General features: G+C 71.2%; 60 protein-coding genes (1 of these 60 running past the window's edge). 21 read left to right on the forward strand and 39 right to left on the reverse strand.

Going from position 1 to position 55,712, the window contains the following annotated elements; translation table 11 throughout:
• Positions 1–91: 91 nt before the first annotated feature.
• The 10 genes from dusB to era form a co-directional block, all read right to left on the reverse strand.
• Positions 92–1,255, reverse strand: coding sequence for a tRNA dihydrouridine synthase DusB (dusB, locus tag ACFFCN_RS05105; RefSeq protein ID WP_375490055.1), 1,164 nt, complete (start codon positions 1,253–1,255; stop codon positions 92–94).
• Entirely contained in the window at positions 1,252–1,644 is a 393-nt protein-coding gene (locus tag ACFFCN_RS05110) for a PIN domain nuclease (RefSeq protein ID WP_375490056.1), read from the reverse strand. The genes dusB and ACFFCN_RS05110 overlap by 4 nt, the downstream gene beginning before the upstream one ends.
• Complete coding sequence (locus ACFFCN_RS05115) at positions 1,644–1,856, reverse strand: type II toxin-antitoxin system VapB family antitoxin (protein ID WP_375490057.1); 213 nt, start codon at positions 1,854–1,856, stop codon at positions 1,644–1,646. The genes ACFFCN_RS05110 and ACFFCN_RS05115 overlap by 1 nt, the downstream gene beginning before the upstream one ends.
• Positions 1,857–1,882: 26 nt before the next feature.
• The gene (locus ACFFCN_RS05120) at positions 1,883–3,301 is read right to left on the reverse strand and encodes a glycine--tRNA ligase (protein ID WP_375490058.1); all 1,419 of its coding nucleotides are present in this window, start codon (positions 3,299–3,301) and stop codon (positions 1,883–1,885) included.
• Positions 3,229–4,392, reverse strand: coding sequence for a phosphatase PAP2 family protein (locus ACFFCN_RS05125; RefSeq protein ID WP_375490059.1), 1,164 nt, complete (start codon positions 4,390–4,392; stop codon positions 3,229–3,231). The genes ACFFCN_RS05120 and ACFFCN_RS05125 overlap by 73 nt, the downstream gene beginning before the upstream one ends.
• Positions 4,389–4,715, reverse strand: coding sequence for an antibiotic biosynthesis monooxygenase family protein (locus ACFFCN_RS05130; RefSeq protein WP_375490060.1), 327 nt, complete (start codon positions 4,713–4,715; stop codon positions 4,389–4,391). Before ACFFCN_RS05130 ends, ACFFCN_RS05125 begins: the two co-directional genes overlap by 4 nt.
• The gene (locus ACFFCN_RS05135) at positions 4,712–5,560 is read right to left on the reverse strand and encodes an isoprenyl transferase (protein WP_375490061.1); all 849 of its coding nucleotides are present in this window, start codon (positions 5,558–5,560) and stop codon (positions 4,712–4,714) included. Before ACFFCN_RS05135 ends, ACFFCN_RS05130 begins: the two co-directional genes overlap by 4 nt.
• Before the next feature lie 52 nt (positions 5,561–5,612).
• Positions 5,613–6,374 (reverse strand): DNA repair protein RecO, encoded by a 762-nt coding sequence (gene recO, locus ACFFCN_RS05140; RefSeq protein ID WP_375490062.1) that lies wholly within the window; start codon positions 6,372–6,374, stop codon positions 5,613–5,615.
• Positions 6,375–7,616, reverse strand: a complete 1,242-nt coding sequence (locus ACFFCN_RS05145) for an MFS transporter (protein ID WP_375490063.1) — start codon at positions 7,614–7,616, stop codon at positions 6,375–6,377. It lies immediately after the preceding gene.
• A gap of 68 nt (positions 7,617–7,684) precedes the next feature.
• Positions 7,685–8,620, reverse strand: coding sequence for a GTPase Era (gene era, locus ACFFCN_RS05150; protein ID WP_375490064.1), 936 nt, complete (start codon positions 8,618–8,620; stop codon positions 7,685–7,687).
• A 6-nt stretch (positions 8,621–8,626) separates the two neighbouring features.
• On the opposite strand from era, the gene ACFFCN_RS05155 reads away from it, so the two are divergent.
• A complete protein-coding gene (locus ACFFCN_RS05155; RefSeq protein WP_375490065.1) occupies positions 8,627–9,496 on the forward strand; it encodes an alpha/beta hydrolase family protein in 870 nt (289 codons plus the stop codon).
• A gap of 77 nt (positions 9,497–9,573) precedes the next feature.
• On the opposite strand, the gene ACFFCN_RS05160 is transcribed toward ACFFCN_RS05155, so the two are convergent.
• The 5 genes from ACFFCN_RS05160 to ACFFCN_RS05180 form a co-directional block, all read right to left on the reverse strand.
• Complete coding sequence (locus ACFFCN_RS05160) at positions 9,574–9,921, reverse strand: cytidine deaminase (protein WP_375490066.1); 348 nt, start codon at positions 9,919–9,921, stop codon at positions 9,574–9,576.
• The gene (locus ACFFCN_RS05165; protein WP_375490067.1) at positions 9,918–11,231 is read right to left on the reverse strand and encodes a hemolysin family protein; all 1,314 of its coding nucleotides are present in this window, start codon (positions 11,229–11,231) and stop codon (positions 9,918–9,920) included. The genes ACFFCN_RS05160 and ACFFCN_RS05165 overlap by 4 nt, the downstream gene beginning before the upstream one ends.
• A gap of 15 nt (positions 11,232–11,246) precedes the next feature.
• Positions 11,247–11,819 (reverse strand): rRNA maturation RNase YbeY, encoded by a 573-nt coding sequence (ybeY, locus tag ACFFCN_RS05170; RefSeq protein WP_375490068.1) that lies wholly within the window; start codon positions 11,817–11,819, stop codon positions 11,247–11,249.
• Positions 11,816–12,841, reverse strand: coding sequence for a PhoH family protein (locus ACFFCN_RS05175; protein WP_375490069.1), 1,026 nt, complete (start codon positions 12,839–12,841; stop codon positions 11,816–11,818). The genes ybeY and ACFFCN_RS05175 overlap by 4 nt, the downstream gene beginning before the upstream one ends.
• 82 nt (positions 12,842–12,923) lie before the next feature.
• Positions 12,924–13,271 carry a histidine triad nucleotide-binding protein gene (locus ACFFCN_RS05180; RefSeq protein WP_375490070.1) on the reverse strand — a complete coding sequence of 116 codons (348 nt, stop codon included), beginning with the start codon at positions 13,269–13,271 and terminating at the stop codon, positions 12,924–12,926.
• Between the two features lie 146 nt (positions 13,272–13,417).
• Here ACFFCN_RS05180 and ACFFCN_RS05185 point away from each other — a divergent pair, with 146 nt between their 5' ends.
• Together ACFFCN_RS05185 and ACFFCN_RS05190 are read left to right on the forward strand one after the other, a co-directional pair.
• Complete coding sequence (locus ACFFCN_RS05185; RefSeq protein WP_375490071.1) at positions 13,418–14,140, forward strand: hypothetical protein; 723 nt, start codon at positions 13,418–13,420, stop codon at positions 14,138–14,140.
• Position 14,141: 1 nt separating this feature from the next.
• Complete coding sequence (locus tag ACFFCN_RS05190) at positions 14,142–14,606, forward strand: hypothetical protein (RefSeq protein WP_375490072.1); 465 nt, start codon at positions 14,142–14,144, stop codon at positions 14,604–14,606.
• 29 nt (positions 14,607–14,635) lie between these two features.
• On the opposite strand, the gene ACFFCN_RS05195 is transcribed toward ACFFCN_RS05190, so the two are convergent.
• The 4 genes from ACFFCN_RS05195 to hrcA all read right to left on the reverse strand — a co-directional run bounded on the left by ACFFCN_RS05195 (position 14,636) and on the right by hrcA (position 18,727).
• On the reverse strand, positions 14,636–15,670 hold the full coding sequence (locus tag ACFFCN_RS05195) for an LLM class flavin-dependent oxidoreductase (protein WP_375490073.1): 1,035 nt from the start codon (positions 15,668–15,670) through the stop codon (positions 14,636–14,638).
• Between the two features lie 60 nt (positions 15,671–15,730).
• A complete protein-coding gene (locus ACFFCN_RS05200; protein ID WP_375490074.1) occupies positions 15,731–16,462 on the reverse strand; it encodes a 16S rRNA (uracil(1498)-N(3))-methyltransferase in 732 nt (243 codons plus the stop codon).
• Between the two features lie 9 nt (positions 16,463–16,471).
• Complete coding sequence (gene dnaJ / locus ACFFCN_RS05205) at positions 16,472–17,623, reverse strand: molecular chaperone DnaJ (RefSeq protein ID WP_375490075.1); 1,152 nt, start codon at positions 17,621–17,623, stop codon at positions 16,472–16,474.
• An 84-nt stretch (positions 17,624–17,707) separates the two neighbouring features.
• Complete coding sequence (hrcA, locus tag ACFFCN_RS05210; RefSeq protein WP_375490076.1) at positions 17,708–18,727, reverse strand: heat-inducible transcriptional repressor HrcA; 1,020 nt, start codon at positions 18,725–18,727, stop codon at positions 17,708–17,710.
• A gap of 115 nt (positions 18,728–18,842) precedes the next feature.
• Between hrcA and ACFFCN_RS05215 the strand changes: the two genes are divergently transcribed.
• Entirely contained in the window at positions 18,843–19,154 is a 312-nt protein-coding gene (locus ACFFCN_RS05215) for a type II toxin-antitoxin system VapB family antitoxin (RefSeq protein ID WP_375490077.1), read from the forward strand.
• A 40-nt stretch (positions 19,155–19,194) separates the two neighbouring features.
• On the forward strand, positions 19,195–19,746 hold the full coding sequence (locus tag ACFFCN_RS05220; protein ID WP_375490078.1) for a cysteine hydrolase family protein: 552 nt from the start codon (positions 19,195–19,197) through the stop codon (positions 19,744–19,746).
• Positions 19,747–19,756: 10 nt separating this feature from the next.
• Here ACFFCN_RS05220 and hemW read toward each other — a convergent pair whose 3' ends face one another.
• From hemW to ACFFCN_RS05235, 3 genes are read right to left on the reverse strand one after another with little or no spacing between them, the layout of a single operon-like run.
• The gene (hemW, locus tag ACFFCN_RS05225) at positions 19,757–20,998 is read right to left on the reverse strand and encodes a radical SAM family heme chaperone HemW (protein ID WP_375490079.1); all 1,242 of its coding nucleotides are present in this window, start codon (positions 20,996–20,998) and stop codon (positions 19,757–19,759) included.
• On the reverse strand, positions 20,999–21,259 hold the full coding sequence (locus tag ACFFCN_RS05230) for a barstar family protein (protein WP_375490080.1): 261 nt from the start codon (positions 21,257–21,259) through the stop codon (positions 20,999–21,001).
• A complete protein-coding gene (locus ACFFCN_RS05235) occupies positions 21,256–21,675 on the reverse strand; it encodes a ribonuclease domain-containing protein (protein WP_375490081.1) in 420 nt (139 codons plus the stop codon). Before ACFFCN_RS05235 ends, ACFFCN_RS05230 begins: the two co-directional genes overlap by 4 nt.
• Before the next feature lie 71 nt (positions 21,676–21,746).
• On the opposite strand from ACFFCN_RS05235, the gene ACFFCN_RS05240 reads away from it, so the two are divergent.
• The 4 genes from ACFFCN_RS05240 to ACFFCN_RS05255 all read left to right on the forward strand — a co-directional run bounded on the left by ACFFCN_RS05240 (position 21,747) and on the right by ACFFCN_RS05255 (position 24,338).
• Positions 21,747–22,490 (forward strand): dienelactone hydrolase family protein, encoded by a 744-nt coding sequence (locus ACFFCN_RS05240; protein ID WP_375490082.1) that lies wholly within the window; start codon positions 21,747–21,749, stop codon positions 22,488–22,490.
• A 1-nt stretch (position 22,491) separates the two neighbouring features.
• The gene (locus ACFFCN_RS05245) at positions 22,492–22,758 is read left to right on the forward strand and encodes a DUF6295 family protein (RefSeq protein WP_375490083.1); all 267 of its coding nucleotides are present in this window, start codon (positions 22,492–22,494) and stop codon (positions 22,756–22,758) included.
• 22 nt (positions 22,759–22,780) lie between these two features.
• Positions 22,781–23,749 carry a zinc-binding dehydrogenase gene (locus ACFFCN_RS05250; RefSeq protein ID WP_375490084.1) on the forward strand — a complete coding sequence of 323 codons (969 nt, stop codon included), beginning with the start codon at positions 22,781–22,783 and terminating at the stop codon, positions 23,747–23,749.
• Between the two features lie 67 nt (positions 23,750–23,816).
• A complete protein-coding gene (locus ACFFCN_RS05255; RefSeq protein WP_375490085.1) occupies positions 23,817–24,338 on the forward strand; it encodes a hypothetical protein in 522 nt (173 codons plus the stop codon).
• A gap of 7 nt (positions 24,339–24,345) precedes the next feature.
• Here ACFFCN_RS05255 and lepA read toward each other — a convergent pair whose 3' ends face one another.
• The gene (gene lepA / locus ACFFCN_RS05260) at positions 24,346–26,193 is read right to left on the reverse strand and encodes a translation elongation factor 4 (protein ID WP_375490086.1); all 1,848 of its coding nucleotides are present in this window, start codon (positions 26,191–26,193) and stop codon (positions 24,346–24,348) included.
• A gap of 50 nt (positions 26,194–26,243) precedes the next feature.
• On the opposite strand from lepA, the gene ACFFCN_RS05265 reads away from it, so the two are divergent.
• The 4 genes from ACFFCN_RS05265 (at position 26,244) to rpsT (ending at position 28,857) form a co-directional block, all read left to right on the forward strand.
• Positions 26,244–26,912 (forward strand): NAD(P)-dependent oxidoreductase, encoded by a 669-nt coding sequence (locus ACFFCN_RS05265; protein ID WP_375490087.1) that lies wholly within the window; start codon positions 26,244–26,246, stop codon positions 26,910–26,912.
• A gap of 41 nt (positions 26,913–26,953) precedes the next feature.
• Positions 26,954–27,946 (forward strand): ribose-phosphate diphosphokinase, encoded by a 993-nt coding sequence (locus ACFFCN_RS05270; RefSeq protein WP_375490088.1) that lies wholly within the window; start codon positions 26,954–26,956, stop codon positions 27,944–27,946.
• 87 nt (positions 27,947–28,033) lie between these two features.
• Positions 28,034–28,435, forward strand: a complete 402-nt coding sequence (locus ACFFCN_RS05275; protein WP_375490089.1) for a hypothetical protein — start codon at positions 28,034–28,036, stop codon at positions 28,433–28,435.
• Positions 28,436–28,596: 161 nt separating this feature from the next.
• The gene (gene rpsT / locus ACFFCN_RS05280; RefSeq protein ID WP_375490090.1) at positions 28,597–28,857 is read left to right on the forward strand and encodes a 30S ribosomal protein S20; all 261 of its coding nucleotides are present in this window, start codon (positions 28,597–28,599) and stop codon (positions 28,855–28,857) included.
• An 85-nt stretch (positions 28,858–28,942) separates the two neighbouring features.
• Here rpsT and holA read toward each other — a convergent pair whose 3' ends face one another.
• The 3 genes from holA to ACFFCN_RS05295 are packed head-to-tail and all read right to left on the reverse strand — an operon-like array spanning position 28,943 to position 33,266.
• Complete coding sequence (holA, locus tag ACFFCN_RS05285) at positions 28,943–29,857, reverse strand: DNA polymerase III subunit delta (RefSeq protein ID WP_375490122.1); 915 nt, start codon at positions 29,855–29,857, stop codon at positions 28,943–28,945.
• On the reverse strand, positions 29,779–32,397 hold the full coding sequence (locus tag ACFFCN_RS05290) for a ComEC/Rec2 family competence protein (RefSeq protein ID WP_375490091.1): 2,619 nt from the start codon (positions 32,395–32,397) through the stop codon (positions 29,779–29,781). The genes holA and ACFFCN_RS05290 overlap by 79 nt, the downstream gene beginning before the upstream one ends.
• On the reverse strand, positions 32,394–33,266 hold the full coding sequence (locus tag ACFFCN_RS05295; protein WP_375490092.1) for a helix-hairpin-helix domain-containing protein: 873 nt from the start codon (positions 33,264–33,266) through the stop codon (positions 32,394–32,396). The genes ACFFCN_RS05290 and ACFFCN_RS05295 overlap by 4 nt, the downstream gene beginning before the upstream one ends.
• Before the next feature lie 173 nt (positions 33,267–33,439).
• Here ACFFCN_RS05295 and ACFFCN_RS05300 point away from each other — a divergent pair, with 173 nt between their 5' ends.
• On the forward strand, positions 33,440–33,802 hold the full coding sequence (locus ACFFCN_RS05300; protein ID WP_375490093.1) for a hypothetical protein: 363 nt from the start codon (positions 33,440–33,442) through the stop codon (positions 33,800–33,802).
• Positions 33,803–33,850: 48 nt separating this feature from the next.
• On the opposite strand, the gene ACFFCN_RS05305 is transcribed toward ACFFCN_RS05300, so the two are convergent.
• Both ACFFCN_RS05305 and ACFFCN_RS05310 read right to left on the reverse strand, forming a co-directional pair.
• On the reverse strand, positions 33,851–34,699 hold the full coding sequence (locus ACFFCN_RS05305; protein WP_375490094.1) for a DegV family protein: 849 nt from the start codon (positions 34,697–34,699) through the stop codon (positions 33,851–33,853).
• A gap of 52 nt (positions 34,700–34,751) precedes the next feature.
• Positions 34,752–35,327 (reverse strand): helix-turn-helix domain-containing protein, encoded by a 576-nt coding sequence (locus tag ACFFCN_RS05310; RefSeq protein ID WP_375490095.1) that lies wholly within the window; start codon positions 35,325–35,327, stop codon positions 34,752–34,754.
• Between the two features lie 66 nt (positions 35,328–35,393).
• Between ACFFCN_RS05310 and ACFFCN_RS05315 the strand changes: the two genes are divergently transcribed.
• On the forward strand, positions 35,394–36,341 hold the full coding sequence (locus ACFFCN_RS05315; protein ID WP_375490096.1) for an NAD(P)/FAD-dependent oxidoreductase: 948 nt from the start codon (positions 35,394–35,396) through the stop codon (positions 36,339–36,341).
• Positions 36,338–36,958, forward strand: coding sequence for a class I SAM-dependent methyltransferase (locus tag ACFFCN_RS05320; protein ID WP_375490097.1), 621 nt, complete (start codon positions 36,338–36,340; stop codon positions 36,956–36,958). The genes ACFFCN_RS05315 and ACFFCN_RS05320 overlap by 4 nt, the downstream gene beginning before the upstream one ends.
• Positions 36,959–36,965: 7 nt before the next feature.
• Here ACFFCN_RS05320 and ACFFCN_RS05325 read toward each other — a convergent pair whose 3' ends face one another.
• The 3 genes from ACFFCN_RS05325 to ACFFCN_RS05335 form a co-directional block, all read right to left on the reverse strand.
• Entirely contained in the window at positions 36,966–37,382 is a 417-nt protein-coding gene (locus ACFFCN_RS05325) for a DUF779 domain-containing protein (RefSeq protein ID WP_375490123.1), read from the reverse strand.
• Between the two features lie 86 nt (positions 37,383–37,468).
• A complete protein-coding gene (gene adh, locus ACFFCN_RS05330) occupies positions 37,469–38,992 on the reverse strand; it encodes an aldehyde dehydrogenase (protein WP_375490098.1) in 1,524 nt (507 codons plus the stop codon).
• Between the two features lie 94 nt (positions 38,993–39,086).
• Positions 39,087–40,388: a transcriptional regulator gene (locus tag ACFFCN_RS05335; protein ID WP_375490099.1), complete on the reverse strand. Its 1,302-nt coding sequence runs from the start codon at positions 40,386–40,388 to the stop codon at positions 39,087–39,089.
• Between the two features lie 79 nt (positions 40,389–40,467).
• Here ACFFCN_RS05335 and ACFFCN_RS05340 point away from each other — a divergent pair, with 79 nt between their 5' ends.
• On the forward strand, positions 40,468–41,307 hold the full coding sequence (locus ACFFCN_RS05340) for a siderophore-interacting protein (RefSeq protein WP_375490100.1): 840 nt from the start codon (positions 40,468–40,470) through the stop codon (positions 41,305–41,307).
• A 7-nt stretch (positions 41,308–41,314) separates the two neighbouring features.
• On the opposite strand, the gene pepN is transcribed toward ACFFCN_RS05340, so the two are convergent.
• Positions 41,315–43,798 (reverse strand): aminopeptidase N, encoded by a 2,484-nt coding sequence (pepN, locus tag ACFFCN_RS05345; protein WP_375490101.1) that lies wholly within the window; start codon positions 43,796–43,798, stop codon positions 41,315–41,317.
• Between the two features lie 36 nt (positions 43,799–43,834).
• On the opposite strand from pepN, the gene ACFFCN_RS05350 reads away from it, so the two are divergent.
• Positions 43,835–44,173: a GlsB/YeaQ/YmgE family stress response membrane protein gene (locus ACFFCN_RS05350; protein WP_375490102.1), complete on the forward strand. Its 339-nt coding sequence runs from the start codon at positions 43,835–43,837 to the stop codon at positions 44,171–44,173.
• Positions 44,174–44,215: 42 nt separating this feature from the next.
• On the opposite strand, the gene ACFFCN_RS05355 is transcribed toward ACFFCN_RS05350, so the two are convergent.
• Positions 44,216–45,232, reverse strand: a complete 1,017-nt coding sequence (locus ACFFCN_RS05355) for an SMP-30/gluconolactonase/LRE family protein (protein ID WP_375490103.1) — start codon at positions 45,230–45,232, stop codon at positions 44,216–44,218.
• Between the two features lie 102 nt (positions 45,233–45,334).
• Between ACFFCN_RS05355 and ACFFCN_RS05360 the strand changes: the two genes are divergently transcribed.
• The gene (locus tag ACFFCN_RS05360; RefSeq protein WP_375490104.1) at positions 45,335–46,192 is read left to right on the forward strand and encodes a hypothetical protein; all 858 of its coding nucleotides are present in this window, start codon (positions 45,335–45,337) and stop codon (positions 46,190–46,192) included.
• Here the strand turns inward: ACFFCN_RS05360 and ACFFCN_RS05365 are convergent.
• The 5 genes from ACFFCN_RS05365 to nadD form a co-directional block, all read right to left on the reverse strand.
• Entirely contained in the window at positions 46,140–48,371 is a 2,232-nt protein-coding gene (locus ACFFCN_RS05365) for a putative bifunctional diguanylate cyclase/phosphodiesterase (RefSeq protein WP_375490105.1), read from the reverse strand. The genes ACFFCN_RS05360 and ACFFCN_RS05365 overlap by 53 nt on opposite strands.
• An 84-nt stretch (positions 48,372–48,455) precedes the next feature.
• Complete coding sequence (gene leuS / locus ACFFCN_RS05370; RefSeq protein WP_375490106.1) at positions 48,456–51,326, reverse strand: leucine--tRNA ligase; 2,871 nt, start codon at positions 51,324–51,326, stop codon at positions 48,456–48,458.
• A 332-nt stretch (positions 51,327–51,658) separates the two neighbouring features.
• Entirely contained in the window at positions 51,659–52,315 is a 657-nt protein-coding gene (locus tag ACFFCN_RS05375) for a histidine phosphatase family protein (RefSeq protein ID WP_375490107.1), read from the reverse strand.
• Positions 52,312–52,710 (reverse strand): ribosome silencing factor, encoded by a 399-nt coding sequence (rsfS, locus tag ACFFCN_RS05380; protein WP_375490108.1) that lies wholly within the window; start codon positions 52,708–52,710, stop codon positions 52,312–52,314. Before rsfS ends, ACFFCN_RS05375 begins: the two co-directional genes overlap by 4 nt.
• Positions 52,707–53,306: a nicotinate-nucleotide adenylyltransferase gene (nadD, locus tag ACFFCN_RS05385; RefSeq protein ID WP_375490109.1), complete on the reverse strand. Its 600-nt coding sequence runs from the start codon at positions 53,304–53,306 to the stop codon at positions 52,707–52,709. Before nadD ends, rsfS begins: the two co-directional genes overlap by 4 nt.
• Positions 53,307–53,347: 41 nt before the next feature.
• Between nadD and ACFFCN_RS05390 the strand changes: the two genes are divergently transcribed.
• Together ACFFCN_RS05390 and ACFFCN_RS05395 are read left to right on the forward strand one after the other, a co-directional pair.
• A complete protein-coding gene (locus ACFFCN_RS05390; RefSeq protein WP_375490110.1) occupies positions 53,348–53,542 on the forward strand; it encodes a hypothetical protein in 195 nt (64 codons plus the stop codon).
• Positions 53,543–53,646: 104 nt separating this feature from the next.
• Positions 53,647–54,687: a DUF222 domain-containing protein gene (locus tag ACFFCN_RS05395; protein WP_375490111.1), complete on the forward strand. Its 1,041-nt coding sequence runs from the start codon at positions 53,647–53,649 to the stop codon at positions 54,685–54,687.
• Between the two features lie 14 nt (positions 54,688–54,701).
• On the opposite strand, the gene sppA is transcribed toward ACFFCN_RS05395, so the two are convergent.
• Positions 54,702–55,712: the 3' portion of a signal peptide peptidase SppA gene (gene sppA, locus ACFFCN_RS05400; protein WP_375490112.1), read on the reverse strand. 642 nt of this gene lie beyond the right edge of the window; 1,011 of the gene's 1,653 nt are visible here — the last part of the coding sequence; its start codon lies off the right edge, out of view; the stop codon is at positions 54,702–54,704.

A 55,712-nucleotide genomic window follows, 5' to 3' on the forward strand; every position in this document is an offset into this window, starting at 1 on the left:
CAGATCGACGAGCAGGGCGGCGTCGTGACGCTGCCGCGCGGCTCGCGATCGGTGACGGTGACGCTGAAACACGCCGCACGCTGATCGGCAGCTATCCCCCGCTGTGCTCGGTCTCCGCGCCGGCGGGCACCGCGCGCGACGCGCGGTCGTCGAGCCAGCCATAGGGCAGCGTCACGGCGCGGCCGCCGGTGGTGCGCCCGCGCGGCTGGCCGAGTACCGCCTGCGGGAACGGCTGGTCGAGGTCGAGCTGCGCCATGTGGTCATCGAGTTCGGCGAGCGACGACGACATCGCCATGCCCCGGCGCAGCTCGCCGCCGACGGCGAAGCCCTTGAGGTACCAGGCGACATGCTTGCGGAAGTCGGTGACGCCGTGCTGTTCGCCGAGCCAGTCGGCGAGCAGCTGCGCGTGCCGGCGCATGGTGGTGGCCACCGCACGCAGACTCGGCCGGGTGCGCTCGGGCCGTCCGCCGAACGCGGCGGCGAGGTCGGCGAACAACCAGGGCCGACCCAGGCAGCCCCGGCCCACCACCACGCCGGCGCACCCGGTCTCGCGCACCATCCGCAACGCGTCGTCGGCCTCCCAGATGTCGCCGTTGCCGAGCACCGGCACGTCGAGGGCGTCGACGAGGTCGGCGATGCGCGACCAGTCCGCCTGGCCGCCGTAGAACTGCTGCGCGGTGCGGCCGTGCAGCGCCACGTGCGCAACCCCGGCGTCCTGCGCCCGCAGGCCGGCCTCGCGATAGGTGATGTGGTCGTCGTCGATGCCGACGCGCATCTTGACCGTCACCGGTACCGCCCCACGCGCCGCGCGCACCGCAGCGTCGACGATGTCGGTGAACAACTCGATGCGCCACGGCAGCGCTGAGCCGCCGCCCTTGCGGGTGACCTTCGGCACCGGGCAGCCGAAGTTCAGGTCGACGTGGTCGGCGAGGTCGTCGTCGACGATCATCCGCACCGCGTCGCCGACCACGCGCGGGTCGACGCCGTAGAGCTGGATCGAGCGTGGAGTCTCGTCCGCCTCGAACCGGATCAGCCGCATCGTCTTGGCGTTGCGCTCGACCAGTGCGCGGCTGGTGATCATCTCGGAGACGAACAGCCCACCGGCCGCACCCGGCGGCAGTTGCGGCGACATGATCTCGCGGCACAGCCGGCGGAACGCGGTGTTGGTGATGCCGGCCATCGGCGCCAGCACCACCGGTGGATCGGCGACGACGCGCTCCGCGAGACGCAGCGGCGCGATGCCGAGAGCAGTCATGCGGAGATCACCTCCAGGGGCGTGCACTGGGCGAGCACGTCGAAATCGCGATCACAGTGCAGTACGGGAAGACCTGCGCGGATTGCGATTGCGGCGATCAAACAGTCGGTCGTGGATCGCGGGGTGAAACCGCGGTTCCGACAGGCGTGGTAGGCATCGACTGCAGCTCGGACGTCGAGTAAGGACTGCTGGGCCACGAAGGTCTGGTTGCCGAGCAGCCTGGTGACTGCGTCCAGCAGCCTGGGATGGGTTCCGGAGAGCACCTCGAGCATGACGGGATCCGTACTGGCAGCAGTGCCGTCCTGGACCGCAGCCTCGACGGCGTGGTGCGCCGCACTGCCGGTGTTACGCAGGTATTCGACCCAGGCCGACGAATCGACGAGCACCATCAGATGACGGCGGGCGTCTCGGCTGCACGCATCGCATCGAGATCCCCTTCCCACCCGACACCCTGCATCGCGAGCATCTCGGCACGCGACATGGGCTCGATCCGCAGCCGCTTCAATGCATAACCGACTGCTTCGCGCTTGGTGTGGAATCGATACGTGTGCATGACCCAGGCAATGTCGTCATCGTCGATGTCGATATTCGTCCGGCTCACTACACCACGATACACCAGAAGGTGTATCAGCACCCGACCAAGCGCGCTGCCAGGTAGGGCACGACGCCGTCGAGCGAGATGCGCTCCTGGGTCATCGCATCGCGCTCGCGCACGGTCACCGCGTTGTCCTCGAGGGTGTCGAAGTCGACGGTCACGCAGAACGGCGTACCGATCTCGTCCTGGCGGCGGTAGCGGCGGCCGATGGCCTGGGTGTCGTCGAAGTCGACGTTCCAGTGCTTGCGCAGCTCGTCGGCCAACCCGCGCGCCTTCGGCGACAGGTCGGCGTTGCGCGACAGCGGCAGCACCGCGGCCTTCACCGGCGCGAGCCGCTGGTCGAGCCTGAGCACGGTGCGCTTCTCCAGCACGCCCTTGGCGTTCGGCGCCTCGTCCTCGGTGTAGGCGTCGAGCAGGAACGCGAGCACCGCGCGGGTGAGGCCGGCCGCTGGCTCGATCACGTACGGCGTGTACCGCTCGTTCGTCGCCGGGTCGAGGTAGGTCAGGTTCGCGCCGCTGTGCTGCGAGTGCGTCGTCAGGTCGAAGTCGGTGCGGTTGGCGATGCCCTCGAGCTCGGCGAAGTCGGTGCCGCCGAAGCCGAAGCGGTACTCGATGTCGACGGTGCGCTTCGAGTAGTGCGACAGCTTCTCCTTCGGGTGCTCGAAGAAGCGCATGTTGTCCGGGTTCAGCCCGAGGTTCACGTACCAGTTCCACCGCTGGTCCAGCCAGTACTGGTGCCACTGCTCGTCGGTGCCCGGCTCGACGAAGAACTCCATCTCCATCTGCTCGAACTCGCGGGTGCGGAAGATGAAGTTGCCCGGCGTGATCTCGTTGCGGAAGCTCTTGCCCGTCTGCGCGATGCCGAACGGCGGCTTGCGGCGCGAGGTGTTCAGCACATTGAGGAAGTTGATGAAGATGCCCTGCGCGGTCTCCGGCCGCAGGTAGTGCAGCGCGGACTCGTCCTCGACGGGGCCGAGGTACGTGCGCAGCATGCCGCTGAACTGCTTGGGATCCGTCCACTGGCCGCGGGTTCCGCAGTTCGGGCAGGTGACCTCAGCGAGGCCGTCCTTCGGCGGGCGTCCCTTGCGCGCCTCGAACTGCTCTTCCAGCTCGTCGGCGCGGAACCGACGGTGGCAGTGCTGGCACTCGGTGAGCGGGTCGGAGAACGTCGCGACGTGCCCGGAGGCCTCCCACACCTGCGAGGCGAGGATGACGGCGGAGTCGAGCCCGACGATGTCGTCGCGGCCCTGGACCATCGCCTTCCACCACTGGCGGCGGACGTTCTCCTTGAGCTCGACACCGAGCGGGCCGTAGTCCCAGGCCGAGCGGGTGCCGCCGTAGATCTCGCTGGACGCGAAGACGAAGCCGCGTCGCTTGCTCAGGTTGACGACGGCGTCATTGCGTGCGGCGGCGCGCTGGGCGGTGTCGCGTTCTGCCTGGTCGGCGGGCACTGCTGCTCCTGCTGGTCGGCGGGCCGGTGTTGCTGCGTTCCCAGGGTATCGGCGTCCACGCGAGGCGTTCGCCGCGCGGCCAGCCGCCGCTCGATGCGCAGGCCGGCGACGTGCACCAGCACCGCGAGCAGCGCTCCGGCGAGGCAGTCCGAGACGTAGTGCTCGCCGGAATAGACGAGGCTGAACGCCATCACCAGCACGTACGCGACGAGCAGCGGACGCCACCGGGCGCGCACCCGCGACCACAGGAACAGCGCGAGCAGCGTCGTCCCGCCGATGTGCAGCGACGGCACCGCGGCGATCAGGTCCACGCCGCCCTGCCCCGCCCGGATGACCGACCCGGCGAACCGCAGGTGCAGATCGTCGAAACCTCGGGTCGAGATCCGGTCGATCCACGGATGCGTGCCGGGCCGGTTGTGCTGCATGCGGCCGAGCAGGCCGCCGGAGGCCGGGTCACCGTAGGTCAGGCAGGGCGGGCTGTTCGGGTGTTGGGCGACGTCGGCCGACGAGCACAGTGCGGCGGCCCACGGGGGTGCGGACGGGATGAGCGCGAAGAACCCGAACCCGAGGAAGGACAGTGCGACGAACCGCAACGACCAGCGGTAGAACTCCGCGCGGCGGCGCAGCCACAGCGCGGCGGCAGTGACGTACGGGGCGAGGAAGAACGAGAAGTAGCACAGCGAGACGAGCACGTCGTACCACCGCACGTCCACGTGCCGCAGGTGCGCCTGCAGCCACACGGACGGGACGTTGCCGAAGAACAGGAACCGGTCGACGTCGAGCTGCGGGTGCCACCACGTCGGCATGCCCATCGTATCGGCCAGGTTGCGCAGGTAGTCGTAGCCGACCAGCACCGTGGCGAGCGGCACGAAGTCGACGAGGACGTAGAACATCGCGCGCCGGCCGAAGGTGCACGCGAGCAGGAGCGTTGCGAGCCACACCAGCAGATCGCTGCGGAAGTACGGGATGCCGTGCAGCACGCACTGCGCGGCGAACACGCCGATCCAGGTCAGCACCAGCCCCCAGCGCATGCCGCGCAGGACCTCGTCGGTGAGCCAGCCCGGACGCTGCAGTCGCGTTTGCGATGTCACGTGCCGGGCTCGCGGTCACTGGCCCGCGTGTCGTATGCACCGCCCGGCGCGACGTCGAGCAGCGTCTCGAAGCCGGCCGGCAGGTCCAGCGCGGATGCGAACAGCGGGGTGGCGGTGAGTTTGACGTCGTACGCGCCGAGCGCGCGGCGGTAGGAGCCGACGTCGCGCCACTCGGTCAGCAGCACCCACGCGGTGGGGTCGTCGGTCGAGCGCGCCAGGCTGCCGCGCAGATAGCCGGGACGGGCGGCCAGCGCGGCCAGCGCCGCGTGCGCGCGGTCGGTGAAGTCCGCCGAGTCGTCGGTGAGATGCGTGACCGCGATCATTCGCCGAGCGGTTCCGAGACACCGGCCGGCAGGCCGGATGCGGCCGTCGAGCCTGCCGGCAGGTCCGGCGCGGCGACCGGGCCGGCGGCGCCGAAGCGGCGGTCGCGCTGCGCGTACTCCAGGCACGCCTGCCACAGGTGCCGGCGGTCGAAGTCCGGCCACGGGGTGTCGACGAACGCCAGCTCGGCGTACGCGGCCTGCCACAACAGGAAGTTCGACGTGCGTTGCTCACCGGACGAGCGGATGAACAGGTCGACGTCCGGCAGCCCCGGCTCGTCGAGGTACCGGTCGACGGTCCGCTCGTCGATCTTCGCCGGATTGAGCCGGCCCGCGGCGATGTCCTTGCCCATCGCCCGCATGGCGTCGATCAGCTCCGCGCGGCCGCCGTAGTTGCAGCAGAACTGCAGCGTCAACCGGTCGTTGCCGGCGGTGTAGGCCTCGGCGTCCTCGAGCTGGCTGATGACGCTGCGCCACAGTCGCGGCCGGCGCCCGGCCCACCGGATGCGCACGCCGAGGGCGGCGAGTTCGTCGCGGCGGCGGCGGATGACGTCCTTGTTGAACGCCATCAGGAAGCGCACCTCCTCGGGCGAGCGTCGCCAGTTCTCGGTCGAGAACGCGTACGCCGACACCGTCGAGATGCCCAGCTCCATCGCGCCGTGCAGCACATCCATCAGGCTGGCCTCACCCGCGCGGTGGCCCTCGGTGCGCGGCAGGCCGCGCTGGTGCGCCCATCGGCCGTTGCCGTCCATGATGATCGCGACGTGCTTCGGGACGAGGGCGGCGGGCATCGCCGGAGGTCGCGCGCCGCTCGGGTGCGCCGGGGGTTCCGGCCAGCGAGCAGTCACCCGGCCACGGTAGTCGGTGGGCTCGTTCCCGGTCGCGGCGTCAGTCGCCGCCTCAGGCGCGGTCGACGAGCGGCAGCGAGCGCAGCCCGCGCTCGAGATGCCACTGCAGGTGCGCGGCGACGAGCCCACTGCTCTCGCGCCGCGCCGAGGCGTCGGCGGCGTCGGCCACCGACCAGTCGCCGCCCAGCAGCGCGATCATCAACTGCACGGTGGCCGGCTGCGGTCGGCTCGAGCCGGGCGGTCGACAGACCTCGCACACCGCTCCCCCGGCCGCGACGTTGAACGCCGCGTGCGGCCCCGGCCGGGAACACTTCGCGCACTCGGTCAGGGCCGGTTCCCAGCCGGAGTTGGCCATCGCCCGGATGAGGAACGCGTCGAGGACCAGGCCGGCGTCGTGCTCACGGGCGGCGAGCGCACGCAGCGCCCCGACCACCAGCAGGTAGAGCCGCAGCGTGGGCTCGCCCTCCTCGGTCAGCCGCTCGGCCGTCTCGCAGATCGCCGACGCCGACGTCCACCGGCCGTAGTCGTCGGCCAGCCGCGCGCCGAACGCGTCGATGGACTCGGTCTGCTGCACGACGTCGAGCGCGCGCTGGCCACCCGGGGACGCCTGCCCCTCCGGCAGCCGGGAGTACAGCTGTACGTCGATGTGACTGCCCGGCTCGAGCCGCGCGCCGAACCGGGAACTGGTGCGCCGCACCCCCTTGCCGACCGCGCGCACCCGGCCGTGCCGGCGGGTGAGCAGGGTGACGATGCGGTCGGCCTCGCCGAGCTTGTGCACCCGCAGGACGACCGCTTCGTCACGATAGAGCGGCACTCAGTGATTGTCCCGCACGCCACCGACGGGGCGCGCCGGTTCGCGGTCCGGCGCGTCGCCCGGGCGGCGACGCACCGACGCGTGCAGGGCCAGCACCAGCAGCCCGGCCGCCACGGATGCAGCCAGCACGACGAGGAACGCGGTGCGCGCACCGTGCCGGTCGGCGATGCCGCCGACCAGTGCCGCACCCGCGCCGTAACCCACGCTGAGCCCGGTGTTGATCCAGGACAGGCCCTCGGTCAGCGCGCTGGGCGTCACCAGCTGGGCAGCGAGGCCGAACGCGTTGATCAGGGTCGGCGCGATGCCCAGGCCCAGGACGAAGTCCGCGACCACCAGCACCGGCACGTTCGTCACCGCCAGCAACACGACGGGCAGGACGGCGAACACGAGGGCCTGCCGGCGCAACCGGTCCAGCGTGTCGCCGCGATGCTCGCGGGCACCGTAGACGAGGCCGGCGATGGCGCTGCCGGCGGCGATCGCGGCCAACGCGACACCACTGACCCCGCGCTCGCCGTGCTGGCCGCAGAACGCGACCGCGGACACCTCCGCGCTGGCGAACACCGCGCCCATCGCCACTGTTGCCAGCGCGAGCATCGGCATGCCCCTGGCGCGCATCGCGAACTGGTGGGTCTCCGGGTGGCGTGGCACCACGGGTGGCTCGGTGTCCGGCTGAGCGCGCAGCCACAGCGAGCCGATCACGACGAGCCCGACCGCGACGTAGAGCACGGACACCGGCGCCGCTTGCGTCGCCAGCAGCGTGGCGATCAGCGGACCGAACACGAAGATCAGCTCGTCCAGCACGGACTCGAGCGACATCGCGGTGCCGAGCTCGGGCCGGCCGGCGAGCACGTACGTCCACCGCGCGCGCACCAAAGAACCCACCGACAGGTAGGTGAAGCCGAAGGCGATGGTCGGCAGCACCAGCAGCCAGTCGGGCGCGTCGGTGCGCACGAGCACCGCGAGCGCCACGACGGCTGCGGCGTGCAGCACGGCGGCGGGCAGCAGCACCCGGCGCTGGCCGAGCCGGTCCACGACGACCGACGACGCGATCATCCCGACGGCCCCGCCGAAGACGTAGCACGCGCTGAGCACGCCGGCGAAACCGTACCGGCCGTCGCGCGCGGAGATGATCAGCACGATGCCGATCGGGTAGATGGCGATCGGCATCCGCATGACGAACGACGCGGCGCAGAACGCGGCCGAGCCCGGTGCGCGGAAGACCGCGCGGTACGCCGTGAACATCGCGTCTGGCCTTTCGGGGCGCCGGCGAGAACGTGGAGCGTTCCTCGCGGAGCGTTGTCGTGGGGTGTCTAGAACCCGAGCCGGTCGAGCTTCTTCGGGTCGCGCTGCCAATCGCGCTCGACCGCGACGTGCAGCGCAAGGTGCACGCGCTCGCCGAGCAGCGCCTCGATGCCGGTGCGCGCGCTGCTGCCGATCTGCTTGAGCCGGCTGCCCTGCGGGCCGATGACGATGCCCTTTTGGCTGTCGCGCTCGAGGTGGATCGTGGCGAACACCTCGAGCAGCCCGGACTCGCGGCGCTGCGTCTCGTCGATGGTCACCGCGATCGAGTGCGGCAGCTCGTCGCGCACGCCGTCCAGCGCCGCCTCGCGCACGAGTTCGGCGATACGCGTCTCGTCGTCGTTGTCGGTCAGCATGTCGTCGGGGTAGAGCTGCGGCCCCTCGGGCAGCCGCTGGATCAGCAGGTCCGCGAGCAGGTCGACCTGCGCGCCGGACACTGCGGACACCGGCACCACCTCGGCGAAATCCCCGAGGTCGGACGCCGCGATCAGCTGCTCGGCCACGCGCTGCCGCGACACGACGTCGGTCTTCGTCACGACCGCGATCACCGGCGCCCGCAGCGCCGCGAGCTCGGCCGCGATGAACCGATCGCCCGGGCCGATGCGTTGATCGGCGGGGAGGCAGAACCCGACGACGTCGACGTCGGCGAGCGTCGCGCGGACGACGTCGTTGAGCCGCTCACCGAGCAGCGTGCGGGGCCGGTGCAGGCCCGGAGTGTCGACGAGGATCAGCTGTGCGTCCTCGCGGGTGACGATGCCGCGCACGGCGTGCCGCGTCGTCTGCGGCTTGTCGCTCGTGATCACGATCTTGCTGCCGGTCAGCGCGTTCGTCAGCGTCGACTTCCCGGCGTTCGGCCGCCCGACGAAGCAGCAGAAGCCGGAGCGGAACGTCACCCCGCCATCCTCGCACCCCGGCGGGATCGGATAACCGGGCGCGGATGACACCATCCGGGGGTGCTGACCCGGCGGGTGTTCGTCGCAGCCCTCGCGACGGGCGTCGTGGGCGGGTGCACCAGCAGCACCACGAAGCGGCGGACGGCGAAGGACGCGATGACCACCGAACGGATCACCTACGGCCCGGCGGCGCAGCAGTTCGGCGAGCTGTACCGCCCTGAGCACGCCTCGCAGCCGGGGACCGTCGTCATCGTCCACGGCGGCTTCTGGCAGTCGCAGTACGACCTGTCGCTAGGCCGTCCGCTGGCCCGCGACCTCGCCGCGCACGGCTACACCTGCTGGAATCTCGAGTACCGCCGGGTCGGCGACGGCGGTGGCTGGCCGAGCACGTTCGACGACGTCGCGGCGGGCATCGACAAGCTCGCGGACATCGACGGAGTGGACGAGTCGCGCGTCGTGGCGGTCGGACACTCGGCGGGCGGCCAGCTGGCGGTGTGGGCGCTGGGGCGCCCGAAGCTGCCCACCGACGCACCCGGCGCGGCGCCGCGCGTTGCGCTGAGTGGCGCCGTCGCGCAGGCGGGTGTGCTCGACCTCGCCGTCGCCGCGACCACCGGTGTCGGCGGCCCGGCCGAGGACCAGCTGATGGGCGGCTCACCCCGGCAGGTGCCCGAGCGCTACCGGCTCGGCGACCCGATCGCGCAGGTGCCGCTGCCCCGGCCGGTGTTGTGCGTGCATTCGCGCGCGGACCAGAACGTGCCGTTCGCCCAGAGCACCGCCTACGTCGCGGCGGCGCGCAAGGCCGGTGCGCAGGCCGAACTGCACGAGGTCACCGGCGACCACTTCACGCTGATCGACCCCACCTCGGCGGCCTGGCGCGACGTGCGCGACGCCCTGCCGCACCTACTCGCCGGTCGCCTCCCGCCGCCCTGACCCGACCGTCTTCCCACCCAAGATGGTCGCGGTTGAGGCGGAAAACGCGGCCATCTCGGGTGGGAAGGCGTGGGGGGTCAGCGCAGGGTGCCGTCGGCGTTGGCGTGATGCACGGGCGCGGCAGGCGCGACATCGCGCACCGCCTGCTCGCCCGGCGCGTCGTCCGGCTCGTCGCCCAGCACCACCGCGGCCTCCAGGCCGGGCGCGCCGGACGCCACCGCCATGGCCACGGCGACCTGCAACGCGGACAGCGTCAGCGACGGCAGTGACACGGTCGCGGCGACGTAGGTGCGGCCGTCGCCGTCACGCACCGCGGCACCCTGTGCCGCGCCGGTACGCGCCCGCGCCGAACGCGCAAGGGTCACCAGCTTGGCGTCCTCGGCGTCCAGTTCGGCGTGTCCCGGGGTTCCGTGGGGTGTACTCATGCGTCTGCCACCTCGTTGTCCCGGTCGGCCGGCGCGTCGTCGAGCGGTGCGACGCGGTGCACGAGGACGGTGTCGATGCGGTTGCGCCGCCCGCCGACGTCCTCCGCGGTGAGTTCGAGACCGTGCACGACGGCGGACGCGCCGGGGATCGGCACCCGGCCGAGGGCTTCGGCGAGCAGGCCACCGACGGTCTCGACGTCGTCGCGGTCGGGCAGCTCCACGGCGAACAGCTCGCCGAGATCCTCGACCGACAGTCGCGCTGTGACGCGGGCGGTGTCGTCGTCGATGCGATCGATGGGCGCGCGTTCGACGTCGTACTCGTCGGTGATCTCGCCGACGATCTCCTCGAGGATGTCCTCGATGGTGATCAGGCCGGCGGTGCCGCCGTATTCGTCGATGACGACCGCGATGTGCGAGCGCGCCGCCTGCATCTCGCGCAGCAACTCGTCGACCGGCTTGGATTCCGGCACGAACGCCACGCCCCGCATGACGTCCTCGACGGGCGTGTCCCGCGCGCGCTCGACGTCCTGCGCGCGCCGGGCGAGGTCCTTCAGATACGCGATGCCCAGCACGTCGTCGGCGCTCTCGCCGACGACCGGAATGCGCGAGAAACCGCTGCGCAGAGCGAGCGCAAGCGCCTGCCGGACGGTCTTGCCGCGCTCGATCCACACGACCTCGGTGCGCGGCACCATGACCTCGCGCGCGATCGTGTCGCCGAGGTCGAACACCGACTGGATCATCTGCCGCTCGCCGTGCTCGACCACGCCGCGCTGCTCGGCCATGTCGACGAGCTCCCGCAACTCGACCTCGGACGCGAACGGCCCGTCGCGCAGCCCGCGGCCGGGCGTGATCGCGTTGCCGAACAGCGTCAGCAGCGACGCGAGCGGATTGAACACCCGGCCCAACGTGCGCACCGCACCGGCGCCCGCGAGCGCCACCGAGTTGGGGTGCTGGCGGCCGAGCGTGCGCGGGCCGACGCCGATCACCGCATAGCTGATGACGATCATCAGCAGCACGGTCAGCAACGGCACCGGCCAGCGGACCCCGAACTCCGAGCGGGCGACGATGGTGAGGAGCACGGTGGCGCCGAGCTCGCAGGCCAGCCGCAGCAACAGGAGCAGGTTCGTGTAGCGCGCGCGATCGGCCATGATCGTCATGAGCGGCTTGGCGCCCTTGCGGCCCTCGCGGGCGAACTCCTCGGCGCGGGCCCGCGACACCCGCGCGAGCGCGGCGTCGACGCAGGCGATCAAGCCGCCGATCGGCACGAGCAGGATCGCGATGACGAGGATCGTGACGTCGGCGGCCGTCATCGGCGACCGGTCGAATCAGCCACGGCGACCTCGCCGGGCGGCCCGGGCGGCGCGGGTGTCGCGCACCTCGGCACGGGTTCCGGCGACCGGCGTGCGGATGTCCGAGCGCCCGGTCCGGCGCGTCCACTCGCCGAGCAACGCCGCCTGCAGCTCGAACATCTCGCGCTCGTCCTCCGGCTCGCCGTGGTCGTAGCCGAGCAGGTGCAGGATGCCGTGCGTGCACAGCAACGCCAGCTCCGATTCGGTCGAGTGACCTGCGGCCTTCGCCTGTTCCGCGGCGACCTCGGGGCACAGCACGACGTCACCGAGCATGGCCGCGCCGACCCCTTCGTCGGTGCGCGGCGGGGCGGACGGGTCGAAGCGCGACTCCGGCCCGTCGGCCAGATCCATCGGGAAGGCCATGACGTCGGTCGGCCCCGGCAGGTCCATCCACTGCTGGTGCATCACCGCCATGGCCTCGGCGTCGACGACCAGCACCGACATCTCGGCCAGCGGGTCGATCCCCTGCGCGTCGAGCACGAACCGGCCGAGATCGGCCAGCGCCTTCTCGTCGACGTCAGCGCCGCTCTCGTTGTTGATCTCAATCATCTGCGGGGTTTGCCGGCACGCGCGGGGGCGTTGCCGGCGCGCTGGTCGTACCGCTCGTACGCGTCGACGATGTCGCTGACCAGCCGGTGTCGCACAACGTCAGTCGACGTCAGGGTGCCGAAGTACACGTCGTCGATGTCGCCGAGGATGTCGCGCACGACGCGCAGTCCACTGCGTTGCTCGCCGGGCAGATCGACCTGGGTGACGTCGCCGGTGACGACCACCTTCGAATCGAAACCGAGGCGCGTCAGGAACATCTTCATCTGCTCGGGCGTCGTGTTCTGCGCCTCGTCGAGAATGATGAACGCATTCGACAGCGTGCGGCCGCGCATGTACGCCAGCGGCGCGATCTCGATGGTGCCGGTCTGCATCAGCCGCGGCAGCGAGTCCGGGTCGAGCATGTCGTGCAGCGCGTCGAACAGCGGCCGCAGGTACGGGTCGATCTTGTCGAACAACGTCCCGGGCAGGAAGCCGAGCCGCTCCCCCGCCTCGACGGCCGGCCGGGTCAGGATGATCCGGCTGACCTCCTTGGCCAGCAGTGCCTGCACGGCCTTGGCCACGGCGAGGTAGGTCTTGCCGGTGCCGGCCGGGCCGATGCCGAAGGTGATCGTGTGCGTGTCGATGGCCTCGACGTAGCGCTTCTGATTGATCGTCTTGGGCCGGATGTTCTTGCCGCGCCGCGACAAGATGTTCATGCTCAGCACCTCGGCCGGGCGTTCGCCGGTGTCCGCGGTCAGGATGCTGTAGGCACGCGACACCGAGTCGGGGGTCAGGTTCTGCCCCGACTTGATCAGCTCGAGCAACTCCTCGAAGAGCCGGACCGCGGTGGCGTTGTCCGCCGGCGACCCGGTGATCGTGATTTCGTTGCCGCGCACGTGGACGTCGGAGTCGAGGCGGTTCTCGATGACCCGCAACAGTTGGTCGCTGGAGCCGAGCAGCGCGACCATCGCTTGCTCACCCGGCACCACGAGGGTGGTCGAGACTCGATCCGCGTTCTGCGAAGGATCGGTAGGCGCGCTCAAGATCTGCTTTCTGCTCGTCCGTCAGGTACTTCCACTGTACCGGCGGGCGGCCGTTTGTCGCCCGTTTTGCCGGGCGCACGGATCAGCCGGGCGGCCAGGTGAACGGGCGACCGGCCAGCACGTGGGCATGCGTGTGGAACACCGTCTGCCCCACCTCGCGGCCGGTGTTGAAAACGGTCCGGAAGTCGGTGAGGCCCTCCTGCGCCGCGAACGCGCGGACGCCGGCCAGCAGGGCCGCAGACGCCTTGGCGTCGCGTGCGAGGTCGGCGACGTCGGTGAAATGCGCTCGCGGCACCACGAGCACATGCGTCGGCGCCTGCGGGTTCGTGTCGGCGAAGGCGTAGCAGTCGTCGTCCGCGTACACCTGCGTCGACGGGATCTCGCCTGCGACGATCTTGCAGAACAGGCAGTCCGGGTCCGGGGCGCTCATGCCGCGCACGTTACTGCGCGGGGGCGCACGGACGCACCGAGCGCGGCTCGCCGACGACCCGACGTCGGCTCGGGGTACCGTCGTCGATCTTCGGTCGGCCAGCCGGGCCGACGGTCCTCGTACCGACCGGCGGAAGAGGGTGGGCATTGCCGAGGTCCGAGAAGTCGTTGCGGCAGATCTACCGCGAGACGAGATTGCGGCAGCGGCCCGCGGACGCCTACGTGACCGCGATGCGCGAGCCGGTGCCGATGGGCAGCTATACGCCGCAGCAGCTGCGCAGATGGGGAGTCGGCGTTCCGCTGCTGTGGCTGCCCGCGGCGGTCCGGTTCGGGCCGCAGACGCCGCAGGGCCTGCGGACCTTCGTGGCAGCCAGCGATCCGCCCGGGTCCATCCTGTGGGCGGCAGCGGCCACGCCGACGCAGATAGTCACGTCGCTGCACATCGATTTCGTCGGCGAGATCGCCCGGGTCTGCGAGGCCGTCGACATCCAGCCCGACGGACGGGGACTCAGGTACGGGCTGACCCTCGAGCCGATCGACCACGCGATCGGACGCGCCCTCGACGTGTGCGGTTTCGGTGCGGACGGGGTCGCCGTCGAGGTGAACCGGACCGACCTGCGCGCCGTAATCCCGTGGCGCTGGACGCCGGACGAGCACGGTCAGCTCAGGGCGCACACGGTGCCGGACGACGAACGGCACGATCTCGTCCTGCACATGGACTGTGCTGCCGACTCGGCGCCCCGGGTGGCCGAGCACCGCCGCGACGGAGCCGACACCGTGCCCGTCCTCTCGGGAGTGCCGACGCGTGCCGACGTCCAGGCGGCGCTGCACGCGTTCTTCGCCGCATCGCCGACAACGGACGGGTCTTGACGTGACCCTTCGGCTGGGCAGCCCCTTCGAGGTGCGCCTCGGCCCGCACCCGGACGGATTGACCGACGTCCGGCCCGGCGCCGGTTACACGCTGCACTCAGGACAGCTGCAACTGCGCCGACACGGCGACCGGGTGCGCGCCTGGCTCAATCCGCAGGGGCGCAACGACACGCCGCCGGTGCTGCACGCCCGGCTGGAGAGCGACGATGCCGGGCCGGTACTGCGCGGCGTCATCCGTGAGGCGCCGACCCGCGCGCTCGCGCTGCCGGTCACCCTGATCCTCGCGGTTGCGTTCGCCGTGCAGGCCGCCGTCGTTTACTGGCCGGCGGCGTTCGGAGCCGCGTTCTTCTTCGCGGGGTTCCTGCGCTTCCTGCTGACCCGACGCAGCATCTTCGCCGCGCACGTCAACACGCTCACGGTGTTCCTCACCGGGTACGTGCGAGCAACGACCGGAGGCGGTAACTAGGTCCGACCGGCGGGTAAGGCGAGGCGTGGTCAGCCGGCGAGCAGTTTGCGCACCCGCGGGACCACCTCGGTGCCGCAGAGCTCGATCGTGTGCAGCAACTGCTCGTGCGGCATCGCCCCGACGGCGTACTTCAGGTCGAAGCGCGTCAGCCCGAGCGTGCGCACCGTGTCGGCTATCTTCGCCGCCACCGTGTCCGGGCTGCCGACGTGCAGCGCGCCGTGCTCGATGTCGTGGTCGAACGCCTCACGGGTGAGCGGCGGCCAGCCGCGCTCGCGGCCTATCCGGTCGCGGCTGACCTTCATGTGCTCGAACAGCTGGTCGCGGGCCTGCGCGTCGGTCTCGCCGACGAAACCCGGCGCATGGACGCCGACCGCCAGCGGCGCATGGCCGTACTGGGCTGTCGCCTGGTGGAACAGGTCGACGTGCGGGCGGAAGCGCTGCGGCGCACCGCCGATGATCGCGAGCATCATCGGCAAGCCGTAGCGGGCGGTGCGCACCACCGACTCGGGGCTGCCGCCGACACCCACCCACACCGGCAGCGCACCGGCCTGCGTGGTGGGGAACACCCGGGCGCCGTCCAGCGGCGGCCGCACCGACCCGGACCAGGTCACCGGACCCTCGCTGCGCAGCGCGGCGAGCAGGTCGAGCTTGTCCTCGAACAGCGCCTCGTAGTCGGCGAGATCGAAGCCGAACAGCGGGAACGACTCGGTGAACGACCCCCGCCCCACGGTGATCTCCGCGCGGCCGTCCGCGACCGCGTCGAGCGTCGCGAACCGCTCGTACACCCGGACCGGGTCGTCGGAGCTGAGCACGGTGACCGACGTACCGAGCTTGATCCGCTGCGTCTGCGCGGCGATGGCCGCCAGCGCGACGTCCGGGGCGGACAGCGCGAAGTCGTCGCGGTGGTGTTCACCGAGCCCGAAGTAGTCGACGCCGACCCGATCGGCCAGCACACCCTGTTCGACGACGTCGCGGATCACCTGCGCATAGGGCTGCGGCGTCCCGTCCGCGTCGACGGTGCGGTCGCCGAAGGTGTCCAGACCGAGTTCGAGTTCAGCCGTCATGATCGTCTCCTTGCCTCGCTCTGTAGTTGACGTATCAACAAGCGTGATCCGCGAGTATTCCTACCCCCAGCGACCCAGCCGGACCGACAGCGCGGCGATCGCAGCCGGACCGGCAGTGGATGTGCGCAGCACCTGCGCGCCGAGCCGTACCGCGGTCGCGCCGGCGCCCTCGAACGCGGCCAGCTCGTCCGGGGCGACGCCGCCCTCCGGCCCGACGACGACGACGACCTCGCCGGTATCGGCAACGGGCGCCTGTGCGAGCGGCACTGTCGCGCCCTCGTGCAGAACGAACGCGCATGCTGCAGCCCGCAACCGGGCGGCGACGTCGGGCGTCGCCGCGACCGCGCCCACCTCGGGCAGCCACGCCCGGCGCGACTGCTTGGTCGCCTCGCGCGCGGTGCGCCGCCAGCGCTCGAGCGACCGCTCGCCACGCGTGCCGTCCCACCGCACGATCGAGCGCGCCGACTGCCACGGCACGATCTCGTCGACGCCCAGCTCGGTGAGCATCTCCACGGCGAGCTCGGCGCGCTCCCCCTTGGGCAGCGCCTGCACGACCACGACGCGGGGATCGGCCCGCGGCGTCTGCGAGCGCGCGGCGACACGCAGCTGCAGACCGTCGCCGTCCACGGCCGTCACTGCACACTGCGCAATGCAGCCGCGGCCGTCGCCGATCAGGACGGTCTCGCCGACCGCGATCCGCTTCACCCGCGCCGCGTGCCGTCCCTCGTCGCCGCCGAGACGCAGCGTCGACGCGTCAGGGACGTCGTCGAGCAGGAACAGCGGCGGCGTCACGGTGCAGGATCACTGCCGGAAGGCGTCGCGCACCTTGCCGAACAGACTGCCCGACCGGGTGGACACCGCGACGTCCTCCGAACGCATCTCGGCGAGCTGACGCAGCAGCGCCTCCTGCTCCTCGTCGAGGCGGATCGGCGTGCGCACCTCGACGTGCACGAAGAGGTCACCGCGGGCGGACGAGCGCAGCTTCGGCACGCCCTTGCCGCGCAGGTGCAGGATCGCGCCGCTCTGCGTGCCGGCGCGGATCTCGAGCTTCTCCTCGTCGTCGAGCGTCGTCAGCACGAGATCGCTGCCCAGCGCCGCGGAGGTCATCGGCACGCCGATCGTGCAGTGCAGGTCGGCGCCGTCGCGGGTGAACGTGTCGTGCGGTTGCTCGCTGATCTCGATGTACAGGTCGCCGGGCGGCCCGCCACCGGGGCCGACCTCGCCCTGCCCGGCCAACCGGATGCGCATGCCGTCCTCGATGCCGGCGGGCACGTCGATGGTCTTCGTCCGGCGGGCGCGCACCCGGCCCTCGGTGTGGCAGGTGGGGCACGGCGACGGGATCTGCTCGCCGGTGCCGCCGCAGGCCGAGCACGCCCGGGTGGTCATCACCTGGCCGAGGAACGAGCGCTGGACGGTCTGGATCTCGCCGGCGCCGCCGCAGGTGGCGCAGGTGCGCGGCGACGTACCGGGGGCGCAGCCGTTGCCGTGACACGTCTCGCAGACGACCGCGGTGTCGACGGTGATCTCGCGGCGGGTGCCGAACGCGGCGTCCTCGAGCGTCAACGACACCTGCAGCAGCGCGTCCGCGCCGGGACGTACCCGACTGCGCCGGCCGCGGCCGCCGCCCATCGGGCCGCCGCCGCCGAAGAACGCCTCGAAGACGTCGCCGAACCCCCCGAAGCCGCCGGCAGCACCGCCGAAGCCCGCACCGCCGCCGCCGCCACCCTGCGCGAGCGGGTCGCCGCCGAGGTCGACGATCCGCCGCTTCTCCGGGTCAGAAAGCACCTCGTACGCCGTCGTCACGGCCTTGAACCGGTCCTGCGCGGCGGCATCGGGGTTGACGTCGGGGTGCAGCTCACGGGCGAGCTTGCGGTAGGCGCGCTTGAGCTCCTCCGGCGTCGCGTCCTTGCGCACGCCGAGCAGCTGGTAGTAGTCGCGCGGAGCGTCAGCCACGAATGATCCGTCCTTGAACATCGACGCGATTCGGTGATCGCTGCATCTGGCACTCTGCGTCGGCGAGTGCCAATCCAGTGTAGGTCAGCGGCCTTCGAGCAACGTGCCGACGTAGCGGGCGACGGCCGCGACGCGCGCCATGGTGTGCGCGTAGTCCATCCGCCGCGGCCCGAGCACGCCCACCGCGCCGATCGCGGCACCGCGCACGCCGTACCCGCTCGTCACGACAGCGGTGGTGGCCAGGCCCTCGTGCAGCGTCTCGTTGCCGATACGGACGAGCACCTCGCTGGTGGCGACGGACTGGTCGAGCAGCCGCAGCAGGACGACCTGCTCCTCGAGCGCCTCGAGCACCGGGCGGATGGCCGGGAAGTCCAGCGCCCGCTCGGTGAGGTTGGCCGTGCCGCCCATCAGCAGCCGGTCGCTGGCCGGTTCGACGAGCACCTCGAGCAGCACCGAGGTCAGCGTGGCGAGCAGGCCGCGCAGCTCGGGCACCACCTGGACGGGCAGCTCGCCGACGGACTCGGCGGCGTCGGCCAGCAATCGGTCGCGCAGCCGCACGTTCAGCGTGCTGCGCAGCTCGAACACGGTGTCGTCGCTCACCTCCGCCGGCAGCTCGACGATGCGTTGCTCGACACGCCCGGTGTCGGTGATCAGCACGAGCATCAGCCGCGACGCCGTCAACGTCACGATCTCCAGGTGCCGGATGCGGCTGCGCGAGAGCGACGGGTACTGGACGACGGCGACGTTGCGGGTCAGCTGAGCGAGCGTGCGCACGGCACGGTGCAGGACGTCGTCCAGATCGACCGCGCCGTCGAGGAACGTACCGATCGCGCGCTTCTCGGCGCCGGACAGCGGCTTGATGTCGGTGAGGCGGTCGACGAACATGCGATAGCCGGCGTCGGTGGGCACCCGGCCCGCGCTGGTGTGCGGCTGCGCGATCAGGCCGTCCTCCTCGAGCGCCGCCATGTCGTTGCGGATGGTGGCCGACGAGACGCCCAGGTTGTGCCGATCGACGAGGGCCTTGCTGCCGACGGGCTCGTTGGTGGCGATGAAGTCCTCGACGATCGCGCGCAGCACCTGCAGCTTGCGGTCCTCGACGCCCATGAGCCCTCCTCCTCCGTCTCCTCGAGTTTATCGGTGCGCGGCGCCCCCCTGATTGCCGATAGGCTGCGGCCCGCGGACAAAACGGACCCGCGGACCGACGGATCGGGAGCTGGCGGTGATCTTCAAGGCGGTTCGGGACGGGCGTCCGTATCCGGATCACAAGCTGTCCGCACGCGACTGGGCCTCGGTGGCACCGCGCACGCTGCGCCTCGACGAGCTGACGACCACCAAGCGGCGGCTCGAGCTCGACACGCTGCTCGCCGACGACTCGACGTTCTACGGCGACCTCTTCCCGCACGCCGTCCAGTGGCGTGGCGAGGTCTATCTCGAGGACGGCCTGCACCGCGCGCTGCGCGCCGCCCTGCAGGGCCGCACCACCCTGCACGTGCGGATCCTCGACCTCGACGCCATCCGGCCGAACGGCTGAGCCCTGGGCGTTGTCGGCGACCGGTGCCAGGATCGAAGGCATGAGCACGCTGACCGACCGCCCGAACACGGCTCTGCTCGTCATCGACGTCCAGAACGGCGTCGTCGCCGACGCGCACGATCGCGATCATGTCGTCGCGAACATCCGCGCCGCCGTCGACCGCGCCCGTACCGCGCACGTGCCGGTGGTGTGGGTGCAGCACTCGTCCGACGAATTCGTGCCGGGCACCGACTCCTGGCGCATCGTCGGCGAGCTCGACCCGCACGACGACGAGCCGCTGGTGGCCAAGCGCTACGGCGACTCGTTCGAGGACACCGAGCTCGAGGACGTGCTGGCCGAGCGCGGCGTCGGCCGGCTGGTGGTCACCGGCGCGCAGACCGACGCGTGCATCCGCAGCACGCTGCACGGCGCGTTGACCCGCGGATACGACGCGCTGCTCGTCGCAGACGCACACACCACCGAGGACCTCAGCGCCTACGGCGCGCCGGGGCCGGACAAGGTGATCGCACACACCAACCTGTACTGGCAGTACCAGACGGCACCCGGGCGCACCGCCGGCACGACCACCACCGCGGAACTCGACTTCGGCTGACCGCGCCGGGTCAGCCGGCGGTGATCAACTCGCGCACCACGGCGTCGGCCATCAGCCGGCCCCGTTGGGTGAGCACGACGCGACCGGCGCCGACCTGCTCGGCGTCCAGCAACCCCCAGGTGGCGAGCTGCGGCACCACGAGCTGCGCCGGCTCCGGCAGCGCGGGCAGCGCCAGGCCGTCGCGCATCCGCACGCCCAGCATGAGCCGTTCGGTGGTGCGCGCGGTGTCGTCGAGCGTCTCGCGCCCGGCGGCGGGGCTGTTCGCCGCGTCGAGCAGCGCGGCGTAGCGCGCCGGGTGCTTGACGTTCCACCACCGCACGCCGCCGACGTGGCTGTGCGCTCCCGGCCCGAACCCCCACCAGTTGGCGTCGCTCCAGTAGAGCTCGTTGTGCCGGCAGCGGGCCTGCGGTGTCCGCGCCCAGTTCGAGATCTCGTACCAGTCGTAGCCCGCGGCACGCAGCGTCTCGTCGGCCATCACGTAGCGGTCGGCCTGCACGTCGTCGTCGGTCGGCGGCACCACCCCGGACGCCACCTGCCGGGCCAACGCCGTCCCCTGTTCGACGACCAGCGCGTAGGCGCTGATGTGGTCGGGCCCGGCGCCGACCGCCGCGTCCAGCGAGCGCTGCCAGTCGTCGTCGCTCTCGTACGGCGCGCCGTAGATCAGGTCGAGGTTGACGTGCTCGAAGCCGGCCGCGCGCGCCTCGGCGACGACCTCCTCCGGTCGGCCCGGCCGGTGCTGCCGGTCGAGCACCGCCAGCACCTGCGGCACCGCCGACTGCATGCCGACCGAGATGCGGGTGAAGCCGAGCTCGCGCAGCCTGGTCAGGTAGCCGGGCGTCACGGTCTCCGGGTTGGCCTCGGTGGTGATCTCCACGTCGTCCGCGACGCCGAAGCGCTCGACGATCTCGTCGACGACCACGCCGAGGTGCTCGGCCGGCAGCATCGTCGGCGTGCCGCCGCCGAAGAAGATCGTCGACACCGGCGGGATGCGGTTGCCGAGCGCGTCGCCGTCGCCGAGCACGTCCGACGCGAGCCGCACCTCGCGCAGCAGCGTGTCGACGTAGCCACCGGTGCTCACGCCGCCGAGCTCGGTAGCCGTGTAGGTGTTGAAGTCGCAGTAACCGCAGCGGGTGCGGCAGAACGGGATGTGCACGTAGACGCCGAACGGCGCGCCGTAGGCACGGTGCAGCACGTCGCGGGGCAGCCGGCCGTCCGGCGGAGGCGGGTCACCGGTCGGCAGGGCGGAGGGCACCTAACCAGTGTGCGGCGCGGCGTCCATACGCACGTGCACGGCACGCGGGCCGTCGGCGGTCTCGCGCACCGCCCGGCTGAGCACGGCCAGCACCCGGGCGTCCGCGCCGGCGGGGACGCGCAGCTCCACCGGGCCCTCGGGCAGCCAGGACAGGTCCCGCAGGACGTCGGCGAGCGCGTCGAGATTGCGCGCCGCCCAGGTGGGCACGTCGAGCTGCGCGTAGAGCGCGGCGATCGCCTCGTCACGTGCGTGTGCGCTCATCGACGGACGTCGACCTCCTGAAAACTCGCGTAGTGGTCGCCGGTGTACCAGAACCGCCCGTCCTGACCGCGCACCAGCCGACGCGCACCGCGGTCCGGTGAGCCGGGCGTCGGCACCGTGTATTCGCGGTAGTAGCCGTCCGGTTCGCGCGGCAGGTGGTGTTCGTCGTTGTGGAAGACGACGCCGTCGTTGCGGGGGTAGGGGAACGGGCCGCCGCGGTCGATCAGCGCCACGGTCTGCGCGGCCTGCGGCGGCAGCGACGACAGCGCGACCGGCGCGGAGGCGCTCGCACCGGGAGTTGCGTGCTGCCCGCTCGACCCGGAGCCGGCCGCGCGGATCCCGTAGCCGATCGCCAGTGCCGCGAGCAACGCCACCAGCGCGACCAGCGGTCGACGGGTCCGGCGGAGGCGGCGCACGGTGCCTGACTCTAGGAGCCGGTGTTCGACCCGCGTCGTCGCCGACGTCGCGCTAGTGCTTCCATCGAGGTATGGGAGATGCACTGAGTGCCGGCACGATCTCGCTCGACGCGCACGGCGGTGACGCCATCGAGGCGTACCTCGCCCGGCCGGACGGTGACGAGCGGCGCGGCGGCGTCGTCTTCATCCACCACATGCCCGGCTACGACCGCGCGTCGAAGGAGATCGTGCGCCGCTTCGCCGAGCTCGGCTACGACGCGATCGGGCCGAACCTGCACTACCGCGAGGCGCCGGGTGCCGCGCCGGACGACGCCGCGGCGGCCAGCCGTGCGGCCGGCGGGGTGCCCGACGACCGGCTGATCGGCGACGTCGGCGCGGCCGCGGCGTACCTGCGTGCACTGCCGACGTCCAACGGCAAGGTCGGGGTGATCGGCCACTGCTCCGGCGGCCGGCAGACCGTGCTCGCGGCGTGCAACCTCGACGTCGATGCCGCCGTCGACTGCTACGGCGCGTTCGTCACCGAGGACGTGCCTGCGGATTTCCCGGTCAAGATGGTCCCGCTCAAGGACCAGCTGCCGAGTCTGCGGTGTCCGCTGCTCGGCCTGTTCGGCAACGACGACCAGCACCCGTCGCCGGACGCGGTCGACGAGCTCGAGCGGCTGCTGCAGGAGTCGGGCAAGACCTATGACTTCCACCGCTACGACGACGCAGGCCATGCGTTCTTCTCCGTCGACCGCCCGTCGTACCGCGTGGCTGCGGCCAACGACGGCTGGGAGCGCATCACCGACTTCTTCGCCGCGAATCTCGGGAGCTGACATGTGCACCTACGCCACGTTGCAGACCGCCGTCGACGGCAGCGCCAAGGGGCCGAACGGGCGGTGGTTCCACGTCACCGACGCGACCGTCTACTTCGACCACCCGGTGCACGCGATGGCCGAGCACACGCTCAACATCGACCTCGCAGCGCCGTCGGCGGGACCGTCGGCGCGCGTCGCCGTCGAACTCACCGCGGCCTCGGCACGCGACTTGATCGCCGCGATCCAGGGCGCGCTGGACAGTGCCCCGGCGCAGATGACCGCCTGATACCGCTCAGTAGGGTCGGGGGATGCGCGCCGTCTACGCCGAGTCCTTCAACCCCGATGACCCGCTCGCCGGGCTGGTCGTCGGCGAGCGGCCCGACCCCGAGCCGCCGGACGGCTGGACGCGCGTGGCGGTGCGCGCCGCCAGCCTGAACCACCACGACCTATGGACGCTGCGCGGCGTCGGCATCAAGGCCGAGCAGCTGCCGATGATCCTGGGCTGCGACGCCGCCGGTGTCGACGAGGCGACCGGTGCCGAGGTCGTCGTGCACGCCGTCATCAACCAGCCGGGCTGGACCGGCGACGACACCGTCGACCCCAAGCGCTCCTTGCTGTCGGAGAAGCACCAGGGGTCGCTCGCCGAGTACGTGATCGTGCCGCAGCGCAACGTGATCCCGAAGCCCGCCGATCTGTCGTTCGCCGAGTCGGCGTGCCTGTCGACGGCGTGGCTCACCGCCTACCGGATGCTGTTCACCAAGTCGGGGCTGCGGCCGGGGCAGACGGTGCTCGTGCAGGGCTCCGGCGGCGGCGTCGCGACGGCGTGCATCTCGATGGCCCGCGCGGCCGGCCTGCGCGTCTACGCCACCGCGCGCACCGCGGACAAGCAGGCGCGGGCCCTCGAGCTCGGCGCGCACGAGGCGTTCGAGTCCGGCGCGCGGCTGCCGGAGAAGGTCGACGCCGTGATGGAGACGGTCGGCGAGGCGACGTACGCGCACTCTGCGCGATCACTCAAGCCGGGCGGCCGGATCGTCATCTCAGGCGCGACGTCGGGCCCCAACCCGCCGGCCGACCTCAACCGGTTCTTCTTCCTGCAGCTGGAACTCGTCGGCTCGACGATGGGCACGAAGGCGGAGCTGACCGACCTCATCGCGTTCCTCGCCGCCACCGGGCTGCGCCCGCACATCGACCGCACCCTGCCGCTCGAACAGGCCGGCGACGGGCTGGCCGCGATGGCGTCCGGCGAACTCGTCGGCAAGATCGTGCTCGAGACCTGACGGGTCTGGCTCAGGCGGCAAACGACTGATACCTTTCGGCGACCGCCGCTCCTGACAAGGACCACACATGACCGCTCCGCGCCGCATCGCCACGGCCGCCCTCGCGCTCATCCTCACATTCGTCGCGGGCACCGCGGCCAGCAACGCCGCGGCCCTGCCGAACGCGCACCTGCACCTGCGGGTGGGGGTTCCCGCGCAGCACTACAGCGCCGCACCGGTCGGCGGCGTCCATCTCCGGGTCGGCAAGATCACCGAGACCACGTGCCGCATCGCGAACTCGGGGCCGGCCACCGTCACCCACCTGCACGTCCGGCTGGCCTTCCAGACGGCGACACCGAAACGCTGGACCGTGCGGCTGCACCGGCACGGCAAGGCGCGCACCGGCGGCGCTGTCCAGGACGTCGGGACGGTGAAGAAGGGTCAGACGAGGACGGTCCGGTTGTTCGTCACCCCGCGGGCGCACTCGGCCCGTCAGCTGACGATCACCTGCGGCGCCGACCCGTCGCGCACCGTCGAGATCGTCCAGCCGCGCTACGACCGGGCCGGCGACACCGGCGCCGCCCTGCGGCTGCACCCGCGCAGGGGCTAGAGCAGGATCAGGACTTCGCGGGTTCGACGTCCCCGGTCGACAACGCGGCGATGAAGGCCTCCTGCGGCACCTCGACCCGACCGATCGTCTTCATCCGCTTCTTGCCCTCCTTCTGCTTCTCCAGCAGCTTGCGCTTCCGGGTGATGTCACCGCCGTAGCACTTGGCCAGCACGTCCTTGCGGATCGCGCGGATGTTCTCCCGCGCGATGACCCGCGAGCCGATGGCCGCCTGGATCGGCACCTCGAACTGCTGGCGCGGGATCAGCTTGCGCAGCTTCTCCGTCATCGACGTGCCGTAGGCGTACGCCTTGTCCTTGTGCACGATCGCCGAGAACGCGTCGACGGCCTCGCCCTGCAGCAGGATGTCGACCTTGACCAGGTCCGCAGCCTGCTCGCCGGCGAGCTCGTAGTCGAGGCTCGCGTAGCCGCGGGTACGCGACTTCAGCTGGTCGAAGAAGTCGAAGATGATCTCGCCGAGCGGCAGCGTGTACCGCAGCTCGACGCGCGACTCGGACAGGTAATCCATGCCGTCGAGACTGCCGCGCCGCGACTGGCACAGCTCCATGATTGCGCCGATGTACTCGCTCGGCGCGATGATCATCGCCTTGACGACGGGCTCGCGCGTCTCGCCGATCTTCTTCCCGCTCGGCCAGTCCGACGGGTTCGTGACGACGTATTCGGTGCCGTCCTCGAGAAAAACGCGGTAGACGACGTTCGGCGCGGTGCTGATCAGGTCGAGATCGAACTCGCGCTCGAGGCGGTCGCGGGTGATCTCCAAGTGCAGCAGCCCGAGGAAGCCGCAGCGGAAGCCGAAGCCGAGGGCGGCGCTGGACTCCGGCTCGTAGACCAGCGCGGCGTCGTTGAGCCGCAGCTTGTCGAGTGCGTCGCGCAGCAACGGGTAGTCCGAACCGTCGAGCGGATAGAGGCCCGAGTAGACCATCGGGTTCGGGTCGCGATAGCCGCCGAGCGACTGCGCGGCCGGCTTGGCGGCGTCGGTGATCGTGTCGCCGACACGCGACTGCCGGACGTCCTTAACGCCGGTGATCAGGTAGCCGACCTCACCCACGCTCAACCCGTCGGTGGGCTTCGGCTCGGGCGAGATGACACCGATCTCGAGCAGCTCGTGGCTGGCACCGGTGGACATCATCACGATCCGCTCGCGCGGGGTGAACTGCCCGTCGACGACGCGGATGTAGGTGATCACGCCGCGGTAGATGTCGTACACCGAGTCGAAGATCATCGCGCGGCCCGGCGCGTCGGCGTCGCCCACCGGCGGCGGCACGTCGCGACAGATGAGGTCGAGCAGCTCGTCGACACCCTGGCCGGTCTTCGCGCTGACCCGCAGCACCTCGTCCGGGTCGCAGCCGATGATGTGCGCCAGCTCGTTCGCGTACAGGTCCGGCTGCGCGGCCGGCAGGTCGATCTTGTTCAGCACCGGGATGATGTGCAGGTCGTTCTCGAGCGCCAGGTAGAGGTTGGCGAGCGTCTGCGCCTCGATCCCCTGCGCCGCGTCGACGAGCAGGATCGCGCCCTCGCAGGCGGCGAGGCTGCGCGACACCTCGTAGGTGAAGTCGACGTGCCCCGGGGTGTCGATCATGTCGAGCACGTACTCGACGCCCGTCTCGCGGCTCGTCCACGGCATCCGCACGTTCTGGCTCTTGATGGTGATGCCGCGCTCGCGCTCGATGTCCATGCGGTCGAGGTACTGCGCGCGCATCTGCCGCGAGTCGACGACGCCGGTGAGCTGCAGCATCCGGTCCGCGAGCGTCGATTTGCCGTGGTCGATGTGCGCGATGATGCAGAAGTTGCGAATCCGCGCCGGATCCGTCCGGCCAACTGTCCGGCCAGTGGTCACCTCTTCATGGTCGCACGCGTGCGCACGTGCTCGTGACTACCGTGGGCGGCATGCGCATCGCGGTGTTCGGCGGGACCGGAAACGTCGGCTCGGCAGTCGTCGCCGAGGCGGTACAACGCGGGCACGAGGTGACGGTGCTCTCCCGCCGCGAGGCGCAGGTGGTGCCGGACGGCGCAGCGTGGCGTGCGGGCGATGCCGCGGACCCCGATGTCGTGGCCGAGACGGCCCGGGAGAACGACGTCGTGGTGTCAGCGCTCGGCCCGAGCCGCGCGCCCGGCGAGGACCCGTTTGCGTTCGAGGGCGTCGTGCGCACGATGGCCGGCGCGGTCGGTTCGACGCGGTTGATCATCGTCGGCGGCGCCGGTTCGCTGTTCATCGCGCCGAACGTCCGGCTCTTCGACACCGACGGTTTCCCGGCCGAGTACCAGGACGAGTCGCGCGCGAGCTACGCGGCGTTGGAGTTCCTGCGCGGCGCCGGCCATGACCTCGACTGGACCTACCTGTCCCCGGCGCCGGAGATCGGGCCCGGTGAGCGGACCGGCCGCTACGTGCTGGGCGAGGAGTCGCCGGCCGGCGATCGCATCTCGTTCGCGGACTACGCCGTGGCCCTGCTGGACGAGATCGAGCACCCCGCCCATCACCGCGCGCGGTTCACCGTCGCGGACGAGGCGACAGCGGCCGGCCGGGCGACATCGAGCGCGGCGACGGAACCGAACTGAGTCGCCCGACCGGTCGCGCAATCGCACGGTAGCCTGCACGCGTGCCCGACATCGTGGTGCTGTGCGGCAGCGCGCACCCGGCGTTCGCTCAAGCGATGTGTGCCGCGCTCGGCGTGCCGCTCTCGCCCACCGACATCAAGCGGTTCAGCAACGACTGCCTGTGGGTGCAGATCGGCGAGAACTGCCGGCAGCGCGACGTGTACGTCGTCCAGCCGCTCGTCGAGCCGACGCAGGAGCACCTCATGGAGCTGCTGCTGATCCTCGACGCGGCGCGCGGCGCATCCGCCGCCCAGGTCACCGCCGTCATCCCGCACTACGCCTACGCACGCTCGGACAAGAAGGACGCATCGCGCATCTCGATCGCGGGCCGGCTGGTCGCGGACATGTTGACCACGGCCGGCGCCGACCGCGTGCTGACGATGACGCTGCACGCACCGCAGGTGCACGGCTTCTTCTCGGTGCCCGTCGACCACCTCACCGCGATCGGCGAGCTGGCCGACCACTTCCGCGGCCGCGACCTCACCGACACCGTCGTCGTCTCCCCCGACCTCGGCAACGCCAAGACGGCGACGCAGTTCGCCCGGCTGCTCGGGCTGCCCGTCGCCGCCGGCTCGAAGCAACGGATGGCCGACGACCGGGTCGTCATCGACGCGATCGTCGGCGACGTCGCCGGCAAGCGTGCGATCGTGCTCGACGACGAGATCGCCACCGGCGGCTCGATCATCGAGCTGCTCGAGCGGCTGGGCGAGCAGGGCTGCCCGGAGGCCGCGATCGCGTGCACGCACGGGCTGTTCGCCGGCAAGGCGGTGCCCCGGCTGCAGAACCACCCGCTGGTCAGCGAGGTCGTCACCACCGACACCGTGCCGCCGCCGGACGCCGACTGGCCGCAGTTGACGGTGCGCTCGGTGGCGCCGCTGTTCGCCGAGGCGATCAGCCGCATCCACGGCGGCGAGTCGATCAGCAGCATGTTCGACGGCGTCGACCCGACGCACGGACCCCCGCAGCCGCAGCTGCCGTTCGGCACCGTTGGCTGAGCCGGCCGGACCGCCCGACCCGACGTACTACCCGCCGTGTCCACCGACTGTCGGCTCCTGTTGTGCCGATCGGGCAGGATGAGGCCCATGAGCGAGTCCCGCAGTGATGTCCGTGCCGTCGATTCCCGTGCCGCCGTCGAGTTCCGCGTGCCGGCGACCGACCTGCGTGCCGGAGACCTGGTGAACACCACGCCGGGCGAGGACGACTGGCAGGAGGTGGTCGGCGTCTTCCAGCAGGAGTCCGACGCCAAGAGCGATGAGATCCGCTCGCTGGTGTCGACCCTCGGCGGCCGCTACGTGGTGGTGCAGCTGACCGACCTCGCGCCCGTCGACGGCGGCGTGTACTTCGACGGCGACGCGCCGATGATCTACGGCGACGACGAGGGCCAGGATGTCGCGATCAGCGAGGTCGTCAGCGGCGAGGACGGCATCCGCACCTACCTGTACACCAAGTACGAACTGGTCTCGGTGCGCGCCGCCAGCAGCTGAGCCCCGGCGGCAGCTGAGCCCCGGCGGCGGTTGCGCGCGGCGGCCGCGATTTGGGCGCCGCGACGGGCCGCTGGTAACCTGGCGTGGTTGTCCGCAGGCCGGTGACGGCCGCGACAAGGAATCGTGTCAGCACCCAATCCGAGAACGTCGAGGCTTTCTTCGTGGCGAACATCAAGTCCCAGATCAAGCGGATCCGGACCAACGAGGTCGCGCGCCTGCGCAACAAGAGCGTGCGCTCCTCGCTGAAGACCGCGGTCCGCAGCTTCCGCGAGGCCGCCGACGCCGGCAACCGCGACGAAGCGACCGCCGCGCTGCGCACCGCCTCGCGTCAGCTCGACAAGGCCGCGAGCAAGGGCGTCATCCACGCCAACTCGGCGGCCAACAAGAAGTCGGCGATGGCCGCGCGCCTCAAGGCGCTGTAACCCGCAGCTGCGCGACCCGTCGCACCAACGCTGCACGCACGCCGCGTGATCCCGCCCGGGATCGCGCGGCGTCGGTGCTTAACCCTCAGGTGGCAGAGCGCGCGACGCCGATGAGCCGCACCGCACGCTCGAGCGCGTAGGCGGGGTCGACCGCCTCGCCCTTGACGTCGGCGTTCAGCGTGGCCACGACACCCAGCGCACGGCGCAGCCCGGGCTCGGTCCAGCCCCGGGCCTGCGCGCTCGCCCGCTTGACCTTCCACGGCGGCATGCCGAAGCGCTTGGCCAGCGCGTACTGGTCACCGCGGCCGGCGGACGCGACCCGCGCTACCGAGCGCACGCCGTCGGCCAGCGCGTCGGCGATGACGACGTGCGGCACGCCGACCGCGAGGGCGAACCGCAGTGCTTCCAGCGCCGGACCCCCACGGCCGACGACCGCGAGATCGGCCACCGCGAAGCCACTGACCTCGGCCCGGCCACGGTGGTAGGCGCGCACGACGTCCATGTCGACGTTGCCGCCGGAGTCGCTGACCAGCTGCGCGGACACCGCGGCGAGCTCGCGCAGATCACTGCCCACCGCGTCGAGCAGCACGGCCACCGCGTCGAGAGCGATGCGGCCGCCGTTGCGCCGGATCTCGTGCCGCACGAAGTCGGCGCGGTCGTCCGGGCGGGTCAGCTTGGCCGCGCCGATCTCGAGCGCCTTGGCCTTGCGCGCGCTTTCGAGCACCGCCTTGCCCTTGGCCCCGCCGACGTGGTGCAGCACGAGCGTGACGCCGTCCGCCGGCGCGGTCAGGTACGGGCTCAGCACCTTCGCCGCGGCGACGCGGATGTCCTGCGCCAGGCGCACAACCACCACGCGGGCGTCGCCGAACAGCGACGGCCCGAGAATCTCGTGCAGCTCTGCGCCCTCGATCTGTCCGCCGATCAGCTCGGTGACCTCGAGGCCCGGATCGGCGGCGCGCGCCGCGGCGGCGACCGCGCTGATCGCCCGCTCGACCAGCAATTCCTCGTCGCCGACGACGAGGACGACCGCGGGCAGCGGGTCCGGCAGATCGTCCACCGAGACGGTGCGCGCGGCCATGACGACATCCTCGCACTCACCGCCGACGAGGCGACGGCGCCAGCGGCCAGCGGGCGTCGTCCCGACTGCGTCGCCGCGCCGCTGGGCACCCGCTCCCCCATACCGACAGCGCTGGCCGATTTGCCACGCTCGACTGCGCCCAGCCGACCGTCGTTCGCGGTGATCGCGATGTCACCGTCGTGGTCGGTACGTAGCAGCGGGATGCCGAGGTGCGCGATGTCAGCTACCAGACTCGGCGCCGGGTGGCCGTAGTCGTTGTGCAGGCCGACGCTGACCACGGCGACGCGCGCATGTGCTGCCGCAAGGAACGCCGGGTCGAAGTAGGCAGAGCCGTGGTGCGGCACCTTGAGCACGTCGGCACGCACGTCCGCACCGGAGGCGAGGACCGCAGCCTGCTCGGGCGGCGCAGCATCGCCGGTCAGCAGGATGCTGATGCCGTGGACTGTCGCGCGCACGATCAACGACGAGTCGTTGGTGTCGGTCGGGTCGCAATGTGCCACCGGCGGCGGTCCGAGTACCTGCAGCGTCACGTCGCCGATGCGCGCGGTAGTGCCGACGGCGGGCGTGCGCAGGACGAGGTGGCGCGGGTCGGCAACCCGCCGCACCGTCGCGACGCCGCCGGGCGGTTCGGCGAGCGGTCCGGTCAGCACCTGGCCGACCGGGCGACCACGAGCGGCTCCGGCAACACCGCCGACATGGTCCATGTCGTAGTGCGTGAAGATCAACAGCGCGAGGCGGTCGACGTGCAGATCGTGCAGGCACCGGTCGATGAGCACCGGATCCGGCCCCGCGTCGATCTCCACCGCCGCGCCGCCACCGGCGTTGAGCACGAGGCCGTCACCCTGCCCCACGTCGCACGCGGTGAACACCCACCCAGCAGCCGGCCAACCCGACGTTGCCGAGCGCACCGGCAACACCACGACCAGCAGGGTCACCGCCACCGCGGCCAGCACTCGGCGGATGCTCGAGCGCAACGCGACGACCGCGAGGACGGTCAGCAGTGCCAGCAACAACAGCCCACCGGCGGTGCCCTGCGGCCAGCCGAGCGTGGCCCCGTGCAACCCGCCGAAGAAGTCCGCCACTCCCACGAGCCAGCGGCACGGCCAGCCCGCCGTCCACGCCAGGACGCCGGCCAGGCCGGACCACACGGGAGCGGCGAGCGCTGCCGCGAAGCCGAGGATCGTGGTCACGGCCACCACCGGCTCGGCCAGGACATTGGCCGGAATCGCGACCAGGCTGACCCGCCCGGAGATGGCCGCGACGACTGGTGCGGTGACCACGTGGGCAGCTGCCGCCACCGCGATCGCTTCGGCCAGCCCGATGGGCACGCGACGCTTCCGCAGCGCCCGCGCCCATCCGGGAGCGACGACGATCAGCGCGAGCGTGGCCAGCACCGACATGGCGAACGACGCACTCGACGCCAGCGTGGGATCCCACACGAGCAACGCGAGCGTCACTCCGGCAAGCCCGGGCAGGGCAGCGCGCGGGCGCCCGGTGAGCATCGCGCCCAATGCGATGGCGCTCATGAACGCTGCGCGCAGGACGCTGGGCGACGGCCGCGCGACGACCACGAACATCATCAGCGCAGCCGCGCCGACGAGCACGCACACCCACGGCCGGGCCCGTACGCGGCGCAGCACCAGCAGCAGCGTGCCGATCACAATCGAGCAATTGGTGCCGCTGACCGCCACCAGGTGCGTGAGGCCGGCCAGCTTGAACTGCTGCGCGAGCACGGGATCGAGGCCGGTGGTGTCGCCGTCGACGAGGCCGGGGAGCAGACCACGCTCTTGGTCGGGCAACCCCCGTGCCGAGCTGCGCAGCCCGGCGCGGATCACGCCCGCTGTGCGTTGCCACCACGGCGGCCGGCCGATCGGGCGTGGCGGTCCGCGCGCGAACAACGTGCTCGACAGCGGATTGCCGTCGGCATCCTCGGCAAGCTGTCCGGAGACCCGCACCACCTGGCCGGGCAGTAGGTTCGCCCATCCGGTGACGTCGCCCATGACGATCACTTGGCCGTCGACGCCAGCCGATCTGCCGTCCGTCTGCACGCGACGCGCCTCGGTTTCGACGAGAACGCGGGTCATGCCCGCCGGTCCTTTCGTGGCGAGCGTGCGCGGGTCAGCGGTGAGCTGCGCCTCGAGCTCGACCGGGACGCCCCGGCGGGCGAGCAGATGCAACGGCGACGCGTCGGCGAGGGCGACCCGGGCGGCGAGCGGCAACAACGTGAGTGCGGTGCAGAACAGCGCCAGGCCGAGCGCCGCGGCAGCGCGCCGGCGACGCGCGCCGCACACGACGACGAACCCGACGACACCGCACCCGGCGCCGAGCCACGTGGTGGCGACCGCGGACAGCGACGAGCAACCGAGAACCGCCAGCCATGCCAGCGCCGCGCCGACGGCGAGGCGAGCATCGAGCGGTTCCCGGTCGACGCCGGGCCGAGCGTGCGCAAGCGCCGCGGTCATACCGTGACGACCGGTTTCAGGGCCTGGAACTTGACCGGGCCGATGCCGGGCACGTCGTCGAGCTGGTCCACCGAAGCGAACGACCGGTGCGCGGTGCGCCAGTCGAGGATGTGCTGAGCGAGCACCGGACCGACGCCCGGCAGCGTCTGCAACTGTTCGAGCGACGCTGTGTTGATGTCGACCGGGGCACCGGCACTGGCCGACCCGTCAGCACCTGCGGCGACCGCTGCACCGCCACTTGCAACCGGTTGCGCGGCGGCCGGTGCGGCAGTTATCCCGACCGCGATCTGCTGCCCGTCACTGACCGTCGCAGCGAGGTTGAGGCTGTTGAGACCCACGCCGGGCAATGCGCCACCCGCCGCGTGCAGCGCGTCGTCGATCCGCGATCCACTGGGCAGCCGGTAGACACCCGGGCGGCGCACCTTGCCGGCGACGTCCACGACGACGGTCGCGCTCGACGAGGTTGCCGTAGCAGCAGGAGCGGCCGACGCCGGCACCCCCGACGCGCCCGTCGAGGTTGTCGTCGCGCTGGATGCCGCTCCGCTGTCCGGCGCGCTGCCGGGCACCTTCGCCGTCGGCGCCGCGCCGACGGCCATGGCCTGCGGACGGTCGGTGAGCACCCACGCGCCGGTGACGGCCGCGACGATCAGCACTGCGACGCCCACCAGCGCGGCCGTGCGCCGGCCAGGGTCGAGACGCACCGGGAAGCGCGCGGCGAGCCGCTGCAACGGCGTCGGCTGCCCCGTCACCGCACGGGCGGCGACCCCGACATCGTCTGGCAGCCGCGGTCGTTCCGCCACCGGAGTGGCACGGTCGTCACCCAGCAGGGCGCGGACCCGCGCCGCCACGCGATCGGACTCTGTTCGCACCCGCCGAACGCTAGGAACTCGAGCTGCCCGCCGGGCTCGAGAAAGCGAGATTGTGGACGGCTACCAGCGCTGTGGAGGACGAAGCGCGGTTCGTCGGACCGACGTGCTAACGCACCCGCACAGCGAAAACCGCATGTCTAGGCAACGAACCAGCTGTGCGCCATCATCAACGAATGGCCACCGCCCACCAGCCCAATACCGACTCGACTCAACGCGTCCTCCTGATCGCGGGCGCCGCCCTCGTGGCCCTGTTCGTTGCCGGCTGGATCGGCTACGGCCTGCACGCCGTCACCCACCCCGCCAAAGACCTTCGGGTTGTCTCGACATTCTCCGGCAAGATCAGCGTGGTCAGCGACAACGACAACGCCGGTTGCGTCACCTCCGACAGCGGCCACCGCTACTGCTCGGGCTTTCTGACGAACCCCGGCCGCACACTGCATGTCGGTGAGCACGTGACGGCCGCGTACGGCTGGGTCCCCGACAGTGCCGGCGGCGACCACAACGTCGTGATCATCTATTCGACGGCAGCCCAGTAGCGGGCCGGACGACGCCTGCGGCGGGCTACTGTGCGAGCCCAGTGACACTCAGCGGCGCACGATCACGGTGCCGAGCGCGCCCGGCCCGAGATGCGCACCGACCACGGGGCCGAGCTCGCTCACGCGACACGTGCGCAGACCCGGCACGGCCGCCCGCAGCTGTATCGCCAACCCGTGCGCCCGTTCCGTCGCATCGACGTGGTGCACCGCAAGATCCACCTTGTGCGACCCGGCGGCCTGGACCGTCAGCTCCAGGAGCCGGGCCAGCGCGCGCGAGCTGGTGCGCACCTTCTCCAGCGGCACGATCTGCCCCTCGACCAGATGCAGCAGCGGCTTGACCGACAGCGTCGTCGCGAACAGCGCGGCCGCCGAGCCGATGCGTCCACCGCGGCGCAGGTGCTCGAGCGTGTCGACGTAGAAGAGCGTGCGGGTGGCGTCGACGGTGCCGGTGGCCGCACCCTGCACCCCCGCCGCGGACGCGCCGTCGGCAGCGCGCTCGGCGGCGTCGAGCACCGCATAGCCGAGCGCCATGGCGGTCGCCCGCGAATCGACGACGCGCACCACGCCGTGGCCGAAGTCCTGCGCGGCGAGCACCGCAGACTCCCAGGTGCCCGACAGCGACGCCGACAGGTGCACCGACACGATCCGCTCGGCGCCGGTCTCCAGCAGATAGCGGTACTGCGCGGCGAACTGCGCCGGGGTCGGGCGCGAGGTCGACACCGACGTCCCGGCCCGCAACGCGCGCGCGACGTCGGTGGCCGACACGTCCACGCCGTCGATCGCCGTGCGCGAGCCGATCGTCACGCGCAACGGCACGACCGTGATGCCGTGTCGCTCGACGAGTTCGTCCGGCAGGCAGGCCGTGGAATCCGTGACGACGGCGACGCGCTGAGTCATCCGCCTATCGTGCACCCGACCGGCGTCGCCGCAAGGCAGGCAGCGGCGACACTCAGGCCCGCGCCCGCAGGTGCGCGCGCTCGCCCTGGCGGCCGAACAGGCTCAACAACTCGACCGGCCGGCCGTCCGCGCTGCCGAACCAGTGCGGCACGCGGGTGTCGAACTCTGCGGCCTCGCCGGCGCCGAGTCGGTGCTCCGTCGCGCCGAGCACCAGCCGCAGCTGCCCGTCGAGCACGTAGAGCCAGTCGTAGCCCTCGTGCGTGCGCTGGTCGGGCACCGGCTGCCGACGCCAGCCCGGCAACACCAGCTTGAACGCCTGCAAGCCACCGGCACGGCGGGTCAGCGGCACGTGCGTCATGCCGTGCCGCTTCACCGGCCGCAGGTGGACGCGCGGGTCACCCGTCTCCGGCGCGTCGACCAGCTCGTCCAGCGTCACGCCGTAGACGCGCGCGAGCGGCAACAACAACTCCAGGGTCGGCCGACGCTGCCCCGACTCGAGCCGGGACAGCGTGCTGACCGAGATGCCGGTGGCACCGGCGAGCTCGGCCAACGTGGCCGCACGCTCCTGGCGCAGCGTGCGCAGGCGTGGGCCCACGGAGTCCAACGCGTCGTCGAGCTGTTCGGCCATCCGCCTAGTTTGCTACACCAGCAACAAACCTTGCCAGATCGCGCGGGCCGTGCGCATGCTGCCGGCATGGCTACGACGAATTACGACGTCATCGTGATCGGCGGCGGCTCCGCCGGCCTCGCCGCCGGCGTCATCCTCGCCCGCTCGCGCCGGTCGGTCGCGGTGATCGATGCAGGCCACCCACGCAACGCGCCCGCGGACGGCGTGCACAACTTCCTCACCCGCGAGGGCACACCACCCGCAGAGCTGCTCGCCGTCGGCCGGCGCGAGTTCACCGGGTACGGCGGCACGCTCATCGAGGCCGAGGCCACCGACGCCAGCCGCGACGGGGACGGCTTCGCCGTCGAGCTCGACGACGGCCGCCGCCTGGCGGGCCGCCGCCTGCTGATCACCACCGGACTACGCGACGAACTGCCCGACATCCCCGGGCTGACCGAGCGGTGGGGTCACGACGTCCTGCACTGCCCCTACTGCCACGGCTGGGAGGTCCGCGACCAGCAGATCGCGATCATCGGCACCGGCCCGATGGCCGCGCACGGTGCCTCGCTGTTCCGGCAGCTCACGGACCGCGTGACTCTGTGCCTGCACAACGCGCCGCTCGACGACGAGCAGCGCACGCGACTCGCCGCCCGCGACGTCCGGATCACCGACAGCCCGGTCGAGACCCTCGTCGTTGACAGCGACCGTCTCGTCGGCCTACGGCTGACGGACGGCACGGTCGTCGATGCGGACGCCGTGGTGGTCGCACCACGATTCGTCGCGAACTCGGCCGTGCTCACGAGCCTCGGCGTCGAGGTCCGCGAGCACGAGATGGGCGTCGGCCGGCATGTCGTCGTCGACCCGATGCAGCGCACGTCCGTGCCCGGGGTCTACGCCGCCGGCAATGTGTCCAACCTGATGGCGCAGGTCATCAGTGCGGCGTCGGAGGGGTCGGCCGCGGGCGCCATGATCAACGCCGACCTGGTCACCGAGGACTTCGATCGGGCCGTCGCCCGGGCTGGCGTGCCGGCATGAGCGTCGGGTACGACCAAGCCTTCTGGGACGAGCGGTACCGCCAGCACGCGCACATCTGGAGCGGCAACCCGAACCCGCATCTGGTCGCGCAGGCCGAAGATCTGCGGCCCGGCCGCGCGTTGGACGTCGGCTGCGGCGAGGGCGCGGACGCGGTCTGGCTCGCGCAGCGCGGCTGGCAGGTGGACGCGATCGACGTGTCCGAGGTCGCGCTGAACCGGGCACGTGAGCACGCCGGGGCACAGGGCGACCGCGTCACCTTCCGCCGCGTCGACCTGATGACCGAACGCGACCTCGGCGACGCACGCTACGACCTCGTGTCCTCGCAGTACCTGCACCTACCGCCGGACGTTCGGACGGCGGTCATCGCGTCCCTGGCCACCGCGACGGCCCGCGGCGGCACGCTGCTGATCGTCGGGCATCACGTCAGCGACCTCCAGGTGGTGCCGCGGCCGAACGCGCCCGAGCTGTTCTTCACCGGCGCGGAGATCCGCGCAGCGCTCGTCGCGGACGAGTGGGACGTGCTGATCGACACCGCCGCGCCACGCACCGTGCCGCACCCCGAGGACGGGCGCACGGTGACGATCCACGACAACGTCTTCTGCGCCGTTCGGCGCTAGCCAGAGGTCAGACGAGGTCGAACGCCGCGAGCTCGTCGTCGGTCAGCAGCCGTGAGCGGATGAGGAACCGCACGCCGTCCGGCGCCTCGACCGAGAAGCCGGCGCCGCGCCCCTTCACGACGTCCACCGTGATGTGCGTGTGCTTCCAGTACTCGAACTGGCTCACCGACATCCACATCGGAATGCCGCGGTCCAGTCCGACGTCGAGATCGCCGAGATGCACGTCGGCGTCGCTGGTGATGAAGTCGCCGTCCTCGAAGCACATCGGCGACGACCCGTCACAACAGCCACCGGACTGGTGGAACATCAGCGGGCCGTGCCGCTTGGTCAGGTCGCGCAGCAGCTCGGCCGCTGTGTCAGTGACGCCGACGCGCGAATGCGTGTTCTCCGGCGCCGTCGAGGGCGATGTGGTGTCGGCGGTGATGTCCGATGTGCTGATGGCTGCCTCCTCGTGTCAGCGGCCCGTCGACAGGAGTGTCCCCCGCCGACGGGCCGCGTCACATACCCGGTTTAGAAGAAGCCGAGCTTGTCCGGTGAGTAGGACACCAGTAGGTTCTTCGTGTTCTGGTAGTGGTCGAGCATCATCTTGTGGTTCTCCCGCCCGACGCCGGACTGCTTGTAGCCGCCGAACGCCGCGTGCGCCGGGTACTGGTGGTAGCAGTTCGTCCAGACCCGGCCCGCCTGGATGGCGCGCCCCGCCCGGTATGCCTGCGACCCGTCGCGCGACCACACGCCCGCGCCGAGGCCGTACAGCGTGTCGTTGGCGATCTTCAGGGCGTCGTCCTCGTCGTCGAACTTGGTCAGCGAGAGCACCGGGCCGAAGATCTCCTCCTGGAAGATCCGCATGCCGTTGTGCCCCTCGAACACCGTCGGCTCGACGTAGTAGCCCTCCGCGAGGTCACCGTCGAGGTGCGCGCGGTTGCCGCCGGTGAGCACCTTGGCGCCCTCCTGCCTGCCGATGTCGAGGTAGGACAAGATCTTCTCGAGCTGGTCGTTGGACGCCTGCGCGCCGATCATCGTGTCGGTGTCGAGCGGGTTGCCCTGCTTGACGGCCTTGACCCGCTCCAGCGCGTCACCGACGAACTGGTCGTAGATCGACGCCTGCACGAGCGCACGCGACGGGCAGGTGCAGACCTCGCCCTGGTTGAGCGCGAACATCGTGAAGCCCTCGAGCGCCTTGTCGTAGAACGCGTCCTTCTCCCGCGCGACGTCTGCAAAGAAGATGTTCGGGCTCTTGCCGCCGAGCTCGAGCGTCACCGGGATCAGGTTCTGCGACGCGTACTGCATGATCAGCCGACCGGTGGTCGTCTCCCCGGTGAAGGCGATCTTCGCGATGCGGCTGGACGACGCGAGCGGCTTGCCCGCCTCCGAGCCGAAGCCGTTGACGACGTTGAGCACGCCGTCGGGCAGCAGGTCGCCGATGACCTCCATGAGCTTGAGGATCGACCACGGCGTCTGCTCGGCCGGCTTGAGCACCACGCAGTTGCCGGCCGCCAGCGCCGGCGCGAGCTTCCACGTCGCCATCAGCAGCGGGAAGTTCCACGGGATGATCTGGCCGACGACGCCGAGCGGCTCGTGGATGTGGTACGCGACGGTGTCGCCGTCGACCTCGGAGATGCCGCCCTCCTGCGCGCGGATCGCGCCGGCGAAGTAACGCCAGTGATCGACGGCGAGCGGCAGGTCGGCGGCCATCGTCTCGCGGATGGGCTTGCCGTTCTCCCAGCACTCGGCGATCGCGAGCATCTCGAGGTTCTCCTCGATGCGGTCGGCGATCTTGTTCAGGACGAGCGCCCGCTCGGCGGCCGGCGTCGCACCCCAGGCACGCTTCGCGCCGTGCGCGGCGTCGAGCGCCTTCTCGATGTCCTCCGCGGTGCCGCGGGCCACCTCGGTGAAGGGCTTGCCGGTGACGGGGGTGATGTTCTCGAAATACTCCCCCTTGGCCGGGGGCACCCACTGGCCACCGACGTAGTTGTCGTAGCGGCTCTCGATCTTGACGGGGCTGTCCGCCGTTCCGGGCATTGCGAAGACAGGCATGCGGTGAACCTCCGAGGTGTGACGCCGGCCATCGGGCCGCTATGCCGTCACCGTAAGCAGCGCAACGTTGCAACGACGCTGCAACGGTGCGGCATCAGCTGTGCGAGCGCCCGAACAGCGCCTCGAGCCGACGCGCCTCGGCCACCGCGACGGGCTGCAGCGGGGACGTCGACGGCAGCGTGCGCGACTGCTGCTGCCACATCGGCAGATCCTGCGCACCCCACCGCGACCGCGTCCACGCGACCATGAGGTCGGCCTCGCCGCTGGCCAGCACCGCGGCGCGCACCTGGTTCTGCAGCGCGTCGCGGCGCTGTTCGACGCCCGGCGACGACGACTGCGGCAGCAGCGGCCCCTTGTACAGACGCAGGGCGTCGCGCACCCGGCCGGCCGCCAGCTGCGCGGCGACCGCCGACCAGTCGCACTCGGTCTGCACCACGATGCGGTACGGCCGCGACTGCAGCACGCCCGCACCGAGCAGGTTGCGCAGCCGGGTCATCTCCGAGCGCATCGTCGACGAGTGCACGTCGGCGGCGTACACCTCGATCTCGAGCTGTTCGGCACTGAGACCGTCCGGTTGGTCGACGAGCACCGTCAGGATGTCGCTGTGCCGCGGGCTGAGCCGGTGGCTGCGGCCGCCGATCTCGGCGATGCAGTCGGGCAGGCCGAGGCCGCGCAGTCGCAACGTGCGCTCGGCCGCGGCGGCGCCAGGTGGCGACCACAGCCGCGGCGAGTGCAGCAGTCCGCGCTCGAGCCCGATCCGGGCAAGCTCCGACTCGGCCATCCGCGCCGCGGCGCGCACCATGCCCATCGTCTGCGGGCCGGCGACGTCCGCGCCGCCGGTGATGTCGACCAGCCCGAGCACCGCATGCGTCTCGGGATCGTGGATGGGGACGGCGGCACAACTCCACTTCTGCACCAGCCGGTTGAAGTGCTCGCTGCTGGCGATCTGCACGGGCGAATCGAGATGCAGCGCTGTGCCCGGCGCGTTGGTGCCGGCGTGCACCTCGTCCCATGCCGCGCCCTCGACGAAGTTGATCGACTCGGCGCGGCGCAACACGCCCGGGGCGCCGCAGACCCACAGCAGCTTGCCCTCGGCGTCGCCGACGGCCATCACGCACTCGCAGTCGACGGCCGCGCGACCGAGCACGTCGTAGAGCAGCGGGAACACCTGCGACAGCGGGTGCGCGGAGCGGTAGTCGTCCAGATCGGCGGGGTCGAGCACCACCGGCGCCAGCTGCGCGTCCGGGTCGACGCCGGCCGCGGACGAGCGCAGCCATGAGTCCGCCACGACCGGACGCACGGAATCGGCCACTGTGGCGCCGCCGTCGCTCAGGAACGCCGCGTGGGCGCGACGCCGCGCACGTTCGGCGGCGGACTCGGTGGTGACGGCTGCCACATGGTTAGTCAAGCCCGCGGACTGCCATCTGCCAACCGTAAGCGCTAAAGTTAGGCAACCCTAAGTCGGAGGTACTGAGATGGCGCCCGAACAGCGCCGGCGTCCCGCGCCGCGCCGCACGCAGGTCGTGCAGACCGAATGGCTGACGCCGCACCTGCGCCGGATCGTGCTCGGCGGCGACGGACTGCGCGACGGTTTCGCGCCCGTGCACGCCGATTCCTACGTCAAGGTGCTGTTCCTGCACCCCGGGGTGCGCTACCCCGAGCCGCTCGACCTGGACACCGTGCGCGCCACCTTCCCCGCGCAGCAGTGGCCGCGGATGCGCAGCTACACGGTGCGCAAGTGGGACGCCGAGCGCGCCGAGCTCACGCTGGACTTCGTGGTGCACGGCGACGACGGCGTGGCCGGCCCCTGGGCGGCCGGTGCGCGAATGGGCGACGTCGTGCATCTGCAGGGCCCGGGCGGCGCGTACTCCCCCGCGGCCGACACGCCGCACCACCTGCTGATCGGCGACGAGAGCGCGCTGCCCGCCATCGCCGCCATCCTCGACCGGCTCGACCCGGACGCCGCGGTGGACGCGTTCGTCGAGGTCGACGGCGCCGGCGACGAGATCGCCCTGTCGCGGCACGTCACCTGGGTGCACCGCGACGGCGCGAAGGTCGGCGACGCGCTGCTCGCAGCCGTCCTCGACCGCCGGGTCGACCCGGGCACGCACGCCTTCGTCCACGGCGAGGCCGGCTTCGTCAAACGACTGCGCCACTGGCTGCGCGTCGAGCACCAGCTACCGGCCGCGCAGATCTCCATCTCCGGTTACTGGCGGCTGGGCAGCGACGACGAGGGCTGGCGTGCGGGCAAGGCCGCGTGGAACGCCGAGGCCGAGGCGGCCGAGGCGGCGGCCGGCCTGCGTCCCACCGGCTGAGCGAGCGTCAGCCGAGCAGGCCGCGCACCGCGATCGCGCGGCGCATCTCGTCCGCCTCGTCGGACGCGATGCGGCGTAGTGCCGACGGCTGATCTGAACGGGCGACGAACTCCTCCGCGGCGGTGAGCGTGTCCTGCTCGACGGCCAGGCTCGGGAAGCTCGGCCCGGCGATGCCGGTCAGCGCCCAGCCGGAGCGGAACCGCGCCGTGGCCGGCATGTCGGTGAACCATCGCTGCGCGTAGGGCTGTGCCAGCTTTTCCTGACCGGGCACCGAGATGCCGTCGGCGAGCGCGATCAACTGGTACTGCGACAACGCGGTGTCCGGGTCGATGAGCGCATCCCACGCCTGCGCCTTTGCTGCGGCGTCCGGCCGAAGCGCGCGGCAGCGCGTCGCGTGCACCAGGGCGGACGCGGAATGGTCGGCGTCGTAGGCGGCGTCGATCTGCTCGTCGGAGAGGTCACCGAGGGCCGCGCGGCGTTCGAGTGCCAGCCAGCGCAGCTCGTCGTCGACGTGCAGTCCGTCGACCGGCCGTGCGTCCGCCGTCCAGCCGCGCAGCTGTTCGGCGTCGGCGGTCAGCGCGATCCACGCGCGCGCCGCGGTCAGCTGCGCGCTGCTCGCGGCCGGGGCCACCTCGAGACCGGTACGCACCGCCGCCGCGAGCGACGTGGTCAGCTCGTCGCGCTTCACGCCGGGCGCGACGAACCGCGGCAGCGCGTCGGTGACCCACCGCAGCACGCGGCCGATCACCACATCGCTCTCGTACGGCATGCCCGCGATCACCGCGCGCACGGCGAGGTCGGGCGCGACGAGCCCGTCGGCGAGCGCGGTGCGCAGGGCGTTCCACAGCACGACGCGCACCGTGTCGTCGCGGGTCTGCGCGAGCACGTCGGGCACCAGTGCCCATTGCGCGTCGACCAGCCGGACGGTCGCCCACGACTCGTCACCGGCATTGGGCACGACGATCTGGTGCGCGGCGACGTCGGCCAGCTCCAGCGCGAGCTGGTCCGTCTCCAGGAGCACATCGCGTGTGGACCCGTCGGGGAGGACACGGACGGACAGCGCGTGCGGGCGGTCCGCCGGTGGTCCGAACAGCGGCGCGGCGCGGCGCAGGTCGAAACCGTGCGCGTCGTCCGACGCCGTCACGGACACGATGTCGACGCCGGCGCTGCGCAGCCAGTTGTGGGCCCAGCGTTCGAGATCGTCGCCGGTCGGGGTGCCCGCACCGGCCTGCGACGCCCATGCGGACAGCAGATCCGCGAAAGTCGCGTTGCCGTAGGCGTTGGTGCGCACGTGCTCGCGCAGCCCGGCGAGGAACATGTCGTCGCCCAGATACGCGGAGAGCTGACGCAGCACGCTTGCGCCCTTGGCGTAGGAGATGCCGTCGAAGTCCTCCAACGCAGAGCGTGCGTCGGCCGCGCCGTTGCCGGCGACGGGGTGTGTCGACGCCCGCCGGTCGGCTGCGTAACCCCAGCCCTTACGGGCCGCGGAGAAGTCCGCCCATGCGGGCATGTCGCTGATCAGCGTTGTCACCCGGTGCGCGAGGTACTCGGCGAACGACTCGTTGAGCCAGAGGTCGTCCCACCAGCGCATGGTTACGAGGTCGCCGAACCACATGTGCGCCATCTCGTGCACGACGGTGGTGGCGCGCTGCACCAACTCCCCCTCGGTCGGTTTCGAGTGGAAGATCATCTGATCGCGGAAGGTCACGCAGCCGGGGTTCTCCATCGCGCCCCAGTTGAACTCGGGCACGAACGCCTGGTGGTACTCGCCGAACGGGTACCGCACCTCGAACAGGTCGTGGAAAGCGTCCAACGAGCGGCCGGTGAGCTCGAGCAGATCCGGTGCGTCCCGGTCGAGGTCGTCGGCGAGGGCCGCCCGCACGTGCAGGCCCAGCGGGATGCCGTCGTGCTCGCCGAGGACCGAGTGGTACCGGCCGGCGACGAGCGTCACGAGGTACGTCGCGATGGGCGCGGTCTCGGCGAGCTGCCACACGCCCGGGCCGGTGCGCGTCGCCGCGCCGTTACCCACCACGGTCCACTCCTCGGGACACCGCACGCGCAGCTCGAAGCGCGCCTTCAGATCCGGTTGGTCGAAGCAGGCGAACCAGCGCTTGGCGTTGTCGACCGACGACGTCGCACAGAGGTAGACGTTCCCGTCGGCCGGGTCGGTGAACTTGTGCAGCCCCTCGCCGTCGTGCGAGTAGTCCATCCGGGCGCGCACGACCAGTTCGTGCGTGCCGCCCAGCCCGGTCAACGCCAAGCGCCCGTCGGCGTACGGGTCGGCGGCGAGCGGCTGGCCGTCGAGCGTCGCCTCGATCAGCTCGGTGCACACCACTTCGACGAACGTCTGCGGCTCGTGTGCGGTGAACGTGATCGTGGTCGTGGACGTGAATTGGTCGCCGTCACCGGTGAGGTCGAGCTCGATGCGGTAACCGGCGACGTCGACGGCCGCCGCGCGCTGCTCGGCTTCGGCCCGCGTCAACGCGATCATGAACGCACTTTACGCGGCAGTGCGTACCGTCTAACCATGCTCGTGCTGATCGTCGTGCTCATCGTGCTGCTCATCGTGCTGCCGCTCGTGGGTTGGACGCTGTGGCTACTGCTCAGTGCCGCGCTCGTCGGCCTTGTCATCGGCGGCCTGGCGCGCCTCGTGCTGCCCGGCCGTCAGGACATCGGCATCCTGTCCACGATCGTCATCGGCTGGATCGGCTCGGTGTTCGGCAGCCTGCTCGGCCGGCACGTCGCTCACACCGGAACGTTCCTGACCGTGCTGATCGAGATCGGCGTGGCCGCTGTGCTGGTGGCAGTGGCGAGCAGCGCCATGGGCAACGTCGCCGCGCGGCGCAACGCCAGCCTGCGCCGCTGACCGGACCTGCCCGCGGCCCGGCGCTGCGCCGCGGCATGTTCGTCACGACCGCTGCTTCGCCAGTTCCACGACGCCGATGGCTTTCTCGGTGAGGCTGCCCAGGTAGAGCGTGCCGCTGCGCTCCCACACGCTGGTGACGAACGCGTACCCGACGTCGGCACCCTGCAGGTCGTGGACGACCTCGCCGTCGAGCGAAACCCCGAGCACCCAGGCCACCTTCGCCGGCTTCGGCTGGACTTTTTCGGGCAGCAGCCAGACGAGCTGGCGGAGCACACCGGGCAACGGGAGCAGCCGGTCGAGCAACGGGTTGCGCTGGGTGGGCAGCGAGATCCACACCAGCCCGTCGCTGCCGAGCGCCATGTTGTCCGGGAAGCCGGGCAGGTTGTCGATCAACGTGTCGCTCGTGCCGGCGGCCGGACCGCTCAGCCAGTATCGCGTCACGCAGTAGCGCGCCGTCTGCGCCACCAACACGAAGGAGCGGTCCGGCGCGAGCACCACGCCGTTGGCGAAGTCGAGGCCGTCGAGCAGGGTCTCGACGGTGCCGTCGGCGTCGCGGCGGAACAGCCGACCGGTGCCGGAGTGCTCGAGAATGTCGCCCATGTGGTGCTCGAGGTCGAAGCGCCGGGTGGACGCACTGAAGTAGATCGACCCGTCGGTGTCGTCGAACACGACGTTGCTGGCGAAGTTCAGCGGCCCGTCGTCGACGTCGCCGACCAGGACGTCCACCCCACCCGAGGTGGGGTCGACGCGCAGCAGGCCGCGGCGGCTGTCGCACACGAGCAGCGTGCCGTCCGGGCACGGCTCGAGGCCGAGCGGGCGGCCGCCCGTGTTCGCGACGGTCTCGGTGGCGCCGGACGACGGGTCGACGCGCACGATGCGACCGTCCCCGAGGCCGGCGAGCACCCGACCCTGCGCGTCGACGACGACATCCTCCGGGCCGGCTGCCGGCAGCTCGAGGCGGCGCAGCGGGGGCAGCGGCTGGACGCTCGTCGTCCGTCGCGCCCGCTCCGGCGCTCGCGGCGGGGTCCAGCGCTTCGGGTGGATCAGCTGTAGCGGCACATCTCGTGCCTACCCCACCGGCGGCTTTTGGGCGAATGCGCCGAAGTGATCATTTTGTGCCCGATGGTTCGAACGAGCGGTTTGGTGGTTATACCGGTTGCCGTGACCGCCGTCGCCCCCACGCGCGAGCTCCCCGTTTCCGATGTCCAGGCGTCGCTGCGACTGCAACTGCTGCGTCCCGGTGATCCAGACCTGGACGACGTCTATGCCTTCGAACGGTTGACCTTCGAACGCAGTTACGGCGTCGCACCCGCCGAACATGACGCCGAGTTCGGGCCCTATCACGCCAGATCGCTGTTCGTGTCGGTTGCCGAGGTGGACGGGCGCGTCGTCGGGATGATGCGCCTGATCATGCCCGGTGCCGATCCCGAAGCCGAGCCGATCAAGACCTTCGTCGAAGCGGCGCTGGCGCCGTGGCATCTCGACGTCGCGCGCGCGATACGCCTGTGCGGTATCGACGTCCGGCACACCTGGGACGTCGCCACCCTATCGGTCGACCGCACGATCGGTACGCGCCGCGCGACCGTGCTCGGCGCGCTCTACCACGCGCTGGTGAACCTCGCTGCCGGCAACGATGTCCGTTACCTGACGATGACCGTCGACGAGCGGGTGCGCAGCACGTTGCGGATGGTCGGCCTGCCCACGACGGCGCTGCCCGGCGCACGGCCCGCACCGTTCGAGGGGTCAGCAGCCAGCACACCGGCCTGGGGCAACTGCGCGGACATGCTGAGCCAGCAACGACAGCACAACCCGGAGGCGCACCGCCTCATCCGGCTCGGCGTGGGTCTCACCGACGTCGAGATGCCGGACAGCGCGTCCTACCGGCTGGCCGAGCCGGTCGTACGGCACCCGATCAGTGTCGGGTCAGGCGCCGGCCGCCCGCGCACGCGCTTCGGCGCGGCGACCGTCACCCACTTGCCAGTCCGGGGAACGCGGACGCCGCCTGCTGCCATTCGCTGATCCACGCTTCGGCAGCGTCCGCCGGTAGCGGCCGGGCGAAGTGATATCCCTGCATGACGTCCACGCCGATCGCGATCAGCGCGGCTGACGTCACGGCGTCCTCGACGCCCTCGGCGACGACTCGCAGGCCGAGCGCGTGCGCGAGGCGCACGGTGGAATCGACGATCGTGGTCACCCGCGGGTCGCCGACCATCGAGCCGACGAACGACCGGTCGATCTTGAGCTCGTCGACCGGCAGGTCGCGCAGGTAGGCGAGTGACGAGAAGCCGGTGCCGTAGTCGTCGATCGAGATCTGCAGACCGGCTTGGCGCACCTCGGCCAGCACCATGCGCGCTCGCTCGGGGTCCGAGACGAACGAGTCCTCGGTGACCTCGAGCACGAAATCGCCGGGCTCCAGTCCGCAGCGTTCGACGGCGTTGAGCAGCTGGCGCACGAAGATGCCGCTCATCAGCTCGGGAGGCGCGCAGTTGAGGGCGATGCGGGTGCGCAGCCCCTGGGCCCGCCACCGCGCCAGATCGCCCGCAGCCATGTCGATCACCATCTCGCCGAGGCGCGGCATCAGCCCGGCATTGCGGGCGATGGACAGGAACGACAGCGGCGAAGCCAGTGAGCCGTCGGAGTGGCGCCAGCGGATCAGCGCCTCGACACCGACGACGTGCTGGTCGGCCGCGCCGATCTGCGGCTGGTAGTGCACCTCGAACTGCTCCTGCGCCACGCCGTGCCGCAATTCCTCGGTGAGCCGCAGGCGTCGACGGGTGAAGTCGTCGCTCTCGGGCTCGTAGATCACGATGCCCGACGTGTTGGCCTTCGCCTGGTACATGGCGACGTCGGCGCGACGCAGGATGGCCGACCCGCTGGTGTCCGACGGTTCGCGGGTCGTGATCCCGATCGACGCATCGACGATGAGCTCGATGCCGTCGACGAAGTCGGGGCGACGTACCTCGGTCATCGCGCTCGCGGCGATCTCCATCAGGTCCAGCTCGTCGACGGTGGGCGCGATCAGCGCGAACTCGTCGCCGCCGAGTCGGGCGACATGAACGCTCTCGGGCAACGCCGCGCGCATCCGCGCTGCCGCGGTATGCAGGACGGCGTCGCCGTAGTCGTGGCCCAGCGTGTCGTTGATCTCCTTGAAGCCGTCGAGGTCCATGATCATGAGACCGAACTGCACGTCGTCGGCCAGATCCTGCGCGAGCTGGGCGTTGATGGCCCGGCGGTTCGGCAAGCCGGTGAGGTCGTCGGTCATGGACAGCTCGATGGCTCGCGACGCCGAGCGGGCGTCGCGCAGGGCGATGTACAGGCGGGTGCCGGTGGCAGCCAGTGTCGCTGCGCCGAGCAGTGCCACGGCGCCGCCCAGACGCAGTTCCGGGCGCAGCAGCAGCACGACCACGGCAGCGACGCCGGACAACGCCAGGACGGCGGCCGGTACCTCGCCGGTGGCCTCGCGCCCGGCTGCGGCCCTGGGCATGCTCGCCGCGGCGACGATCAGTGCGAAGCCCGCACCCCACAGCGTCACGCTGACGACATCGGAACCGGTGCTGCCGTGCATCACGCGGTTGACGAAGCCGAGGTCGGCGGCGGCGAGGGTGACGAACCCGGCGATGAGCAGGTGGCTGCAGCGGTCGTTGCGCCGTACGCGCAGCACGATCTGCGCCACGACGAGACCCACCAGCGCGAGATCCAGCACCGGGTACAGCAGCGCCACCCACGGCGCAGCCCCGGAACCACCCAGGACGAGAACGACGAGCGGCCCGGCGGCGCAGGCGCTGCCACCGCACACGATTGCGGCGTCCAACGAGGCCGACAGGGCCCGCGAGGGCCGCTGGTCGACGTCGAAAACCAGGAACAGGACGAACAGGACGTAGCTGACCAGGAACAGGATCTCGCCGGCGGCCAGGTGCGCCTGGCCGTCGCCGCTGGACGCCCCCTGCAGACTCGCCGACTCGACGCACCACATGACGAGCGCGGCGAGCAGCAGCATGGTCGGAGTCCGCCACGTGCCCCGGCGAATCACCGCCAGCACCAGCCGCGCGCACAGGGCGGCGAAGAAGACCGCGCAGAAGTAGGTCACCGCCGACCGGTTCGGCTGCATGCGCCACCCGGTGACGGCGAGGTCGATGCCCACCCCGGCCGGCAACAGCAGCCAGACGAGGCGGCCCAGCACCCGGTCTGCCCACTGCATCCTGGCGTGCCTCCTGAAGGACCCCCGTCCGGTAGCTACCCCTGCATTATGAACCAAACAAACAGTAACTTAACACGAATACGATCAAACAACAAAGTTGATCAGCCGGCCGGGCACCGCCACCACGCGGCGCACCTCGCTGTCGGCGAGCGCTGCGACAACGCGCTCGTCAGCCCGCGCCGCCGCCTCGATGGCTGCCGCGTCGGCGCCTGCCGGCACCATGATCACGGCGCGGCGCTTGCCGTTGACCTGAACAGGCACCTCGACGGTGTCGTCGACGAGCAGCGACTCGTCGGCCGCGGGGAACGGTTCCCAAGCCAGCGAATCCGGATGCGCGAGTCGTGACCACAGCTCCTCGGCGATGTGCGGCGCCAGCGGGGCGAGCATCAGCACCAACGGTTCCGCGACCGCACGGGGGGTGCCGCCGTTCGGGTAGACCTGCGTCACCGCGTTGGTCAGCTCGGTGATGCGCGCGATGGACGTGTTGAACCGCAGCGACTCGAAGCCCGCACGCACGGCCTGGATCGTCTTGTGCAGCAGCCGGTTCAGCTCGTCCGGTAGCGCGTCCTCGGACACGTGTGTCTCGCCGGTCTGCTCGTCCACGACCACGCGCCAGATGCGCTGCAGCTGGCGGAACGGTCCGACGACCGCCTTCGTGTCCCACGGCCGGTCCTGCTCGAGTGGTCCGGTGAACATCTCGAACATCCGCAGGGTGTCCGCGCCGTACGCGGCGTACATCTCGTCGGGCGTCGTGACGTTCTTCAGCGACTTGCCCATCTTGCCGAACTCCTGGCGCACGGGTAGCTCGCCCAACACGAAGCCGTCCGCGGTCTCGACGACGTCGGCCGCCGGCACGTAGAAGCCCTCGGCGTTGGTGTAGGCGGCTGCCTGGACGTAACCCTGGTTGACGAGCCGGTGGAACGGTTCGGCGGACGAGACGTGCCCGAGGTCGAAGAGCACCTTGTGCCAGAACCGCGCGTAGAGCAGGTGCAACACGGCATGCTCGACGCCGCCGACGTACAGCTCGACACCGCCCATCGGCCGCTCGGCGTTGGGGCCCATCCAATAGCGCTCGGTCTCCGGGTCGACGAGGTGCTCGTCGTTCGTCGGATCGAGGTAGCGCAGCTCGTACCAGCAGGAGCCGGCCCACTGCGGCATGGTGTTCGTCTCACGCCTGTATTTGCGCGGCCCGTCGCCGAGGTCCAGCTCGACCTCGACCCAATCGGTCAGCCGACCCAGCGGTGGTTCGGGAGTCGACTGCGCGTCGTCTGCGTCGAACGAGCGCGGGCTGAACTGGTCGGTTTCGGGCAGTTCCAGCGGCAGCATCGACTCGGGCAGCGCCACCGGCAGGTCGTGCTCGTCGTAGAGGATCGGGATCGGCTCGCCCCAGTAGCGCTGCCGGGCGAACAACCAGTCCCGCAGCCGGTAGGTGGTGGCGCCCCGACCGTGCCCGTCGGCCTCGAGCCACTCGATCATGCGCGCCTTGGCGTCGGCGACGTCGAGCCCGTCCAGCGAGAGTCCTTCGCGCGCGGAGTTGATCGCCGGGCCGTCACCGGTGTAGGCCTGCGACTCGTCCCAGCCGGGCGGTGGCGCGACGGTACGGATGACCGGCAGACCGAAGACCTCGGCGAACTCCCAGTCGCGCTCGTCCTGCGCGGGTACGGCCATGATCGCGCCGGTGCCGTAGCCCATGAGCACGTAGTCGGCGACGAACACCGGGATCGAAGTGCCCGTGACCGGATTGGTGGCGTAGGAGCCGGTGAACACACCGGTCTTCGCGCGGTCGCCGGCCTGACGCTCGAGGTCGGACCGCCGTGCCGCGGCGGCCCGGTAGGCCTCGACGGCGGCGGCCGGGCCGGCCTCGTCGTTCGTCCACGCCGGCGGCGTCCCGTCCGGCCAGGCCGGCGTGGTCAACGACTCGACGAGCGGGTGTTCCGGGGCGAGCACCATGTAGGTGGCGCCGAACAATGTGTCCGGCCGGGTCGTGAAGACCTCGATCGGGCCGGCCGGCGAGTCGAAGGCCACGTGTGCGCCGGTGGACCTGCCGATCCAGTTGCGCTGCATGGCGCGCACCTTGTCCGGCCAGTCGATGCGGTCCAGATCCCGCGCCAGGCGGTCGGCGTAGGCGGTGATGCGCATCATCCACTGCGTCAACGGCTTGCGGAACACCGGGAAGTTGCCGCGCTCGCTGCGCCCGTCGATGACTTCCTCGTTGGCCACGACGGTGCCCAGGCCCGGCGCCCAGTTGACCATCGCCTCCGAGCGGTAGGCCAGCCGGTGGTTGTCGATCACCTGTCGCTTCTCGACGTCGGTCAGCTCGTGCCACGGCTGGCCGGACGGATTCGTGCCCTCGTTCGGCGTGCGTGTGCCGGCGTCGAGCTCGGCGATCAGCTCGGCGACTGGCCGCGCGCGGTCGGCCGCGGTGTCGTACCAGGCGTTGAAGATCTGCAGGAAGATCCACTGCGTCCAGCGGTAGAAATCCGGGTCGGTGGTGTTGACCCGGCGCCGTTCGTCGTGGCCCAGGCCCAGGCGGCGCAACTGCGCAAGGAAGACGTCGATGTTGCCGTAGGTCGTGGTGCGCGGGTGCTGGCCGGTCTCGACCGCGTACTGCTCGGCAGGCAGGCCGAACGCGTCGAACCCCATGGTGTGCAGCACGTTGTCGCCGCGCATGCGCCGGTAGCGGGCGTAGACGTCCGTGCCGATGTAGCCCAGCGGGTGCCCGACGTGCAGTCCTGCCCCGGACGGGTACGGGAACATGTCCATGATGAAGCAGTGCGGACGGATCGCCACCCGGTCGAACCCCGCGGCGAGCGGCCCGGCGGGGTTGGGTGCGTCGAAAGTGCCCTGCTGGCGCCACCGCCGCTGCCACGCCGTCTCGAGGGAGTCGGCGAGCGTTGCGGTGTAGCGGAACGGCGGGACATCAGCGGCGCCGGGTGGCTGCGCTGGGGTGCTCATGCTGGCTCCTTCGCCATGTGGCCGGGACAAACGAAAAGCCTCTGCAAAGCAGAGGCTCGGCCGCGCTGCCGGGGGATCCCGGTGGTCAGCGCGGCCCGGTAAGCGCTAGGCGTCCCGACGTCACGAGAGAGAGGATACGCCGCGACCCGCCATCGACCCGCGGGATCGGCGCCCGGTACGGCACCGGTGCACGCCCCGCGCCCGCCGTCCGTCGCCGCCGGGCGCGGGGGCACCACTCGACACTGTAAAGGTTTTCCGCCGTTGGTAGAGCACGCAACGACAATGTCGTGGCTCACTTTGTCGAGAACTCGCACAAATTAGCGGGAACGCACCTACGCCTGCGCGTCGGCGGCCTCGCGCTCGTCGGGTTCGGCGTGTTGCCGGTCGGGCAATCCGACGTTGTGCGCCCACAACCGCCACCCGCCGGCCGCATTCCGGGGGGACTCGGCGAGCTCGCTCCAGTGGCAGTTCGACAACGACATGAGCGGCCGGTGGTCCTGGTCCAGCCCGAGCAGCGCGTTGATCAGCGCCATCGAGCTCGCGCCGTGCATGACCATGATCGTGAGCGCGACGTCCGGCAGTTGGGCCACTGCCGCGTGGACCCGGGCTGCGACCTGCTCGCGGGTCTCGCCGCCGGGTCGGCTCACGTCCCGCCCGGCGGTCCATTCCGCGTACTCGTCCGGAAAGCGTTGCGCGACGTCCGCGATCGTCAGGCCCTCCCAGTGCCCGAGCCCGCGTTCGCGCAGCCGCGCGTCACGCCGTACCGGTAATCCGGTCGCGGCGGCGAGGAATTCGGCGGTCTGCACGGCACGCATCGCATCGGAACTGACCAGCAGGTCGGGCTGCATCGCCGCGAGGACTTCGGCGGCCGCGCGGGCCTGCTCGCGGCCGACGTCGTCGAGCGGTGGGTCGACGTGCCCCTGGAAACGGTGCTCGGCGTTCCAGGCGGTCTGTCCGTGCCGCAGCAGGATCAGTCGACGAGCGCTCACTCGCCCGCGCTGGAGACGTTGTCGCGGGTGGTGGCGGCAGCGTCGGTGAACGGGATGAACGGACAGTCCTTCCACAATCGTTCGAGGGCGTAGAAGACGCGCTCCTCGCTGTGCTGGATGTGCGCCACGACGTCGCCGTAGTCGAGCAGCACCCAGCGGCCGTCCCGCTGCCCCTCGCGCCGGATCGGCTTGTGCCCGGCGTTGCGAGCCGCTTCCTCGACGGCGTCGACGATCGCCTCGACCTGCCGCTCGTTGTTGCCGGTCGCTACGACGAAGACGTCCGTGATCGCCAGCCGGTCGCTGACATCGATCAGGACGATGTCGGTGGCGAGTTTGTCGGCGGCGGCTTGCGCGATGACGTCGGCGAGCGCGACGGCCTCGTCTGTTGCGGTCATGATGGTCCAGCGTACTGGCGGTACAGGCGGTGCTTGTTGATGTACTGCACCACGCCGTCGGGCACCAGATACCAGACGGGGCGACCGGCGGCGACGCGCTCCCGGCACGCGCTCGAGGAGATGGCGAGCGCCGGCACGTCGAGCAGGGTCACCGAATCGGTGGGCAGGTGCTCGTCGGACAGCTCGTAGCCCGGGCGGGTGACGCCGACGAACTTGGCCAGCCGCAGCACGTCGGCGGCGTCCTTCCAGGACAGGATCTGGCTCAGCGCGTCGGCGCCGGTGATGAAGAACAGCTCAGCGCCGGGCCGCTGCGCCGCAACGTCGCGGATGGTGTCGATCGTGTACGTCGGGCCGTCGCGGTCGATGTCGACCCGACTCACCCAGAAGCGCGGGTTCGAGGCGGTGGCGATGACGGCCATCAGATAGCGATGCTCGGCCGGGCTGACCACGCGCTCGCTCTTCTGCCACGGCTCGCCGGTCGGCACGAACACGACCTCGTCGAGCTCGAACAGCGCGGCGACCTCGCTGGCCGCGACGAGGTGCCCGTGATGGATCGGGTCGAAGGTGCCGCCCATGATGCCGATCCGGCGTGTCATGCGCGCGATCCTACGAGCGCGCAATCACGTACGGTCTGCGGGTGGACGCGTGGTACGAGTACCGACTCGTGTGGTCGCAGCACCCGTGGGTGGCGTTGGTGTTCGTGCTGGCCGTCGCCTGCGTCGTCGCCGGCCTCGTCGGAACGTTCCTGGCCAACCTGCTGGCCATCGTGTTCATCCCGGGCCTGCTGATCGCCTACGGCCACCACCTCATCGTGACGCGCAAATACGGCTGACCGAGCCGCCGAGCGGCCCGTGATCCGACGCGTCAACCGTTCTTCCGAGCGACGACGCTGCTGCCACATCAGCTCTGTCAGACGTCACTTCTATAATCGAACGTATGAGCAGCGGGGTCGACTATCGCCGAGTCGATCACGCGCGCCGGTTGGACCTGCTCGCGGAAGTACGGCGTCGGCGCGCCGAACTCGACGTGACCGAGACGCAGTTATTGGCCGCGATCGCGACGGATACCCGGCCCTACCCGGGCGAGTCCCGGCCGTCGGACAAGGACTGGGTTCGTGAGGACGTCGCGTGCGTGCTGCACGTGTCGTCGGCGACGGCGCGGCACAAGCTCGAGGTCGCGACCGAGCTGATGACGCGCGCGGGTTCGCAGACGTTCACCCAGTTCACTCAATCGGTGCACCGAGCGGTGTTGGCCGCCGATCCGCGCTGCGCCGAGGAGAAACACGACGCGAACCGCGCGCAACGCCGAGTTGTGTTCACGCCGGTCGAGCACGGCATGGTCGAGCAGTGGGCGTTGCTGCCCGCCGACGGAGCCACCGCATTGCAGTCGCGCGTGCAGGCGCTCGCCGACTCCTGGAAGGGACTTGACGACCGCACCGCAGACCAACGCCGCGCCGACGCGTTGTGCTCGCTCGCGGTGGGCGACGCCACCACGCAGACGCCCAGCACAGTCAACGTCACCGTCGCCCTCTCGACGCTGCTCGATCTCGACGAGCAACCGGGCGAGCTCGACGGGTACGGAGCGGTGTCGGCGTCGGTCGTGCGACGCGTCGCGTTCGAACGTGGCGCGACATGGCGGCGGCTGGTCGTGGACCACCGAGGCCATATCGTCGACGCGTCCGCCGCGACGTACCGGCCGCCCGCAGCAATGCAGCGCTTCGTCGAGGCGCGCGACCGCACCTGCCGCTACCCGGGCTGCCGCCGGAAAGCGGTTCGCTGCGAGATCGACCACCTGAGGCCGTGGCGCGCCGGGGGCACGACTGATCCGGCCAACCTCATCTGCCTGTGCTCGCGGCACCACCACCTCAAACACGAAGCAGGATGGACACCTCGGCGCGACGATGACGGCGCCGCGACGTGGACCAACCCGACCGGACAGGTTTTCGTGCGACCCCCGCCCGAGCCGCCGCCGTACTGACGCCGGTTCGGGACTCAGCGCAAGCGGAACTCGGGCATCGCCAGCGGGCCGGCCGGCGAGAGCCCCAACGCCTGCGCCAACCCACGCAGATCTCCCCAGCCGGACGTCACCGACGCGGCGCGCGGATCCTCGCTGGAGATCGGGCGGCGCAGCCGGTCGAGCGGCGCGACGTGCAGCGCGGGACGCAGCGGCGCGTCCGGTTTGAGGCCGGCCCGCGACCGTGCCAGGGCCGTGGCGGCACGCAGGCCGCCGAGCTCGTCCACCAGGCCGTTGCGCGCTGCGTCGGCGCCGGACCAGATGCGCCCGCGCGCTACCGCGTCGACCGCTTCCACGCTCATCCCCCGGCCCTGGGCCACCTTGGCGACGAAGTCGTCATAGACGCGGTCGAGCATCGCCCCGAGCCGCGCACGCTCGTCGTCGCTGAAACCCTCCCGCAGCGAGAACATCTGCGCGCTGCCGCCGTGCATCACCGTGCCGGTGGTCAACCCGAGACGTTCGAGCAGTTGCGCGACGACGACCTTGCCACCGAGCACGCCGATCGAACCGGTGATCGTCGCGGGCTGGGCGACGATCACGTCCGCCGGGCACGCGACGAAGTACCCGCCGGAGCCGGCCAACGACCCCATCGACACCACGACCGGCTTGCCGGCTTCGCGCAGCAGCGACACCTCGCGCCAGATGGTGTCCGACGCGACGCCCGAACCACCCGGCGAATCGACCCGGAACACCACCGCGCGCACGTGCTCGTCGGTGCGCGCCGCGCGCAGTGCCGCGCTCACCGTCGCGCTGCCCATCCGCGCTCCCCCGCCCGGCGTCGGCCTGCTCCGACCGACGACGATCTGGCCGTGTCCCTCCACCAGCGCAACGACGTCGCGGTGCCGGCGCAGCATCGCGGCGGGCTTGCGCCTCGGCGTCCACCGGTCGGCGAACAGCAGGCGCACGTCGTCACCGCCGGCCCGCTCACGCACGTCGGCGTACACCTCGTCGCGGTAACCCAACCGGTCGACGAGACCGGCGTCGCGCGC

Source organism: uncultured Jatrophihabitans sp., from assembly GCF_964246335.1.
Classification (GTDB): domain Bacteria; phylum Actinomycetota; class Actinomycetes; order Mycobacteriales; family Jatrophihabitantaceae; genus Jatrophihabitans.

Coding starts and splice junctions, on each gene's coding strand:
- dusB (WP_375490055.1), bottom strand. CDS start 1,255: ATGACTGCTCTCGGCATCGCGCCGCTGCGTCTCGCGGAGCGCGTCGTC.
- ACFFCN_RS05110 (WP_375490056.1), bottom strand. CDS start 1,644: ATGGTGCTCGTCGATTCGTCGGCCTGGGTCGAATACCTGCGTAACACC.
- ACFFCN_RS05130 (WP_375490060.1), bottom strand. CDS start 4,715: ATGATCGCGGTCACGCATCTCACCGACGACTCGGCGGACTTCACCGAC.
- ACFFCN_RS05145 (WP_375490063.1), bottom strand. CDS start 7,616: ATGTTCACGGCGTACCGCGCGGTCTTCCGCGCACCGGGCTCGGCCGCG.
- era (WP_375490064.1), bottom strand. CDS start 8,620: ATGGTGTCATCCGCGCCCGGTTATCCGATCCCGCCGGGGTGCGAGGAT.
- ACFFCN_RS05160 (WP_375490066.1), bottom strand. CDS start 9,921: ATGAGTACACCCCACGGAACCCCGGGACACGCCGAACTGGACGCCGAG.
- ACFFCN_RS05165 (WP_375490067.1), bottom strand. CDS start 11,231: ATGACGGCCGCCGACGTCACGATCCTCGTCATCGCGATCCTGCTCGTG.
- ybeY (WP_375490068.1), bottom strand. CDS start 11,819: ATGATTGAGATCAACAACGAGAGCGGCGCTGACGTCGACGAGAAGGCG.
- ACFFCN_RS05180 (WP_375490070.1), bottom strand. CDS start 13,271: ATGAGCGCCCCGGACCCGGACTGCCTGTTCTGCAAGATCGTCGCAGGC.
- ACFFCN_RS05195 (WP_375490073.1), bottom strand. CDS start 15,670: ATGACGGCTGAACTCGAACTCGGTCTGGACACCTTCGGCGACCGCACC.
- hrcA (WP_375490076.1), bottom strand. CDS start 18,727: ATGGGCGTCGAGGACCGCAAGCTGCAGGTGCTGCGCGCGATCGTCGAG.
- ACFFCN_RS05220 (WP_375490078.1), top strand. CDS start 19,195: ATGAGCACGCTGACCGACCGCCCGAACACGGCTCTGCTCGTCATCGAC.
- ACFFCN_RS05230 (WP_375490080.1), bottom strand. CDS start 21,259: ATGAGCGCACACGCACGTGACGAGGCGATCGCCGCGCTCTACGCGCAG.
- ACFFCN_RS05240 (WP_375490082.1), top strand. CDS start 21,747: ATGGGAGATGCACTGAGTGCCGGCACGATCTCGCTCGACGCGCACGGC.
- ACFFCN_RS05245 (WP_375490083.1), top strand. CDS start 22,492: ATGTGCACCTACGCCACGTTGCAGACCGCCGTCGACGGCAGCGCCAAG.
- ACFFCN_RS05250 (WP_375490084.1), top strand. CDS start 22,781: ATGCGCGCCGTCTACGCCGAGTCCTTCAACCCCGATGACCCGCTCGCC.
- ACFFCN_RS05255 (WP_375490085.1), top strand. CDS start 23,817: ATGACCGCTCCGCGCCGCATCGCCACGGCCGCCCTCGCGCTCATCCTC.
- ACFFCN_RS05265 (WP_375490087.1), top strand. CDS start 26,244: ATGCGCATCGCGGTGTTCGGCGGGACCGGAAACGTCGGCTCGGCAGTC.
- ACFFCN_RS05275 (WP_375490089.1), top strand. CDS start 28,034: ATGAGCGAGTCCCGCAGTGATGTCCGTGCCGTCGATTCCCGTGCCGCC.
- ACFFCN_RS05290 (WP_375490091.1), bottom strand. CDS start 32,397: ATGACCGCGGCGCTTGCGCACGCTCGGCCCGGCGTCGACCGGGAACCG.
- ACFFCN_RS05300 (WP_375490093.1), top strand. CDS start 33,440: ATGGCCACCGCCCACCAGCCCAATACCGACTCGACTCAACGCGTCCTC.
- ACFFCN_RS05305 (WP_375490094.1), bottom strand. CDS start 34,699: ATGACTCAGCGCGTCGCCGTCGTCACGGATTCCACGGCCTGCCTGCCG.
- ACFFCN_RS05310 (WP_375490095.1), bottom strand. CDS start 35,327: ATGGCCGAACAGCTCGACGACGCGTTGGACTCCGTGGGCCCACGCCTG.
- ACFFCN_RS05315 (WP_375490096.1), top strand. CDS start 35,394: ATGGCTACGACGAATTACGACGTCATCGTGATCGGCGGCGGCTCCGCC.
- ACFFCN_RS05320 (WP_375490097.1), top strand. CDS start 36,338: ATGAGCGTCGGGTACGACCAAGCCTTCTGGGACGAGCGGTACCGCCAG.
- adh (WP_375490098.1), bottom strand. CDS start 38,992: ATGCCTGTCTTCGCAATGCCCGGAACGGCGGACAGCCCCGTCAAGATC.
- ACFFCN_RS05340 (WP_375490100.1), top strand. CDS start 40,468: ATGGCGCCCGAACAGCGCCGGCGTCCCGCGCCGCGCCGCACGCAGGTC.
- pepN (WP_375490101.1), bottom strand. CDS start 43,798: ATGATCGCGTTGACGCGGGCCGAAGCCGAGCAGCGCGCGGCGGCCGTC.
- ACFFCN_RS05350 (WP_375490102.1), top strand. CDS start 43,835: ATGCTCGTGCTGATCGTCGTGCTCATCGTGCTGCTCATCGTGCTGCCG.
- ACFFCN_RS05365 (WP_375490105.1), bottom strand. CDS start 48,371: ATGCAGTGGGCAGACCGGGTGCTGGGCCGCCTCGTCTGGCTGCTGTTG.
- leuS (WP_375490106.1), bottom strand. CDS start 51,326: ATGAGCACCCCAGCGCAGCCACCCGGCGCCGCTGATGTCCCGCCGTTC.
- rsfS (WP_375490108.1), bottom strand. CDS start 52,710: ATGACCGCAACAGACGAGGCCGTCGCGCTCGCCGACGTCATCGCGCAA.
- nadD (WP_375490109.1), bottom strand. CDS start 53,306: ATGACACGCCGGATCGGCATCATGGGCGGCACCTTCGACCCGATCCAT.
- ACFFCN_RS05395 (WP_375490111.1), top strand. CDS start 53,647: ATGAGCAGCGGGGTCGACTATCGCCGAGTCGATCACGCGCGCCGGTTG.